General features: G+C 71.8%; 56 protein-coding genes (2 of these 56 running past the window's edge). 41 read left to right on the top strand and 15 right to left on the bottom strand.

Annotated features, from left to right (window positions below):
• Nucleotides 1-754: the final stretch of a C69 family dipeptidase gene (locus tag C4T78_RS01255; RefSeq protein WP_218161433.1), read on the top strand. The gene continues 1,061 nt to the left of window position 1, outside the view; only the last 754 of its 1,815 coding nucleotides appear in the window; its start codon lies beyond the left edge, outside the window; it ends in the stop codon at nt 752-754.
• 115 nt (nt 755-869) lie between these two features.
• On the opposite strand, the gene C4T78_RS01250 is transcribed toward C4T78_RS01255, so the two are convergent.
• The 3 genes from C4T78_RS01250 to C4T78_RS36265 form a co-directional block, all read right to left on the bottom strand.
• Complete coding sequence (locus tag C4T78_RS01250; RefSeq protein WP_093346046.1) at nt 870-1,967, bottom strand: chitinase; 1,098 nt, start codon at nt 1,965-1,967, stop codon at nt 870-872.
• A gap of 239 nt (nt 1,968-2,206) precedes the next feature.
• Complete coding sequence (locus C4T78_RS01245) at nt 2,207-3,085, bottom strand: PAC2 family protein (protein WP_093346049.1); 879 nt, start codon at nt 3,083-3,085, stop codon at nt 2,207-2,209.
• Nucleotides 3,082-3,234, bottom strand: coding sequence for a hypothetical protein (locus C4T78_RS36265; protein ID WP_177247377.1), 153 nt, complete (start codon nt 3,232-3,234; stop codon nt 3,082-3,084). The genes C4T78_RS01245 and C4T78_RS36265 overlap by 4 nt, the downstream gene beginning before the upstream one ends.
• A 217-nt stretch (nt 3,235-3,451) precedes the next feature.
• Here C4T78_RS36265 and C4T78_RS01235 point away from each other — a divergent pair, with 217 nt between their 5' ends.
• The 6 genes from C4T78_RS01235 to C4T78_RS01210 all read left to right on the top strand — a co-directional run bounded on the left by C4T78_RS01235 (nt 3,452) and on the right by C4T78_RS01210 (nt 9,942).
• Nucleotides 3,452-5,806, top strand: coding sequence for a lysylphosphatidylglycerol synthase domain-containing protein (locus C4T78_RS01235; protein ID WP_093346051.1), 2,355 nt, complete (start codon nt 3,452-3,454; stop codon nt 5,804-5,806).
• A gap of 124 nt (nt 5,807-5,930) precedes the next feature.
• Nucleotides 5,931-6,620 carry an HAD family hydrolase gene (locus C4T78_RS01230; protein ID WP_258958304.1) on the top strand — a complete coding sequence of 230 codons (690 nt, stop codon included), beginning with the start codon at nt 5,931-5,933 and terminating at the stop codon, nt 6,618-6,620.
• A complete protein-coding gene (locus C4T78_RS01225; protein ID WP_093346054.1) occupies nt 6,620-7,591 on the top strand; it encodes a homoserine dehydrogenase in 972 nt (323 codons plus the stop codon). The genes C4T78_RS01230 and C4T78_RS01225 overlap by 1 nt, the downstream gene beginning before the upstream one ends.
• 74 nt (nt 7,592-7,665) lie before the next feature.
• Nucleotides 7,666-7,929, top strand: coding sequence for a phosphoribosyl-ATP diphosphatase (locus C4T78_RS01220; protein WP_093346056.1), 264 nt, complete (start codon nt 7,666-7,668; stop codon nt 7,927-7,929).
• A gap of 54 nt (nt 7,930-7,983) precedes the next feature.
• A complete protein-coding gene (hisG, locus tag C4T78_RS01215) occupies nt 7,984-8,832 on the top strand; it encodes an ATP phosphoribosyltransferase (RefSeq protein WP_093346058.1) in 849 nt (282 codons plus the stop codon).
• A gap of 264 nt (nt 8,833-9,096) precedes the next feature.
• On the top strand, nt 9,097-9,942 hold the full coding sequence (locus C4T78_RS01210) for a VOC family protein (RefSeq protein ID WP_093346060.1): 846 nt from the start codon (nt 9,097-9,099) through the stop codon (nt 9,940-9,942).
• A gap of 97 nt (nt 9,943-10,039) precedes the next feature.
• On the opposite strand, the gene C4T78_RS01205 is transcribed toward C4T78_RS01210, so the two are convergent.
• A complete protein-coding gene (locus C4T78_RS01205; RefSeq protein ID WP_093346062.1) occupies nt 10,040-10,930 on the bottom strand; it encodes a RecB family exonuclease in 891 nt (296 codons plus the stop codon).
• 262 nt (nt 10,931-11,192) lie between these two features.
• On the opposite strand from C4T78_RS01205, the gene C4T78_RS01200 reads away from it, so the two are divergent.
• Nucleotides 11,193-12,332: a site-2 protease family protein gene (locus tag C4T78_RS01200; RefSeq protein WP_093346065.1), complete on the top strand. Its 1,140-nt coding sequence runs from the start codon at nt 11,193-11,195 to the stop codon at nt 12,330-12,332.
• A 182-nt stretch (nt 12,333-12,514) separates the two neighbouring features.
• Nucleotides 12,515-13,348: a tRNA (adenine-N1)-methyltransferase gene (locus C4T78_RS01195; RefSeq protein ID WP_093155574.1), complete on the top strand. Its 834-nt coding sequence runs from the start codon at nt 12,515-12,517 to the stop codon at nt 13,346-13,348.
• A 74-nt stretch (nt 13,349-13,422) separates the two neighbouring features.
• Here C4T78_RS01195 and C4T78_RS01190 read toward each other — a convergent pair whose 3' ends face one another.
• The gene (locus tag C4T78_RS01190; RefSeq protein WP_093346068.1) at nt 13,423-14,076 is read right to left on the bottom strand and encodes an Rv0361 family membrane protein; all 654 of its coding nucleotides are present in this window, start codon (nt 14,074-14,076) and stop codon (nt 13,423-13,425) included.
• A 528-nt stretch (nt 14,077-14,604) separates the two neighbouring features.
• On the opposite strand from C4T78_RS01190, the gene arc reads away from it, so the two are divergent.
• Together arc and C4T78_RS01180 are read left to right on the top strand one after the other, a co-directional pair.
• Nucleotides 14,605-16,395 carry a proteasome ATPase gene (gene arc / locus C4T78_RS01185; RefSeq protein WP_093346070.1) on the top strand — a complete coding sequence of 597 codons (1,791 nt, stop codon included), beginning with the start codon at nt 14,605-14,607 and terminating at the stop codon, nt 16,393-16,395.
• Nucleotides 16,396-16,535: 140 nt separating this feature from the next.
• Nucleotides 16,536-17,483 (top strand): aldo/keto reductase, encoded by a 948-nt coding sequence (locus C4T78_RS01180; protein ID WP_093346073.1) that lies wholly within the window; start codon nt 16,536-16,538, stop codon nt 17,481-17,483.
• A 10-nt stretch (nt 17,484-17,493) separates the two neighbouring features.
• On the opposite strand, the gene C4T78_RS01175 is transcribed toward C4T78_RS01180, so the two are convergent.
• Nucleotides 17,494-18,003, bottom strand: coding sequence for an NUDIX hydrolase (locus C4T78_RS01175; protein WP_093346075.1), 510 nt, complete (start codon nt 18,001-18,003; stop codon nt 17,494-17,496).
• 128 nt (nt 18,004-18,131) lie between these two features.
• Between C4T78_RS01175 and dop the strand changes: the two genes are divergently transcribed.
• The 6 genes from dop to pafA all read left to right on the top strand — a co-directional run bounded on the left by dop (nt 18,132) and on the right by pafA (nt 23,682).
• Nucleotides 18,132-19,631, top strand: coding sequence for a depupylase/deamidase Dop (gene dop, locus C4T78_RS01170; RefSeq protein WP_093346078.1), 1,500 nt, complete (start codon nt 18,132-18,134; stop codon nt 19,629-19,631).
• A gap of 352 nt (nt 19,632-19,983) precedes the next feature.
• Nucleotides 19,984-20,175: a ubiquitin-like protein Pup gene (locus C4T78_RS01165; protein WP_093155583.1), complete on the top strand. Its 192-nt coding sequence runs from the start codon at nt 19,984-19,986 to the stop codon at nt 20,173-20,175.
• A gap of 113 nt (nt 20,176-20,288) precedes the next feature.
• On the top strand, nt 20,289-21,134 hold the full coding sequence (gene prcB / locus C4T78_RS01160; RefSeq protein WP_093348337.1) for a proteasome subunit beta: 846 nt from the start codon (nt 20,289-20,291) through the stop codon (nt 21,132-21,134).
• A 51-nt stretch (nt 21,135-21,185) separates the two neighbouring features.
• On the top strand, nt 21,186-21,929 hold the full coding sequence (prcA, locus tag C4T78_RS01155) for a proteasome subunit alpha (protein ID WP_093346080.1): 744 nt from the start codon (nt 21,186-21,188) through the stop codon (nt 21,927-21,929).
• 85 nt (nt 21,930-22,014) lie between these two features.
• A complete protein-coding gene (locus C4T78_RS35910) occupies nt 22,015-22,233 on the top strand; it encodes a hypothetical protein (RefSeq protein WP_143185723.1) in 219 nt (72 codons plus the stop codon).
• A 90-nt stretch (nt 22,234-22,323) separates the two neighbouring features.
• The gene (gene pafA / locus C4T78_RS01150; RefSeq protein ID WP_093155586.1) at nt 22,324-23,682 is read left to right on the top strand and encodes a Pup--protein ligase; all 1,359 of its coding nucleotides are present in this window, start codon (nt 22,324-22,326) and stop codon (nt 23,680-23,682) included.
• A gap of 54 nt (nt 23,683-23,736) precedes the next feature.
• Here the strand turns inward: pafA and C4T78_RS01145 are convergent, their stop codons facing one another.
• The gene (locus C4T78_RS01145; RefSeq protein WP_093346083.1) at nt 23,737-24,432 is read right to left on the bottom strand and encodes an SDR family oxidoreductase; all 696 of its coding nucleotides are present in this window, start codon (nt 24,430-24,432) and stop codon (nt 23,737-23,739) included.
• Nucleotides 24,433-24,631: 199 nt separating this feature from the next.
• Between C4T78_RS01145 and C4T78_RS01140 the strand changes: the two genes are divergently transcribed.
• The 11 genes from C4T78_RS01140 to C4T78_RS01090 all read left to right on the top strand — a co-directional run bounded on the left by C4T78_RS01140 (nt 24,632) and on the right by C4T78_RS01090 (nt 35,844).
• Complete coding sequence (locus C4T78_RS01140) at nt 24,632-25,624, top strand: helix-turn-helix transcriptional regulator (protein ID WP_093346086.1); 993 nt, start codon at nt 24,632-24,634, stop codon at nt 25,622-25,624.
• On the top strand, nt 25,621-26,592 hold the full coding sequence (locus tag C4T78_RS01135) for a helix-turn-helix transcriptional regulator (RefSeq protein ID WP_093346088.1): 972 nt from the start codon (nt 25,621-25,623) through the stop codon (nt 26,590-26,592). The genes C4T78_RS01140 and C4T78_RS01135 overlap by 4 nt, the downstream gene beginning before the upstream one ends.
• Nucleotides 26,593-26,610: 18 nt before the next feature.
• Nucleotides 26,611-26,811 (top strand): bacteriophage holin, encoded by a 201-nt coding sequence (locus C4T78_RS01130; protein ID WP_093346091.1) that lies wholly within the window; start codon nt 26,611-26,613, stop codon nt 26,809-26,811.
• 79 nt (nt 26,812-26,890) lie between these two features.
• Nucleotides 26,891-27,166: a Sec-independent protein translocase subunit TatA gene (tatA, locus tag C4T78_RS01125; RefSeq protein ID WP_093346094.1), complete on the top strand. Its 276-nt coding sequence runs from the start codon at nt 26,891-26,893 to the stop codon at nt 27,164-27,166.
• 19 nt (nt 27,167-27,185) lie between these two features.
• Nucleotides 27,186-28,142, top strand: a complete 957-nt coding sequence (tatC, locus tag C4T78_RS01120; protein ID WP_177247378.1) for a twin-arginine translocase subunit TatC — start codon at nt 27,186-27,188, stop codon at nt 28,140-28,142.
• 113 nt (nt 28,143-28,255) lie between these two features.
• Entirely contained in the window at nt 28,256-29,119 is an 864-nt protein-coding gene (locus C4T78_RS01115; protein ID WP_309599250.1) for a diacylglycerol/lipid kinase family protein, read from the top strand.
• A gap of 161 nt (nt 29,120-29,280) precedes the next feature.
• The gene (locus tag C4T78_RS01110) at nt 29,281-32,061 is read left to right on the top strand and encodes a DEAD/DEAH box helicase (protein WP_093346099.1); all 2,781 of its coding nucleotides are present in this window, start codon (nt 29,281-29,283) and stop codon (nt 32,059-32,061) included.
• Nucleotides 32,062-32,395: 334 nt separating this feature from the next.
• Nucleotides 32,396-32,965 carry a DUF4333 domain-containing protein gene (locus C4T78_RS01105; RefSeq protein ID WP_093346101.1) on the top strand — a complete coding sequence of 190 codons (570 nt, stop codon included), beginning with the start codon at nt 32,396-32,398 and terminating at the stop codon, nt 32,963-32,965.
• A gap of 63 nt (nt 32,966-33,028) precedes the next feature.
• Nucleotides 33,029-34,213: a GNAT family N-acetyltransferase gene (locus C4T78_RS01100; RefSeq protein WP_093346104.1), complete on the top strand. Its 1,185-nt coding sequence runs from the start codon at nt 33,029-33,031 to the stop codon at nt 34,211-34,213.
• 213 nt (nt 34,214-34,426) lie between these two features.
• Entirely contained in the window at nt 34,427-35,011 is a 585-nt protein-coding gene (locus C4T78_RS01095; RefSeq protein WP_374703853.1) for a TetR/AcrR family transcriptional regulator, read from the top strand.
• The gene (locus tag C4T78_RS01090; RefSeq protein ID WP_093346106.1) at nt 35,011-35,844 is read left to right on the top strand and encodes an MBL fold metallo-hydrolase; all 834 of its coding nucleotides are present in this window, start codon (nt 35,011-35,013) and stop codon (nt 35,842-35,844) included. Before C4T78_RS01095 ends, C4T78_RS01090 begins: the two co-directional genes overlap by 1 nt.
• A gap of 25 nt (nt 35,845-35,869) precedes the next feature.
• Here the strand turns inward: C4T78_RS01090 and scpC are convergent, their stop codons facing one another.
• The 5 genes from scpC to C4T78_RS01065 form a co-directional block, all read right to left on the bottom strand.
• Nucleotides 35,870-37,393 carry a succinyl-CoA:acetate CoA-transferase ScpC gene (scpC, locus tag C4T78_RS01085; protein WP_093346109.1) on the bottom strand — a complete coding sequence of 508 codons (1,524 nt, stop codon included), beginning with the start codon at nt 37,391-37,393 and terminating at the stop codon, nt 35,870-35,872.
• Between the two features lie 391 nt (nt 37,394-37,784).
• The gene (locus C4T78_RS01080) at nt 37,785-38,567 is read right to left on the bottom strand and encodes an IclR family transcriptional regulator domain-containing protein (protein ID WP_093346111.1); all 783 of its coding nucleotides are present in this window, start codon (nt 38,565-38,567) and stop codon (nt 37,785-37,787) included.
• Between the two features lie 19 nt (nt 38,568-38,586).
• A complete protein-coding gene (locus tag C4T78_RS01075) occupies nt 38,587-39,504 on the bottom strand; it encodes a 5'-3' exonuclease (protein WP_093346114.1) in 918 nt (305 codons plus the stop codon).
• Between the two features lie 96 nt (nt 39,505-39,600).
• A complete protein-coding gene (locus C4T78_RS01070) occupies nt 39,601-40,482 on the bottom strand; it encodes an alpha/beta fold hydrolase (protein WP_093346116.1) in 882 nt (293 codons plus the stop codon).
• A gap of 14 nt (nt 40,483-40,496) precedes the next feature.
• Entirely contained in the window at nt 40,497-41,336 is an 840-nt protein-coding gene (locus C4T78_RS01065) for an NAD(P)H-binding protein (protein WP_093346119.1), read from the bottom strand.
• 427 nt (nt 41,337-41,763) lie between these two features.
• Between C4T78_RS01065 and C4T78_RS01060 the strand changes: the two genes are divergently transcribed.
• Nucleotides 41,764-42,012 (top strand): hypothetical protein, encoded by a 249-nt coding sequence (locus tag C4T78_RS01060; RefSeq protein WP_093346122.1) that lies wholly within the window; start codon nt 41,764-41,766, stop codon nt 42,010-42,012.
• Here the strand turns inward: C4T78_RS01060 and sepF are convergent, their stop codons facing one another.
• The gene (gene sepF, locus C4T78_RS01055) at nt 42,013-42,507 is read right to left on the bottom strand and encodes a cell division protein SepF (protein ID WP_177247379.1); all 495 of its coding nucleotides are present in this window, start codon (nt 42,505-42,507) and stop codon (nt 42,013-42,015) included.
• Nucleotides 42,508-42,678: 171 nt separating this feature from the next.
• Nucleotides 42,679-44,325, bottom strand: a complete 1,647-nt coding sequence (locus C4T78_RS01050; protein WP_093346129.1) for a putative PEP-binding protein — start codon at nt 44,323-44,325, stop codon at nt 42,679-42,681.
• A 111-nt stretch (nt 44,326-44,436) separates the two neighbouring features.
• Here C4T78_RS01050 and C4T78_RS01045 point away from each other — a divergent pair, with 111 nt between their 5' ends.
• From C4T78_RS01045 to C4T78_RS01000, 10 genes are all read left to right on the top strand, one after another.
• Nucleotides 44,437-45,198: a DeoR/GlpR family DNA-binding transcription regulator gene (locus C4T78_RS01045; protein ID WP_093346131.1), complete on the top strand. Its 762-nt coding sequence runs from the start codon at nt 44,437-44,439 to the stop codon at nt 45,196-45,198.
• On the top strand, nt 45,195-46,139 hold the full coding sequence (gene pfkB, locus C4T78_RS01040) for a 1-phosphofructokinase (RefSeq protein WP_093346134.1): 945 nt from the start codon (nt 45,195-45,197) through the stop codon (nt 46,137-46,139). Before C4T78_RS01045 ends, pfkB begins: the two co-directional genes overlap by 4 nt.
• Nucleotides 46,136-46,588 carry a PTS sugar transporter subunit IIA gene (locus C4T78_RS01035; protein WP_093346137.1) on the top strand — a complete coding sequence of 151 codons (453 nt, stop codon included), beginning with the start codon at nt 46,136-46,138 and terminating at the stop codon, nt 46,586-46,588. The genes pfkB and C4T78_RS01035 overlap by 4 nt, the downstream gene beginning before the upstream one ends.
• A complete protein-coding gene (locus tag C4T78_RS01030) occupies nt 46,585-48,039 on the top strand; it encodes a PTS fructose transporter subunit IIC (RefSeq protein ID WP_093346140.1) in 1,455 nt (484 codons plus the stop codon). Before C4T78_RS01035 ends, C4T78_RS01030 begins: the two co-directional genes overlap by 4 nt.
• A 22-nt stretch (nt 48,040-48,061) precedes the next feature.
• Nucleotides 48,062-48,337, top strand: coding sequence for an HPr family phosphocarrier protein (locus tag C4T78_RS01025; protein WP_093155617.1), 276 nt, complete (start codon nt 48,062-48,064; stop codon nt 48,335-48,337).
• A 111-nt stretch (nt 48,338-48,448) separates the two neighbouring features.
• A complete protein-coding gene (locus C4T78_RS01020) occupies nt 48,449-49,987 on the top strand; it encodes a glycoside hydrolase family 32 protein (RefSeq protein ID WP_093346142.1) in 1,539 nt (512 codons plus the stop codon).
• 159 nt (nt 49,988-50,146) lie between these two features.
• A complete protein-coding gene (locus tag C4T78_RS01015; protein ID WP_235862991.1) occupies nt 50,147-50,689 on the top strand; it encodes an ArsR/SmtB family transcription factor in 543 nt (180 codons plus the stop codon).
• Entirely contained in the window at nt 50,686-51,981 is a 1,296-nt protein-coding gene (locus C4T78_RS01010; protein ID WP_093346145.1) for an MFS transporter, read from the top strand. Before C4T78_RS01015 ends, C4T78_RS01010 begins: the two co-directional genes overlap by 4 nt.
• The gene (locus tag C4T78_RS01005; protein WP_093346149.1) at nt 51,899-53,041 is read left to right on the top strand and encodes a M24 family metallopeptidase; all 1,143 of its coding nucleotides are present in this window, start codon (nt 51,899-51,901) and stop codon (nt 53,039-53,041) included. The genes C4T78_RS01010 and C4T78_RS01005 overlap by 83 nt, the downstream gene beginning before the upstream one ends.
• Before the next feature lie 26 nt (nt 53,042-53,067).
• On the top strand, nt 53,068-53,508 hold the full coding sequence (locus C4T78_RS01000; protein ID WP_093155725.1) for an Lrp/AsnC family transcriptional regulator: 441 nt from the start codon (nt 53,068-53,070) through the stop codon (nt 53,506-53,508).
• A gap of 343 nt (nt 53,509-53,851) precedes the next feature.
• Here C4T78_RS01000 and C4T78_RS00995 read toward each other — a convergent pair whose 3' ends face one another.
• Nucleotides 53,852-54,895, bottom strand: coding sequence for a GDSL-type esterase/lipase family protein (locus C4T78_RS00995; protein WP_235862992.1), 1,044 nt, complete (start codon nt 54,893-54,895; stop codon nt 53,852-53,854).
• A gap of 152 nt (nt 54,896-55,047) precedes the next feature.
• Here C4T78_RS00995 and C4T78_RS00990 point away from each other — a divergent pair, with 152 nt between their 5' ends.
• Nucleotides 55,048-55,605 carry an FxsA family protein gene (locus tag C4T78_RS00990; protein ID WP_093346154.1) on the top strand — a complete coding sequence of 186 codons (558 nt, stop codon included), beginning with the start codon at nt 55,048-55,050 and terminating at the stop codon, nt 55,603-55,605.
• 124 nt (nt 55,606-55,729) lie between these two features.
• Nucleotides 55,730-56,583: the 5' portion of an amidohydrolase gene (locus C4T78_RS00985; RefSeq protein ID WP_093346156.1), read on the top strand. It continues 766 nt past the right edge of the window; only the first 854 of its 1,620 coding nucleotides appear in the window; its start codon is at nt 55,730-55,732; its stop codon lies beyond the right edge, outside the window.

Genomic DNA, 56,583 nt, shown 5'->3' with positions numbered 1-56,583 from the left:
CCTTGCCACCCTGTGGGTGGCGAACACGGCCGCCGTCACCGCGCCCTACATCCCCTTCCACATCGGCGCCGAGACCGTCCCGCCGGAGTACAGCCAGCACCGCTACCTGACCTCCGGCGCGGCGGCGAACTACCTGAGCCCGGAGTACGCGGCCCAGGAGGCGACGCGCTCGGCGACGTACCTGTCGAAACGGCTCATGTACTACACCTGCGACCGGCCCGAGGTGTTCCTCACCGACGTCACGCAGGCGCTGGAGGGCTTCGAAGCCCGGATCATGGCCGAGATCGGCGATACCGAGAGGCAGGCGGCAGAGGCCTACGCGGCCGGTGACGCGCAGCGGGCGCGGGCACTGCTGACCGACTGGAGCAACGGCTGGGCCATGGAAGGCGTCGACCTCACCGAATATCTGGTGGAGGACGTCGAAGCCCGCACCAAGGAGCAGTTCGGCATCCGCCGCCCGGCGGTGGAGCCGCCGCCCGGGGTGACGGCGAAGGCCGAGAGCCTGGACATGTCCCTGCCGGAGGGCTCGATCTCGGCCCGCGACCGAGTGCACTGCGACCTCGGCAACGGCTGGGCGGAAGGCTCCACAGTGGACCGCAAGGGGCAGCTCGGCGACCCGGACGCGGTCCCCGACTACCGCGCCGCAGCCCGAACCGACCACTCCGCCCCCTGGCTCCCGATCGCCGTCGCGGCCGCGACGGGCCTGGTGATCGGAGCCGGTGCGGTCCTCCTCACCCGCCGCCGCGCCGGGTGATCCCCGCTCCGTGAAGAACGCCTTCGCCTGCCGCTCGGAAGCGGTTGCGGGGAACGGGTTTCCAAGGCGAGGGGCGCCTTTTGCCCAGCACGTGGGCAAAAGGCGCCCTCGCGCCTCATCGGACCGCGTGGGCGTCGTGGGCCTTGGCGAACTCGTTGTCGTGGTAGACGTCCCAGTTGATCGACCAGGCCATCAGGCCGCGCAGCTTCGGGTAGGTGCCGTGCGGCTCGTAGGGGCCGCAGCCGGTGCCCGCGCGCAGGCAGTCGAGCGCCTTGTGGACCTCCGGGACCGGGGTGAAGCCGTTGCCCGCCGGGTTGGCCGCGGGCAGGCCGATCGCGACCTGCTCGGGCGCCAGCGGGGCGAAGGTGTTGTCCGGGTTGCCCGCCAGCGGGAAACCGGTCAGCAGCATGTCGATCATCGCCACGTGGAAGTCCGCGTTGCCCATCGTGTGGTACTGGCCGTCCAGGCCCATGACCGGGCCGGAGTTGTAGTTCTGCACGTGCAGCAGGTCCAGGTCGGCGCGCAGCGCGTCGATCACCGGCAGGTACGCGCCCGCGCGCGGGTCGGCACCGGTGCCGCCGCCGTAGTGCTGGTAGCCGACCTGCACGAAGAAGGTCTCCGGCGCCATGGTCAGCACGAAGTCGGGGCCGTAGCGGTCGTTGAGGGTGCGCAGCGCGCTGATCAGGTTGACCACCACCGGGGTGGTCGGGTTCTTCAGGTCGGTGTCGCCGGGCGCGAGCTCCAGCGAGTGGCCCTCGAAGTCGATGTCGATGCCGTCCAGGCCCCAGCGGTCGATGATCGCCGCCGCCGACGAGACGAACGCATCGCGCGCGGCGGCGGTCTCCAGCCGCACCTGGCCGTTGGCGCCGCCGACCGACAGCAGCACCTTCTTGCCCTCGGCCTGCTTGGCTTGGATCCCGGCGAGGAACTCCTCGTCGCTCTCCACGTTCGGGCACTCGGCGGCCTGGCAGCGGGTGAACTCCAGCTGGCCGGAGGTGGGCGAGGTCGGTTCGGCGAAGGCGAGGTCGATGACGTCCCACTCGGCGGGCACGTCGGCCATGCGCACGTAGCCGGAGCCGTTGGCGAAGCTGGCGTGCAGGTAGCCGACCAGGGCGTGGTCGGGGATGGCGGCGGGTTCGGGGGCGGCGGAGGCAGGCGCGGCGGCGAGGGCGAGCCCCGCCAGCGCGGCGAGCGCGGTGCGGATCCGTGACATGGCTGCTCCGATCCGGATGGGGTGAGCCGGAGCACACAAAAATGGACTAGACCACTTCGCCGAGTCAAGGTCCAGTCCATTTGTCGCCAACCCGAAGCCACCCGCCCCACCACGGCGGGCACCGGTCCGGATGCAATTTCAATGGAAATCAGACGTTCGATTTCCATTGAAATTGCGCCAGTCACCCCGCACCCGGGCGTGTCGGGCGGCTGGTGCGGGGGACTGCGGGTGCGGCGGGGTCAGCCCGGGCCGGGGCCGAGCGGGCCCTTGCCACCCGGACCGCGGCGGCGGAGGTAGCGCTCGAACTCCGCCGCGATCGCGTCACCGCTGGTCTCGGTCAGCTTGACCTCGGCGTCGCCGCGCTCCTCCAGGGCTCGGACGTAGTTGCGGACGTCCTCGTCCTCCTCGGCCATCTCGCTGACCGTCTGCTCCCACTCCTCGGCCTGCTCGGGCAGGTTGCCCAGCGGCACCTCCACGTCGAGGGCTTCCTCGACCCGGTGCAGCAGCGCCAGCGTCGCCTTCGGCGACGGCGGCTGCGAGACGTAGTGCGGCACCGCCGCCCAGAACGAGATCGCCGGGATGCCGGCCTGCACGCAGGCGTCCTGGAAGATTCCGACGATGCCCGTCGGGCCCTCGTAGCGGGAGCGCTCCAGGCCGTAGCGGGCCGCCGAGTCGGCGTCGTAGGCCGCGCCGCTGACCGGCACCGGCCGGGTGTGCGGGGCGTCGGCGAGCAGCGCGCCCAGCGTCACCACGGTGTGCGCGCCGATCCGCTCGATCTGCTCGACGAGCTCGGTGCAGAAGGCCCGCCACCGCATGTTCGGCTCGATGCCGTGCACCAGCACCACGTCGTGCGCGCAGCCCGGCGGGCGGCAGACCGACAACCGCGTCGTCGGCCAGGTGACCTGGCGGGTGATGCCGTCGACCAGCTTGACCGTGGGACGGGTGACCTGGAAGTCGTAGTACGGGTCCGGGTCGATCTCGCTCAGCGGTTCGGCGTCCCAGATGAGCTGCAGGTGCTCGATCGCGGAACTGGCGGCATCGCCCGCATCGTTCCACCCCTCGAAACCGCAGATCACAATAGGGTTCTCCAGCTGCGGAAAGTCCTGCTTCTCGCTCACGCGAGCCCCCCTCCGAAGCTGCGGTTCGATCGCGGCGGTCGTGTAGACCCAGCGTTCCACCCCTCGAAACCGGCGATGACGATCGGGTCGGTCAACTCGGGGAGTTCGGCGCGCGGATGTTCGGTGGTGTGTGCGTCGCGATCGGTCACCGACCCAGCCTACGACGCCGCGCCGACGCCAGCGCCGGACATACCGGGGCCGGCGGCAACGCTCCTGGATCGTGATCGGCAGCCGGTTTGACGCCCGGACCTGCGGGCCAGACCCTTGACCTCAGCGCCCGCCAGGACCACGGGTGTCCCGGTCGTCCGCCGCGCGCGAGCGGGGTGTTCTCGCCGGGCGAACACCGGTTTGCGGAGCGGATGCCCAGTGGACCACGACAGGCCGTCACCGAACGGGGAGAACGGGATCTCCCCGCGCTCGCGGTTGCGGCTGTCCATCGGCAGGCGGCCGCGCGATCTCGCGCAGCTCGGCCTGGTCGGCGGCCTGCTGGCGCTGAGCGTGCTGCTCGTGCTGGTGCCGGTGAACCCGGTGGAGCTGGCGATCCACGACCAGCTGGGACGGATCCCGGCGGTGTCCGATCCGCTGTGGGTGGTGCTGAGCTGGCTGGGCACGTGGGCGGGCATCGCCGGGGTGACCGCGGTGGCGGCCTACGCCGGCTGGATCCGGGTGGCGCTGCTGTCCGCGGCCGCGGGCGCGGCGACCTGGGCGTTGGCGCTGTTCATGCACGAGGTGCTCGGGTTGCACCAGGTGTCCTCGGCCGGGCTGTTCCCGTTCCCGGCCGAGGAGGTGGCCGTCGTGGCGGTGCTGGGCGTGGTCGTCGCGCCCTACCTCGGCGGGTACGCCCGTTCCGCCGGGTGGGTGCTGACGGCGCTCGTCGGCGTCGCCGTGGTGCACCTGGGCGGGCACCTGCCGCTGGCGGCGGTGGGCGGGGCGCTGCTGGGCTGGGGCGTCGGGACGCTGTTCCACGTGGTGTGGGGCGCTCCGGGACGGCGGGTCTCCGACCTGATCGTCCGGGACGAGCTGGAGCAGGCCGGGCTCGCGCCGCGCTCGATCGTCGCGCTGCGGCACCGGTTCCTGGAACCGCGCGAGTTCGCCGTGCGCACCGAGGACGGGGCGACGCTGCGGGTCAAGGTGGTGCGGCGGATGAGCCGTCGCGCCGGGGCCTGGTACAAGATCAAGCGGCTGCTCGCGCTGCTGGACGTCCAGGACGAACCGCGGCTCTCGACACCGCACCACGAGGTCGAGCACGAGGCGTACGTCACGCTGCTGGCCGAGCGCGCCGGGGTGCGCACTCCGCCGGTGGTGCTGGCCTGCGACGTCGAGCACGCACCCGCGCTGCTGGTGGTGCGGCAGGTGCCGGGGCGGCGCCTCTCGGAGCTGAGCGCGGCCGAGGTCGACGACGAGCTGCTGGCGGAGATCTGGGCGCAGCTCGGCGCGCTGGCCCGCGCGCGCATCGCCCACCACGACCTGCGGGCGAAGAACGTCCTGGTCGACGAGCAGAAGCGGCCGTGGCTGCTCAGCTTCACCTTCAGCCACGCCGGAGCCGGTGCGGCGCGCTGCGCGCGGGACCTCGCCGAGGCGCTGGTGTCGATCGCGTCGGTGGTGGGCGCGGAGCGCGCGGTGCGCTCGGCGATCAGCGCGCTGCCCACCGAGCAGCTGGAAGGAGCGCTGCGCAACCTGCTGCCGATGGCGCTGCCTAGGCGCATCCGCGCGCAGGCGCCGCACGGGCGCTTCCTGATGTCCGAGGTGCGCGAGGCGCTGGCCGACGGGCTCAGGCTGCCGATCCCGGGCTTCCGCTCGCCGGTCCGCCCGGTCACCGTGATCGGGCTGCTGCTCATCGGCGCCGCCGTCTACCTGCTGCTGCCGGAGTTGTCGAGCATGGACGAGGTGCTCCTGGCGGCCCGCCACGCCGACTGGGGCTGGCTGGCGGTGGCGGTGCTGACCGGCTTCCTCGCCATCCTGCTGTCGTCGATCTCGATGCAGGGCTCCAGCCGGGTGCCGCTGCCGTTCTGGCGCACTCTCGCGGTGCAGGTGGCCGCCGCGTTCACCGGCCGCACCACGCCGGGCGGCGCCGGGTTCTTCGGGATCAACGTGGTGTACATGGAGCGGCTCGGCCTGCGCCGGCCGCTCGCGGTCGGGGTGACGCTGCTGAACCAGGCGGGCACCGGCGCGGTGGCGTTCGCGGTGGCCGTGATCGGGGTGTTCGCGATCGGCCTGTCCGGCACCTTCACCCGGCTGTCGTTCCCGGCGGGCTGGCCGGTGCTGGCGGGCACGGTCGCGGTGCTGGTGGCCGCCGCCGCGGTGCTGGCCTCGCCGCTCGGGCGGCGGCGGATCGTGGCGCCCGCGCTCGAAGTCGGCCGGGAGCTGCTGGACACATTGCGGCACCCGGTCCGGGCGCTGCAGCTGTTCGGCGGCGGGCTGGGCTACCTGGTGGTGTCGGGACTGGGCCTGGCCGCCTGCCTGGCCGCGCTGCACCTGGAGTTCTCCTGGGTGGCGGTGACGGTCGTGTTCATCATCGGCAACACCCTCGGCCACCTCGTGCCCTCGCCCGGCGGCCTGGGCGCGGTGGAGGCCGTGCTGCTCGCGGGACTGAGCGCGATGGGGATCCCGGCGACGGCGGCGGTGACCGCGGTGCTGCTGTCCCGCCTGCTGACCTACTGGCTGCCGGTGCTGCCCGGCATCGCGGTGTTCCGCTTCCTCCAGCACGAGGGCGTCATCTGACCTCGCGAAACCGACCCGGCCGGGAGACGAGGGATTGCCCACTTTCAGTGGGGCGGGTGGGGGTCGCGGTGTTGTACTGGGTGGCGACCCAGCTTTATCGAACCAGCCTGGAGGAGATCTCCGCGTGACCCGCGACGCCGGTCCGAACTCGCCCGCCGCCGTCCTGTTCGACATGGACGGCACGCTCGTCGACTCCGAGAAGCTGTGGACGATCGCGCTGGACGACTACGCCGCGCATCGCGGGGGCGCGCTCACCGACGCCACCAGGGAAGCCATGGTCGGCTCGAACATGACGCGCAGCATGCGGATGCTGCTGACCGACGTCGGGGTCGCCGCCACCGAGGCCGAAATCGCCGCGGCCGCGAGCTGGGTGGCCGAGCGGATGGCGGAGCTGTTCGCCGGCGGCCTGCCGTGGCGGCCGGGCGCGCAGGAGGCGCTGCGCCGGGCGCGAGCGCTGGGCGTGCCGGTCGCGCTGGTGACCTCCACGATCCGCTCGCTCACCGAGATGGCGCTGGAGACCCTGGGCCGCGACTCCTTCGACCTCACCGTCTGCGGTGACGAGGTCGACGGGCGCAACAAGCCCGACCCCGAGCCGTACCTGAAGGCCGCGCGGCTGCTGGGCGTGGACCCGGCCGCCTGCGTCGCCATCGAGGACTCGCCGACCGGCGTGGCCAGCGCGGAGGCCGCCGGCTGCCTGGTGATCGCCATCCCGTGCGAGGTGCCGCTGGCACCCGGCCCGCACCGGGTGCTGCGCGATTCCCTGGGCGACGTCGACTTCGAGGCGCTCGGCGAGCTGTTCACCCGAGCCGCGTGATGATCGACGTCCCGATCGTGCTGGCCGGCTTCGGCCCGGTCGGCCGGGAGTACGCCGGGCTCGTCGCCTCCCACCGCGCGCAGTGGCGCGATCAGCACGGCGTCGACCTGCGCGTGGTCGCCGTTCGCGGCCGCAGCACCCAGGTGGAGGTCGACGGCGTCGTGCCGCCCCGCGAGCAGTGGGCACCGCTCGAACCGCTCGCGTACCTGCTGGCCCGCACCGGACCGCGGGTGTTCGCGCAGGCCGTTCCTTCCGACGGCGGCGACCAGCCCGGGCAGGACGCGCTGCAGGCGCTCGGTCAGGGCGCGCACGTCGTCACCGCCACCAAGTCGCACCTGCTCACGCACTGGAGCCGGCTCGACGAAGTCGCCCGGCGCGCGGGGCGCTCGGTGCGGATCTCCGGTGCCACCGGCGCCGCGATGCCCGCCGGTGACCTGGCGCGATCGGTGCTGCGCGGATTCGACGTGGAGGCCGTGCACGGCTGCCTCACCGGCACCGCGACCTTCGTGCTCGACCAGCTCGCCGCGGGTTATCCGCTGGAGGCCGCCGTCGCCGAGGCTCAGCGGCGCGGCATCGCCGAAGCCGATCCGACCGCCGACCTCTCCGGCGCGGACGCCGCGACCAAGATGCGCCTGATCACCGGCCTGCTGTGGGGCTGGGACGTGGCGGAGGTGCGGGTCGAGGCGGAACCGATCGGCGGACCGCGCGAGGTCGAGCGCGGCCACCGGCTCCGCCAGGTCGCCTCCGCCCGTCGCGACGAGCCCGGCCTGGTCCGCGTGGCCGTCCGCGCCGAACCCGTCGGCGGGCCGCTGGGCGCGCTGGTCGGTCCGGAGAAGGCGGTGCGCTACGACTGCGGCGACGCCGGATCGGTCACTGTTTCGGGTGGTCGTTCGAGCCCGCGGGGCGCTGCTCGCGCGATGATCAAGGACACCATCGGCGCAGCGCTGGAGGCCACCGCGGGCCTGCGGTGAGCAGCCGTACCAGAGTCTGGACACCGGCGGTCCGCCGTTCGGCCCGCCGACCTTAGATGCAAGGATCGTGCACTGTGAAGACCTTCGACGAGTTGTTCGCCGAACTGCAGGAACGCGCCAGCACCCGACCGGAGGGCTCGTCGACGGTGGCCGCGCTCGACGCCGGGGTGCACGCGCAGGGCAAGAAGGTGCTCGAAGAGGCCGGCGAGGTGTGGCTGGCCGCCGAGCACGAGTCCGACGAGCAGCTGGCCGAGGAGATCTCGCAGCTGCTGTACCGCCTCCAGGTGATCATGCTGGGGCGCGGACTGTCCCTCGAGGACGTCTACCGATACCTCTGACCACGGCGTTCAAACCGACGCCTGTCGAACGAAACCAAGAAGGAGATCGCTGCCATGCTGCGTGTGGCTGTGCCCAACAAGGGCACGCTGGCCGGGCCCGCATCCGAGATGCTCGCGGAAGCCGGGTACCGGCAGCGCCATGAGCAGCGGGACCTGACGGTGCTCGACGCCACCAACGACGTCGAGTTCTTCTTCCTGCGCCCCAAGGACATCGCCATCTACGTCGGATCCGGCGAGCTGGACCTGGGGCTCACCGGCCGCGACCTGGCGCTGGACTCCGGCGCGGCGGTCGACGAGCGGCTGGCGCTGGGCTTCGGCGGATCCACCTTCCGCTACGCCGCGCCCGCCGGCCCGCACGAGTGGACCCCGGCGGACCTGCAGGACAAGCGGATCGCCACCTCCTACCCGAAGCTCGTCACCGACGACCTGGCCCGGCACGGCGTGACGGCCGAGGTCATCCGGCTCGACGGTGCGGTGGAGATCTCCATCCAGCTCGGCGTCGCCGACGCGATCGCCGACGTGGTCGGCTCCGGCCGCACGCTGCGCCAGCACGGGCTGGCCGCCTTCGGCGACCCGATCTGCAAGTCCGAGGCGGTGGTGATCGAGCGCCGCGGTTCGGCGGTGGACCCGGTCAAGGACCAGCTGATCGCGCGGTTGCAGGGCGTGGTGTTCGCCCAGCAGTACGTGATGCTGGACTACAACTGCCCGCGCGAGCTGCTCGACGAGGCCACCGCGATGACGCCCGGCCTGGGCTCGCCGACGATGGCGCCGCTGGCCGACGAGAGCTGGGTGGCGGTCCGAGCCATGGTCTCCCGCAAGGAAGCTCCGGCGATCATGGACCGCCTGGTGGCGGTCGGCGCGAAGGCGATCCTGTCCTCCGACATCCGCGCCTGCCGCCTCTGACAACGGTGTTCCAGGCTCGTCTGCGTGGCGGTGCGAGTCGCGCGCAGGGGGCTGGAACGCCTTCGGCGTTTCACAGGACAACGGTGAGGTGTCCGGGTGCAGGCGGAAGTCCGCACCCGGACACCTTGCCGTTTTGTCCGGAATATCCCTTAACTCCACCGGATCGTAATCCGCTTCGGGGCCGGGTGCGGACCGGTGCGCGCGCCGGGCGCGGATAATGACCTTCGCGAACGATCTTGAACGGACGACGGTGGGGGTGAGCGAATGGCCGTCGTGGTACCGGGGAAGACCCCGCCGCGGTGGGAGCTCTACGAGGGGATGCCCTGCTGGATAGAGCTCATCACCACGGACCTGGAGCGGGCCCGCGAGTTCTACGCCGGCCTGTTCGGCTGGGAGTACCGGACGCACAGCGATCCGGTCTCCGGCGAGCACGTGATCGCGCTGCGGGAGGGGTTCCCGGTGGCGAGCCTGCGGGCCGCCTCCGGTGACCACTCCACGTGGCGGCTCTACCTGGCCAGCGCGGACTGCGCGGCGACCACCGCGCACGCGCAGGAACTCGGCGCGACGCTGACGGTGCCGCACAACCACGTCCCGGGCGTGGGCACCAAGGCGGTGCTGGTCGGGCCGGCCGACGCCGAGTTCGGGCTGCTGCAGCCGGAGGAGTCCTGGCAGTTCGACGTCGGGCTGCCGGGCACCCTGATGTGGGCCGAGCTGGTCACCATCAAGGCGCAGACCGCGGACAACTTCTTCCACGACCTCTTCGGCTACGACGCGGAGAAGTTCGGCACCGAGAACCGCTCGGACTACTCGGTCTGGTACCTCGGCGACGAGTCGGTGCTGGCGCGGGTGAGCATGATCCGCGAGCACATCACGGCGAGCACGCACCCGCACTGGCTGCTCTACCTCGGCGTGGACGAGAGCGTCGGCACCGATGAGCTGGTCCGCACCGCGATCGCGCTGGGCGGCCGGGTCCGCGTGGACCCCTACGACTCCAGCATCGGCCGGGTCGCGGTCCTGCGGGACCCGACGGGAGCCCGCTTCGCGGTGATCGACCAGACCCAGGCCGGGGAGTACGGCACCGCGGCCAACTACGACCCGTACGAGGACTGACCTGGTGCACGAGGACGGGCTCCCGGAGCCAGGCGGGCGCTGAGGTCCCGCTACCCGCACCGCTGGACGAGGTGAGCCGGGAAAACCGGAACGACGTTCAGTCGGTGCGGTCGAGGACCGATTCCTCGCCGGGGTCGGGCTCCGGCCAGCCCGGGTAGGGCGGCGGCGTGCCGCCGAAGGCCGGGCACAGCGGCTTGTGGTCGCAGTAGTCGCACAGCCTGCTCGGGTTCGGGCGGAAGTCGCCGGTCTTGCCCGCGCGCAGGATCGCCTGCCAGATCGCTTCCAGCGTCCGCTCGAAGCGGCGCAGCTCCGTCTCGTCCGGCGCGTAGGCCAGGCGCTGCTTGCTGGCCAGGTACATCAGCAGCAGCTGGCGCGGGATCTCACCGCGGGTCCGCCACAGCACCAGGGCGTAGAACTTCATCTGGAACATCGCCTTGGCCTCGCCGATCTCGCGCGGCGCGGCGCCGGTCTTGTAGTCGACCAGCCGGATCTCGCCGGTCGGCGCGACGTCGACGCGGTCGATGAACCCGCGCAGCAGCACCCCGGAGTCCAGCTCGGTCTCCACCCGCAGCTCGCAGGCCTCCGGCTCCAGCCGCCGCGGGTCCTCCATCTCGAAGTAGGACTCCAGCAGCGCGGTCGCCGACTCCAGCCAGCGCGCCAGCTCGGGATCGTCGGGCCCGTCGAACAGCTCGGCCAGCTCGGGCTGCTGCTCCTGCAGCTCCGCCCAAGCGGGAGCGAGCAGCGCGCGGGCCCGCTCCGGGTCGCGCTGCTCGATCGGCAGGCCGAACAGCCGTTCCAGCACCGAGTGCACCACGGTGCCGCGCACCTGCGCCCTGGTCGGCGTCTCCGGCAGCCGGTCCACCGCGCGGAACCGGTAGAGCAGCGGGCACTGCTTGAAGTCGCCGGCGCGCGACGGCGACAGCGCCGGACGTCTCGTCCCGCGGTCGTGGAGCGCGCCGCTTGCTGCTGTTCCCACCGGTTCGGCCATGGCCAGGAACCCTAATCGAGCCGTCCGACACGCGATCAGGCCCCGGGCGGCTCACCACTGCCGCAGAGCCTGTGGTGAGCGCTCCCCCGGACTGCGGGCGCCCCTCCTGGTGTTGAACCGCACGGCGGAGGAAGCCGTCCTCGCCAGGAACCACTCAGAACCCGCCGGTGGTCGCTTTGCCGGCGTGGCCCAAGCGGCTGACGCCGCTCATCAGGCGGCTACGCCGACAGTGTCTTCACGGAGCGGGTACTACCCTGCGCGCATGCCACCGACCGCATCCCCGCCTGCCCGGCCCAAGCTCAACGACGGTGGGTTGCTGCTGTGCCGGGTCGCCGGGGTGCCGGTGCTGCTCTCCCCGTCGTGGTGGCTGGGCGCGGCGCTGATCGTGCTGCTCTACACGCCGCTGGTGGGCCGGATCCTGCCCGGTGCCGGCGTCTGGGAGAGCGCGGTGCTCGCCGCGGTGTTCACGGTGTTCCTCGCGATCTCGGTGCTGCTGCACGAGCTGGGGCACTGCATCGTCGCGCTGCGGCTCGGCCTGCCGGTGCGCCGGGTCCGGTTGTTCCTGCTCGGCGGCCTGACCGAGATCTCCCGCACACCGCCCAAGCCGACCCAGGAGGGGCTGATCGCGGCCGCCGGCCCGGCGGTGTCGCTGGTGCTCGCGGTGGTGACGGGCATCGGCTGGTTCGTCATGGTGCCGGGCGGGGCGATCTGGCTGCTGGTGGTGCAGACCTGCGTGGCGAACCTCGCGGTCGCGGTGTTCAACCTGCTGCCCGGCCTGCCGCTCGACGGTGGCCGGATGCTGCGCGCGCTGACCTGGCGGATCACCGGCAGGCGCCGCACCGGCACCACCGCCGGCGTGATCGGCGCGGGTGCGGTGGCGGCGGCGCTGATCGTCTGGGCGCTGCTCGGGCTGCTCGAGAACGCCCAGGACCAGTGGCTGCGGCTGGGCGTGTGCGTGCTGATGGCGTGGTTCGTGGTGGCGGGCGCCAACGCCGAGCGCGCCGCCGAGCGGCGCCGGAGCTGGCCTGCCGGGCTGACGCTGCAGGAGCTGGTGCGCCCCGTCCTGCAGCTCCCGGCGGAGAGCCCGGTGGGCGATGCGCTGCTGGCCGCTGCGGGCCGGGGAGTGGTGCTGGTGCGCGCCGACGGCATCGCGGTGGGCCTGCTGGACCAGACCGCGGCCGAGCGGCTGGCCACCCACGCCCCGACCGAGCCCGCCGAACGAGCGGCGGAACCGGTCGACCCGGACACCATCCTGCTCGACAGCGAGCCGCCGGAGGCGGTCCTGGAGCGCGTCCGCACGGTGCTGGCCTGGCAGTTCCTGGTGATCGACGAGGAAGGCCGCCCCAGCGGCGTCCTGCGCCGCGAGGATCTCCGCGCCGCCCTGCGCTCCCGGCGCGATTGAGCCCCCTCGAACAGCTCCGTCGTGCCTGGTCACGTCCCGTGAGCGTTTTGCGGGGCTATAGCACTCCAAAACACTCACGGCAGTTGACCAGCGGAAACCGGAGGCCGGACGCCGATCCCGGGGCTCGTCGGGGCCTCTGCGACGATGGTGCGCTGTACCAGCGTCGAGAAGGTAGGCCGCAGTTGAGCAGCACCGTCAGCGGTGAGTTCCAGCCCGGAGACCGGGTCCAGTTGACCGACCCCAAGGGGCGGAAGTACACGGTCGTGCTGGAGCCGGGAGGGGAGTACCACACGCACCGCGGCGCGCTGGCGCACGACGATCTGATCGGTGAGCCCGAGGGCTCGGTGGTGACCTCGGCGGGCGGCACGTCGTTCCTGGCCATGCGCCCGCTGCTGGCCGACTACGTGCTGTCCATGCCGCGCGGCGCGCAGGTCATCTACCCCAAGGACGCCGCGCAGATCCTGATGTGGGGCGACATCCGCCCGGGCGCGCGGGTGCTGGAGGCCGGTGCGGGTTCGGGCGCGCTGAGCTGCTCGCTGCTGCGCGCGGTGGGGCCCGAGGGCAGCGTGACCTCCTACGAGGTCCGCGAGGACCACGCCGAGCACGCCGAGCGCAACGTGAAGCGCTTCTTCGGCGAGATCCCGGACAACTGGTCGCTGACCCTGGGTGACCTCAAGGACTACGACGGCGACCCGGTCGACCGCGTGGTGCTGGACATGCTGGCGCCGTGGGAGGTCCTGGACAAGGTCCACGACAAGCTGATCCCCGGCGGGGTGCTGGTGGTGTACGTGGCGACCACGACCCAGCTCTCCCGCATCACCGAGGCGATCCGCGAACAGCAGAACTGGACCGAACCGCAGGCCTGGGAGACCCTCCTGCGCCCCTGGCACGTGGTCGGCATGGCGGTCCGCCCGGAGCACCGCATGGTGGCCCACACGGCCTTCCTGCTCGTCACCCGCCGGCTGGCGGACGGCGTGACCCCGCCCCGCGTCCAGCGCCGCCCCAGCAAGGGCTGAAACGCGCGACGGCCCGCCCCGGTGCCACCGGGGCGGGCCGTCGCTCAGGCCGCGAATCCACCGTCGCGGTGCGATCACTGGTCGAGCTGGCAGACCTTCCAGGTCCCGTCCTCGACCTTGAGCCCCATGGTCTGGTCCACGGGGTGGCTCTTGCCGTCGGCCACGTAGGTCCCGGTCAGCTTCGCGGTGGCCGTGTCGTCGCGCTCCGTGACCTGGCCGAGCTCGACCTTGAACTTCCACTGCTCGAGCTGGTCGAGGGCCTGGTTGAGCTCCGCCTTGTTGGACTCGCACAGCAGTCCGCGGACGCTCTTGAAGTCGTGGTTGTTGACCTTGGTCACCAGCTCCTGGGCCACCGGCTTGGGGTCGCCGGGCCCGCTGCTGAGCCAGAAGTACACACCGACGGCGGCGCCCGCGAGGACGACCAGCGCCCCGACGATGCCGAGGATCAGCGGCAGCTTCGACTTCTTCTGCTGAGGTGGTTCCACATCGGCGAAACCGTTGGGCTCCTGGAGCCAGGAGCCGGGGCCGAACTCGCTGCCCCACTGCGGGGGCATGGGCGCCTGCTGCGGCTGGTCCGGCCCTTGCTGACCCCAGCCGGTGTGCTGGTTGCCGTAGAAGGCGGGCTGCTGCTGCGGGGTTTCCGGTGTTCCCGGTGGCGGGAATCCGTTGCCCGTGGGTTGCTGCTGGCCCCACCCGCCCGGTCCGGGTTGCTGCGGCGGATAGGTCATGGACTCCTCCCCGGAGGTGTGCGTCGTGCTCGTCACCGTCTGCGCGGCGGCCGTAAGTAGATCAGAGGGCGCGGCGGGTCGTGCACGGAGTGGACCATTCCGCACCGAATTGTCACGGCGGGTTCGTCCGCTCTTGGTGGACGCCGGGGGCAGTTGTTCCAAATGATGGGAGAAGTTCCGATTGGTGACGAGCGGGCCCGGGGGCAACGCCACCCGGTTGCCGGAACGTTAACCCGGATGCCGGTGCGCGGGCGCGATCCGCGTGGCGCAACGGAAAACCCGCGCTGCCCAGCGACGGCGGGCACCGCGCGACCCGCCGCGCAACGTATCGATCGGACCATGATCGTCGACGCACCGTGTCCGGCCGCCTCCCGGGTCCGGCCGACCCGCGGGGAACAACCTGGCCGACTTCATGGGTATTCGCGGATTTTTGTGGCACGCTGGGCGATCCGGCGGACATTCACGACGCCGCCGTCGTCGGTGATCGCCGGTACCGTGGTGGTACGAGCACGGGAGGAGGGTGCCGACATGCAGCACGACCGTCCCGGCAGCCGGCCAGAGGAGGGCGGCGAGCAGTACAGCGGTGGCAATGCAGAGCTCCGCAGCCAGATCCGTCTCTTGGAGGACGAGGTTGCTCTGCTGCGCCGCAGGCTCAACGAGTCGCCCCAACAGGCCCGGTTGCTGGAAAAGCGGCTGGCCGAGGCATCCGAGAGAGTGAGTCAGCTCACCGAACGGAACGCCAAGCTCACCGAGACCCTGAAGGAAGCGCGGGGCCAGTTGATGGCGCTGCGCGAGGAAGTCGACCGGCTCGCCCAGCCACCCAGCGGCTACGGGGTGTTCCTGAACCGCTTCGAGGACGGCACGGTCGACGTGTTCACGTCTGGTCGCAAGATGCGGGTGGCGGTGTCGCCCAACGTCGAGACGGAGGAACTGAGACTGGGCCAGTCAGTGCGCCTCAACGAGGCCCTGACCGTGGTGGAGGCTGGCGCGTTCGAGCAAACCGGTGAGGTGTGCACCTTCCGGGAGCTCCTGTCCAGCGGCGCCGGGGAGAGCTCCCGCGCGCTGGTGCTGGGTCACACCGACGAGGAACGCGTCGTGTGGGTGACCGAACAGCTGGTGACCGCCGGGCTCAAGGCGGGCGATTCGGTGCTGGTCGACAGCAAAGCCGGGTACGCCTTCGACGTGGTGCCCAAGGCGGAGGTCGAGGACCTCGTGCTGGAGGAGGTGCCCGACGTCGGCTACCAGGACATCGGTGGCCTGTCCGGGCAGATCGAGCAGATCCGCGACGCCGTGGAGCTGCCGTTCCTGCACTCCGACCTGTACATCGAGTACCAGCTCCGGCCGCCGAAGGGTGTCCTGCTCTACGGCCCGCCGGGCTGCGGCAAGACGCTCATCGCCAAGGCGGTGGCCAACTCGCTGGCCAAGCAGGTGGCGGCCGCGCGCGGCGACGACGATGGTCAGGCCAAGTCCTACTTCCTGAACATCAAGGGCCCCGAGCTGCTGAACAAGTTCGTCGGCGAGACCGAGCGGCACATCCGGCTGATCTTCCAGCGGGCGCGGGAGAAGGCCTCCGAGGGCACGCCGGTGATCGTGTTCTTCGACGAGATGGACTCGATCTTCCGGACCCGCGGCAGCGGGGTGTCCTCCGACGTGGAGACCACCATCGTCCCGCAGCTGCTCAGCGAGATCGACGGTGTCGAGGGCCTGGAGAACGTCATCGTCATCGGCGCCTCCAACCGCGAGGACATGATCGACCCGGCGATCCTGCGACCGGGCAGGCTCGACGTGAAGATCAAGATCGAGCGGCCGGACGCCGAGTCGGCCAAGGACATCTTCTCCAAGTACCTGACCAGCACGCTGCCGATCCACGAGGAGGACCTCAAGGAGTTCGGCGGCGACAAGACGGCGTGCGTGGACGCGATGATCCAGACCACGGTCGAGCGGATGTACGCCGAGACCGAGGAGAACCGGTTCCTGGAGGTCACCTACGCCAACGGGGACAAGGAAGTCCTGTACTTCAAGGACTTCAACTCCGGCGCGATGATCCAGAACATCGTGGACCGGGCGAAGAAGGCGGCGATCAAGTCGGTGCTGGAGACCAAGCAGCCGGGTCTGCGGGTGCAGCACCTCCAGGACGCCATCATCGACGAGTTCGCCGAGAACGAGGACCTGCCCAACACCACCAACCCGGACGACTGGGCCCGCATCTCCGGCAAGAAGGGCGAGCGGATCGTCTACATCCGCACCCTGGTCAGCGGGAAGAACCAGGAATCCGGCAGAGCGATAGACACCGCTACGAACACGGGCCAGTACCTGTGATGAAGGTGCCGCGGGGCTGGTCTGCGCCGCGGTGAATCGCACACGACCGCACGTTCCCGGCTCGTGCTTCGGGGCCGCCACCTCCTCCGGGTGGCGGCCCCGAGCTGTGCCGGAGCCCGGCAGCGGTTACGTTTCCAGGCATGATCCCGCAGACACCGGTGGAGCGGCTCGGGCTCGGACTGGCCGCCCTGGGCCGCCCGGCATACATCAACGTCGGCCGCTCCGACGTGCTGCCCGCGCAGCGCAGCGCGCAGGCCATGCGGGAGCGCACCCGCGCGGTGCTGGACGCCGCCTACGCCAGCGGCATCCGGTGGGTCGACACCGCGCGTTCCTACGGCAGCGCCGAGCAGTTCCTCGCCGAGTGGCTGCGCGAACGCGGTCACGGCGACGTGGCGGTGTCCAGCAAGTGGGGCTACGCCTACGTCGCGCAGTGGCGGATCGAGACCGAGGTGCACGAGGTCAAGGAGCACTCGCTGGAGCGGTTGCGCACGCAGTGGGCGGAAACGCGCACGCTGCTGGGCGATCGGGTCGACCTCTACCAGGTGCACTCGCTGACCGCGAGCAGCCCGCTGTTCGAGGACATGGCGCTGCAGCACGAACTCGCCCGCATCCGCGACGCCGGCGTGCGCCTGGGCTTCTCCACCAGCGGTGCCGCGCAGGGCGAGACCATCGAACGCGCCTGGGAGATCGAGGTCGGCGGGCGGCAGCTGTTCTCGGCGGTGCAGTCCACCTGGAACTCGCTGGAGCCGTCGGCGGGGCGGGCGCTGGCCGAGGTGCACACCGGCGGCTGGCGGGTGCTGGTCAAGGAGACCCTGGCCAACGGGCGCCTCGCCGTCGACGTGCCCCGGGAGCTGGCCGAGGTGGCCGACCGCCACGGCGTGGCGCCGGACGCGGTGGCCATCGCGCACGTGCTGCACCAGCCGTGGGCGGACGTGGTGCTGCTCGGCCCGGCCAGCGTCGAGCAGCTGGCGGCGAACCTGGCGTCCTGCCGGGTGGAGCTGACCGACCGCGACGTGCACGCCCTGCAGACCCTGGCCCGCGACGCGGCGACCTACTGGGGCGAACGAGCCGCCCTTCCGTGGCGCTGAGCGGAACTCCTCACATCCGGGCGAACCACTCCAGGGCGAACTTCCGGCCGTCCGGGACGAACGGCCACCGCGGGTCGTCCAGGCGTTCGCGGAGTTCCGGCAGCGGCATCCACCAGCCCGCGGCGACCTCTTCGGGCTGGTGGGTGATCGGGCCGTCCCAGCGGACCTCGTAGAGGAAGCCGTGGTACCGCACGGTGCCCTGGTCGAAGGTGGAGCGGAACAGGAACCGCAGCGGCGCGCCGCGCACGCCCAGCTCCTCGGCGAGCTCGCGCTCGGCGGTGGTGTCCGGGTCCTCGCCCGCCGCGACGACACCGCCCGCCGCGCAGTCGTGGAGGCCGGGGTAGACGTCCTTGGTGTCGGTCCGGCGGTGCACGTAGATGCTCTCGCCGTCGGGGGAGCGGACCAGCACCGCCGCCGACGCGTGCCACAGGCCTTCCGCGCGCATCCGCTGCCGGGTCGCACTGCCCACGACACGCCCGGCCGCGTCGTACACGGCCACCAGTTCTTCGCCAGGCTTCATGCCCCGATCGTCGCAGCCGTCCAGCGGGGCACACCCGACGCACCGGCACCGGCGGTGTTTACCACGATCCGACATCCTGTGGCGCGCAGCACTCCGCACGGTCGGTGATACCCCGTACGCTGCGAGGTATGCGGCGGATCATGGGAACCGAGGTGGAGTACGGCATCGTCGTGCCGGGCGATTCCAGCGCAAACCCGGTGCTGACCTCCACGCACATCGTGCTCGCTTACGCGGCTGCGGCCGACATCCCGCGGGCCAGGCGCGCGCGCTGGGACTACGAGGTCGAATCGCCCCTGCGGGACGCCCGCGGCTTCGACCTCAGCGCGGCGGCGCAGCAGCCCAGCAACTCCGACGGCGACGACCTCGGCGCGGCCAACGTCATCCTCACCAACGGCGCGCGGCTCTACGTCGACCACGCGCACCCGGAGTACTCCGCCCCGGAGGTGACCAATCCGCGCGATGCGGTCATCTGGGACAAGGCGGGCGAACGGGTGATGGAGGAGGCGGCGATCCGGGCGGCCAGCGTGCCCGGCACCGCGCCCATCCAGCTCTACAAGAACAACGTCGACGGCAAGGGCGCCAGCTACGGCACCCACGAGAACTACCTGATGTCGCGCAGCACCCCGTTCACCGCGGTGATCGGCGGGCTCACCCCGTTCTTCGCCTCCCGCCAGGTGATCTGCGGTTCGGGCCGGGTCGGTGTCGGGCAGGCGGGGGAGAAGGCCGGGTTCCAGCTCTCCCAGCGCTCCGACTACATCGAGGTCGAGGTCGGCCTGGAGACGACCCTCAAGCGCGGCATCATCAACACCCGCGACGAACCGCACGCCGACGCCGACAAGTACCGGCGGCTGCACGTGATCATCGGCGACGCCAACCTGGCGGAGACCTCCACCTACCTCAAGCTCGGCACCGCGGCACTGGTGCTGGACATGATCGAGTCCGGTCACCGCTTCGACGACCTCAAGCTGGTCGACCCGGTGCAGGCCGTGCACCTGATCAGCCACGACCCGACGCTGAAGCAGACCGTGGAGCTCGCCGACGGCCGCCGGTTCACCGGCCTGGACCTGCAGCGCGCCTACCACGAGCGGGCGGCGGCCTTCCTCGACGAGCACGGCGGCGAGCGGGCCGCGCGCGAGGTGCTGGACACCTGGGGCGAGGTGCTGGACCTGCTCAGCACCGATCCGATGAGCTGCGCCGACCGGCTGGACTGGCCGGCCAAGCTGCGGCTGCTGGAGAGCTACCGCAGCCGCGACAGCCTGGGCTGGGCCTCGCCGCGGCTGCACATGATCGACCTGCAGTACTCCGACGTGCGGCTGGACAAGGGCCTCTACAACCGGCTGGTCGCGCGCGGCTCGATGAAGCGCCTGGTCAGCGAGGAGGAGGTCCGCGACGCGGTGCTCACACCGCCGGAGGACACCCGCGCCTACTTCCGCGGCCGGTGCCTGGAGCGCTACCCGTCGGAGGTGGCGGCGGCGTCCTGGGACTCGGTCATCTTCGACCTCGGCCGGGAATCGCTGGTGCGCATCCCGACGTTGGAACCGCTGCGCGGCACGAAGGCCCACGTCGGCGCGCTCCTGGAGGCCGCGGCCAGCGCCGAGGAACTGGTCGATTCCCTGACCAAGGGGTGACGGAACAGTGGTTCGGTCGTTTTGCGCGGCGGTGCGGGTGGCGGAGCCTCAGCGGCTTCCTCGGCCACGGGATCCCGGATTCGAGCGTGAACCAGTACGCGGCGTCCGGGCCGTCCGCGCGAGAGAGCTTCGGAGAACCCGCGGCGCGCCGCTTGCCTGACCTGGGTCGACCAAGCCGCGTGTCGTACGGAGGATCCCCGGCCTGCGGTGACGGACAGCCACGTCAGGCGGGTCCGGAAGATCGCAATGACCCCCGGCTGGCTGTGGGCCAACGGGTGTTCGGATGGGTAGTGTTCACAGCAGGACGTCCCCGGTGCAGGGGAGGTCCGGAGGTCGACCACCGGGAGGCGAGATGTCCCAGGAAAAGGTTCAGCGGCACGGCGGCGGCGACGGCGAGGAAGAGCAGGGGCCCGAGGCAGCCGGCCAGGAACGCCGCGAGAAGCTCGGCGAGGACGTGGACGCCATCCTGGATGAGATCGACGACGTCCTGGAGGAGAACGCCGAGGACTTCGTCCGCGCCTACGTCCAGAAGGGCGGGCAGTAAGCAGGACCGGTTTCCGGGCCGCCGCGCGCGGCCCGGTGCCGTCCGCTGCGCGCCGGATCTTGACTAGAGTGCGTACCAGTCGCAGGTCCTTCGATCGGGAGACGATGTCGCTGATGGAATCGAGCTCGACCCAGTTCCCGGGTCAGGCACTGCCCGCCGCCTACCTCACCCCGGGGTCGTCGTCGTTCACCGACTTCCTCCGGTCCACTTCGCCCGAACTGCTGCCCGGCGGCCGGAAGCCGGCGGAGGGCGCGGTGGAAGCCCCGCACGGCACCACGATCGTCGCGGTGACCTTCCGCGGCGGCGTGCTGCTGGCCGGTGACCGCCGGGCCACCATGGGCAACCTGATCGCCCAGCGGGACATGGAGAAGCTGTTCGTCACCGACGCGTACTCGGCGGTCGGCATCGCCGGTACCGCGGGCGTGGCGCAGGAACTGGTCAAGCTGTACGCGGTCGAGCTGGAGCACTACGAGAAGCTGGAAGGCATCTCGCTGTCGCTGGACGGCAAGGCGAACCGGCTGGCGAACATGCTGCGCGGCAACCTCCAGGCCGCCATGCAGGGCCTCGCCGTGGTGCCGCTGTTCGCCGGTTACGACACCGATGCCGAGGATCCCGACCGCGCCGGGCGGATCGTGTCCTACGACGTGGTCGGCGGCCGCTACGACGAGGCGGCCGGTTTCCACGCGGTCGGTTCGGGTTCGCTGTTCGCGAAGTCCGCGCTGAAGAAGCGCTTCGACCCGGACGCCGATCTGGACACCGCGGTGCGCACCGCGGTCGAGGCGCTCTACGACGCGGCCGACGACGACTCGGCCACCGGTGGCCCGGACCTGTCGCGGCGCATCTTCCCGTCGGTCGTCACCATCACGGCCGCCGACGGTGCCGTGCGGCTGCCCGAGGAGCGCACCTCCGAGGTCGCCACCGCGGTCGTCAACGGCCGGTTGGAGAACCCCGGCGGCTGACACCCGCCCCGATCCGACTCGCGAGCAGATTCGAACCAGGAGTGCACAGCCGTGACGATGCCGTTCTACACCTCCCCCGAGCAGTTGATGCGGGAGCGTTCCGAGCTGGCCCGCAAGGGCATTGCGCGGGGGCGCAGCGTGGTGGTGCTCAAGTACGCCGGTGGGGTGCTGTTCGTCGCCGAGAACCCGTCGCCGACGCTGCACAAGGTCTCCGAGATCTACGACCGCATCGGCTTCGCGGCGGTGGGCCGCTACAGCGAGTTCGAGGCGCTGCGGGTGGCCGGGGTGCGCATCGCCGACGTGCGCGGGTACTCCTACGACCGGCGTGACGTCACCGGCCGCTCGCTGGCCAACACCTACGCCCAGCACCTGGGTGCCATCTTCACCGAGCAGATCAAGCCGTTCGAGGTCGAGATCTGCGTGGCGGAGGCCGGTTTCACCGCCGACACCGACCAGCTGTACCGGCTGACCTACGACGGGTCCATCGTGGACGAACCGCAGTTCGTGGTGATGGGCGGTCAGGCCGACGCGATCACCAGCGCGCTCAAGGAGTCCTTCAGCGACGGGCTGGAACTGGCCGACGCCGCGAAGGTGGCGATCGAGGCGCTGTCCTCCGGCGGGGACGGCAACCGGGAGCTGAGCGCCGACAAGCTGGAGGTCGCGGTGCTCGACCGCGCCCGGCCGAACCGGACCTTCCGCCGGATCCAGGGTGCGGCGCTGAAGGCGCTGATCCCGGAGCGGGCGTCGACTTCGGACGAGTCCGAGAGCTCCGAGGACACCTCCGCGGGCAAGTAGCGGTGGTGGCGATTTCGCGCGAAATCGCCATTCCGCGTGCAGGACTGACGGCGATTTCGCGCGAAATCGCCCGGCGAGCTCCAGAGTGCGGGATGCCGGTCGGCTGACCGGTGTCCCGCACTCGTGCGTCGAGCACCGGATTCCCCGAACGGCTGCCCGCCAAGCGTTGACCGGCCGCATGGCCGCCGCGGGTCACAACATGCTGTGGTCGGAGGCCGCTTCGGACACCGCCGGTGGCGAGGTGGCCGGGCTGCGGCGGGGCCCGGTGCGGGCCGGTCGGCGGCCCGCGCGGCACGCCCGATGACGCGGTGCAACCGTTTTCGTCGGCAGGACGCGCCACAGGTGCCCGAACGGCGGACCGCCGCGAAGCGGTATTAGCGCCTAGTGTGGAGTCATGCAGCGGCGGATCTTCGGCATCGAAACCGAGTTCGGGGTCACCTGCACCTTCCACGGGCAGCGTCGACTGTCCCCGGACGAGGTGGCCAGATACCTGTTCCGACGGGTCGTGTCGTGGGGGCGGTCGTCCAACGTCTTCCTCCGCAACGGGGCCAGGCTCTACCTGGACGTGGGCTCCCACCCGGAGTACGCCACGGCCGAGTGCGACGACCTCGTCCAGCTCGTCACGCACGACAAGTCCGGTGAGCGGATCCTGGAGGACCTGCTCATCGACGCCGAGCGGCGGCTGGCCGACGAGGGCATCGGCGGTGACATCTTCCTGTTCAAGAACAACACCGACTCCGCGGGCAACTCCTACGGCTGCCACGAGAACTACCTGGTCGGGCGCTCCGGCGAGTTCTCCCGGATCGCCGACGTGCTGCTGCCGTTCCTGGTGACCCGCCAGCTCATCTGCGGCGCGGGCAAGGTGCTGCAGACGCCGCGCGGCGCGGTGTACTGCCTGTCGCAGCGCGCCGAGCACATCTGGGAGGGCGTCTCCAGCGCGACGACCCGCTCGCGGCCGATCATCAACACCCGCGACGAGCCGCACGCCGACGCCGAGCGCTACCGCCGGCTGCACGTCATCGTCGGCGACTCCAACATGTCCGAGGTGACCACGCTGCTCAAGGTCGGCTCGGCGAACCTGGTGCTGGAGATGGTCGAGCAGGGCGTGCAGTTCCGGGACTTCAGCCTGGACAACCCGATCCGCGCGATCCGCGAGATCAGCCACGACCTGACCGGGCGGCGCACGGTCCGGCTGGCGGGCGGCCGGGAGGCCTCGGCGCTGGACATCCAGCGGGAGTACTACGGCCGGGCCGTCGACCACGTGGCGCGGCGCGGTTCGGACCCGATGACCGAGCGGATCCTGGAGCTGTGGGGCCGGGCGCTGGACGCCATCGAGCAGCAGGACTTCTCGCTGATCGACCGGGAGATCGACTGGGCGATCAAGCACCGGCTGCTGGAGCGCTACCGCGGCAAGCACGGCCTGGAGCTGTCCAGCCCGCGGATCGCCCAGCTGGACCTGGCCTACCACGACATCCGGCGCGGCCGCGGGCTGTTCGACATGCTGCAGCGCAAGGACCTGGTGGACCGGGCCACCGAGGACGGCGAGATCGAGGCGGCCAAGGACACCCCGCCGCAGAGCACCCGGGCCAAGCTGCGCGGTGACTTCATCGCCGCCGCGCAGGCCGCGGGCCGGGACTTCACGGTCGACTGGGTGCACCTCAAGCTCAACGACCAGGCCCAGCGCACGGTCCTGTGCAAGGACCCCTTCCGCGCGGTCGACGACCGCGTCGAGCGCCTCATCAACTCGCTCTGACCCCGCGGTGGAGGGCACTTCCGGGCGATCGGGGGCGCCCTCCACCGCGGAAGGTCACCGCTGTTGCCCGGTGGGGCGGATGATGAGTTCGTTGACGTCGACCGTCGGCGGTTGCTGGAGGGCGTAGAGGGCCGCGTTGGCGATGTCCTCGGCGTTGAGCTTGGGGACGTCCTGGGTGTCCTCGGTCATCTCGGTCTCGACCATGCCCGGCTGGATGAGCGTCACGCGGACTCCGGTGCCCACGCATTCCGCGCGGATGTTCTGGGCCATGCCGGTGACCGCCCACTTCGTCGCCGAGTAGAGGTTCCCCGGGCGGATGCCGCGGCCCGCGTTGGAGCCGGTCAGCAGCAGGTGGCCCTCGGTGCGGGCGAGGGCGGGCAGTGCGGCGCGGGCGGTGATCGCGGCGCCGTAGACGTTGGTGAGGACCATGTCGCGCCACTGCTCGGGTTCGGCGCCGCCGTTGCCGAGGAACGAGGTGTGCAGGCTGGTGCCCGCGTTGGCGAACACCGCGTCCAGGCGCCCGAAGCGGTCCTCGGCGTGCTGGACGGCCTCGGTGAGGTTGGCGTAGTCGGTGACGTCGCAGGGCAGCGCCAGCGCGGTTTCCGGGCCGAGCTCGTCGACCAGTGCGGACAGGGCGTCGGCGGAGCGGGCGGTGAGGACCAGGCGGTAGCCGGCCGCGGCGGCGGCTCGCGCGGTCGCGGCACCGATTCCGCGGGATGCCCCGGTGATCATCAAGACGCGTTCGGACATGCGTCCAGGGTAGGCGCGAAGTGATCACCGCGAACTTCTTCGCGCCCGGCCGGGTGCGGACCGTCGTGAAACTTCTTCGCGTTCATCGTGACTTCAGTGCAGACCGAAATCTTTGCCTCTTTGGCCCCTCCCGCCCCACTGGGAACAACGCGCCCCGACCCAAACACATGATCGAATCCGGGCGGGCTAGAGTTCTGCGGTGGCCACTGTGCGTGCTGAACGCTTGGTGAACCTGGTGCTGTGTCTGCTGTCGACCCGCCAGTACCTCACCGCGGATCGGATCCGGGCGATCGTGCCGGGCTACTCCGGCGCGCCCACTGACGAGGCCTTCTTCCGAACCTTCGAACGGGACAAGGCGGAACTGCGGGATCTCGGCATCCCGCTGGAGACCGGCCGGAACTCGGCCTTCGACGCCACCGACGGTTACCGGATCGCGCGGCGCGACTACGAGCTGGGCGACATCGACCTGGAGCCCGACGAGGCCGCCGCCGTGGCGCTGGCCGTGCGGCTGTGGGACGCCCCGGAGCTCACCGCGGCGGCCCGCGGCGCGCTGCTGAAGCTGCGCGCGGCAGGCGTGGACGTCGACGAGCACGCTTCGGCGGCCGTCGAGCCCAAGGTGCGCACCACCGAGCCCGCGTTCGCGCCGCTGCTGGCGGCGGTGCAGAGCGGCCGGGTGGTGGAGTTCGACTACCGGCGCCCGAGCAGTCCCGAGGTGCACCGGCGGACCGTCGAGCCGTGGGGCGTGGTGTCCTGGCGCGGTCGTTGGTACGTCGTCGGGCACGACCGCGACCGGCAGGCGCCGCGGTGCTTCCGGTTGTCCCGCATCCAGGACAAGGTGAAGGCGACCGGACGGGCCGGGCAGGTCCAGCGCCCACCGGACATCGACCTGCTGAGCTTCGTCGCGGGCGAGCACCGCCACGCCCAGCCCAGCACGCTCGCCCGCGTGTGGGTCGCGGACGGGCGGGCGCAGGGCGCGCGGCGCCGGGCGAAGGTCGTGGACCGGATGCAGCTCGGCGACGACTGGGGCGACGTGGTCGAGCTCGACCTGCACTACCCCGAATCGGCGGCGGGCTGGCTCGCCGGGTACGGGGCGGACGTGCTGGTGCTGGAGCCGGACACGCTGCGCAAGACGATCCACGAGATCCACCTGGACGTGGTGGACCAGGGCGAGCCGGGGAAGGGGACGCGGTGACGAGCGCGACCGAGCGGCTGCCGCGCCTGCTGGCGCTGGTGCCGTACCTGCTGAGCCGTCCGGGCATCCCGGTCGCCGACGCCGCGGACGACTTCGGCGTCACCGAGCAGCAGCTGCGCAAGGACCTGGAGCTGCTGTGGATGTGCGGGCTGCCCGGCTACGGTCCCGGTGACCTGATCGACCTCTCCTTCGAGAGCGACACCATCACCGTCACCTACGACGCGGGCATGCGGCGACCGCTGCGGCTGACCGCCTCGGAGGCCACCGCGCTGCTGGTCGCCCTGCGGGCGCTGGCCGAGACGCCGGGCATCACCGACACCGACGCGGTCCAGCGGACCCTGGCGAAGGTGGAGAACGCCGTCGGGCAGGCCCGCCCGGCCGGCGTGGTCGTCGGGCTGGAGGGGCGCGGTGGCGCGGTGCAGCCCGGCGTGCGGGCAGCGGTGCAGGAGGCCACGACGCTGCGCCGGGCGCTGTGGATCCGCTACTACACGCCCTCGCGCGACGAGATCAGCGAGCGGACCGTCGACCCGATGCGGCTGCTGCTCATCGACGGGCGCAGCTACCTGGAGGCCTGGTGCCGCAGCGCGCAGGGCGTGCGGATGTTCCGGCTGGACCGGATCGACGAGGTCGCGGTGCTGGGCGAAGCGGCGCAGCCGCCCTCGGAGGCCGAGCCCACCGACGTGTCGGAGGGGCTGTTCCGGCCCGCGCCCGACCAGTCGGTGGCCGAGCTGGAGCTGGAGCCGGACGCGCGCTGGGTCGCCGAGTACTACCAGGTGGACGAGCTCGTCGAGCTGCCGCACGGGCGGGCCCGGGTGCGGATGCGCTACTCCGACCGGAGCTGGATGAGCAGGCTGCTGCTCGGCCTGGGCGGGCAGGCCCGGGTGCTCAGCCCCGACGACCTGGCCTGTGACGTGCGTCAACGCGCGGAAGACGCGTTGGCACGGGCACGTCACCTTCCGTCCATCTAGGCCCGATACGGTGACCGGGTGCCGTACGTGTGGAGTCTTGTGCTGCTGGGAGCGGGTCTGGTCCTGCTCGTGCTGCTGCTGGTCCGGGTCCTCCGGGAGGTTTCCCGGTTCAAGTCCGTCCAGCGGCAGGTCGCCCACGACCTCGCGGACCGCAGCGGCCTGGTGAAGGCGCGAGCGGCCGGGCTCAAGGTGGCGTTCGCCGAACGTCGCCGCGGGTGACGCTCAACGGCCCTATTTGTCCAGCCCTGCCGCGCGTACGATGTCGCCCAGCAGGGACATCACGAAAGGTTGTGTTCGGATGGGTTTGCCAGGTGGCTGGGAGCTGATCCTCATCGTCTTGGTTCTGGTGCTGCTGTTCGGCGCCACCAAGCTCCCGCAGATGGCCCGCTCGCTCGGCCAGTCCGCGCGCGTGTTCAAGGCAGAAGCCCGCGGCATGAAGGCCGACGAGGAAGCCGCGAAGAAGGCCGAGGAGGAGAAGCCGAAGCCGGAGCTGACCGCCGGTGAGACCAGTGCGCCTCCGGTGACGTCGCCGTCCCCGGCTGACGAGAAGCAGCGCAACGACACCAAGAACTGAGTGAGGACGGGACAACACGGTGGGTAATCCACTGCGTCGCCTGAACCCGTTCCGCAAGGATCGCCGCCGGTGGGGCCGCAGGCACAACCCGGACGGCACCATGACGCTCGTGGATCACCTCTACGAGCTGCGGTACCGGTTGGGCGTGGCCATCGCGGCGGTGATCATCGGCGCGATCTTCGGGATCTGGTGGTTCTCCAACTCGGCCTTCGGGTTGCCCACGCTCAGCGACTTCCTGCTGGAGCCGTACTGCCAGCTGCCCGAGACGCAGCGGTTGTCCCCCAACGGGCACTGCCAGCTGCTGCAGACCGAGCCGTTCGAGATCTTCATGCTGACCCTCAAGGTCGGCGTGGCGGTCGGTGCGGTGCTGTTCAGCCCGGTGTGGCTGTACCAGCTGTGGGCGTTCATCACGCCCGGTCTGTACGCCAAGGAGCGCAAGTTCGCCCGGCTGTTCGTCAGCTGCGCGACGGTGCTGTTCCTGGCCGGTGCGGTGCTGGCCTACTACATCCTGCCGGTGGCGCTGGCGTTCATGTCCGGGTTCGGCGGGGACGCTTTCTTCACCGCGCTCACCGGCGGCAAGTACATCAGCTTCATGCTGCTGCTGCTGGTGATCTTCGGTGTCAGCTTCGAGCTGCCGCTGATCCTGGTGATGCTCAACCTCGCCGGGATCGTCAGCTACGAGAAGCTCAAGAGCTGGTGGCGGGGCATCGTGTTCGCGCTGTTCGTGTTCGCCGCGATCGCGACACCGGGCCAGGACCCGTTCTCGATGCTCGCGCTGGCCGCGGCGCTGTCCGTGCTGTTCATCATCGCGATGGGCATCTGCCGGGCCAACGACAAGCGCAAGGCCAAGAAGCTCGCGGCCCAGGGGCTCGACTCGGTCGGGCTGGACGAGGCCTCCGAGATCGACTTCCGGGGTTCCGAACTCGACCTGCGGGCGTCGCAGGCGCCTCGGCGGGACCACGACGACGTCACGTGATGTGCCGTGAGCGGCGCTGGTGCGGGTCGCCGGTGCCGCTCACGAGTTGGACACGGCCACTGGTCAAGGCGGTGCCGCGTGGGTGAGGATCTTGCCTCGTGCGCTGTGTCCTGTTGATCAACCCTGCGGCCGGTGGCCGGCTCTCGGCGAAGGTGGTCGGCGAGATCGTCGGTCATCTCCGCGCTGTCTGCGACGTCCGGACGGTGATCGCCACCGATGCCGGTGGTGCCGCCGAAGCCGCGAAGCGCGCGGTGTCCGACGGCGCCGACGTGCTCGCCGTGGTCGGCGGTGACGGCATCGCGCACCTGGCGGTGCAGGCGTGCGCGGAATCCGGCACCGCCCTCGCCCTGATCCCGGCCGGTACCGGCAACGACCTCGCGCGCGGGCTCGGCGTGCCGCTCGACGCCGTCGCCGCGGCCCGCGCCGCGGCCCGGGCGCTGCAGGCGGGGGACGAGCGGAGCATCGACCTCGGCAAGGCCGCGGGTGCGGGCTGGTTCGCGACCGTGCTCTGCGCCGGTTTCGACTCGCGGGTCAACGCGCGGGCGAACCGGATGCGCTGGCCGCGCGGGCAGCGGCGCTACGACCTGGCGGTGGTCCGGGAGCTGCTGGGCCTGCACGCGATGCCGCTGCGGGTGGAGACCGAGTCCGGTGTCATCGAGCAGGCCGCGACGCTGGTCGCGGTGGGCAACTCCGCCTGCTACGGCGGTGGCATCCCGGTCTGTCCCGGCGCCGACCCCGCGGACGGGTTGCTCGACGTGACGGTGGTCGGCGCGGTGTCGCGGCGCGACTTCGTCGGGATCCTGCCGACGCTGCGCTCCGGCGGGCACGTGGAGCACCCGGCGGTGACCACGCTGCGAGCCCGGCGGATCCGGCTGGGCGGCGACAACGGCTGGTTGGCCTACGCCGACGGCGAGCCCCAGGCCCGGTTGCCGCTGACCATCCGCTGCGCGCCGGGCGCGCTGAAGGTCGTGGGCTGACGTTCCGCCCGCACAGGGGCCGTGAGCGTTTTGAGGTGCTATGGCACCACGAACCCCTCACGGGCTCCCACCTGCGGAAATGGTCGGATTGTGACGAGGTGCGCACCGCCGGTGCGGGCTCGGTCGAGACGGTCGTCGGTGTGATGTGAAAACCTTGGGAGGTGGCTGCTAGCCGTTCCAACCCCACCGAGCTGTCCCCGGCCGAGTCCTTCGCCAAGCACACCCGCCGCGGTGTGCACCCGAAGCTGACCGATTTCGCCGGGCAGCTGTCCTTCGAGCTCGACCCCTTCCAGCGGACCTCGTGCCAGGCGCTGGAGGCCGGTCGCGGCGTGCTGGTGTGCGCGCCGACCGGCGCGGGCAAGACCGTGGTCGGCGAGTTCGCCGTGCACCTGGCGCTGCAGGAGGGCCGCAAGTGCTTCTACACCACGCCGATCAAGGCGCTGTCGAACCAGAAGTACGCCGACCTGTGCGAGCGGCACGGTAGCGACGCGGTCGGGTTGCTGACCGGCGACACCTCGATCAACGGCGACGCCCAGGTGGTCGTGATGACCACCGAGGTGCTGCGCAACATGCTCTACGCCGGCTCCAGCAGCCTGGCGCAGCTCGGCTACGTGGTGATGGACGAGGTGCACTACCTCGCCGACCGGTTCCGGGGCGCGGTGTGGGAGGAGGTGATCCTGCACCTGCCGGACCACGTGCAGGTCGCGAGCCTGTCCGCGACGGTGAGCAACGCCGAGGAGTTCGGCGAGTGGCTGCAGGAGGTGCGCGGCGACACCACCGTGGTCGTCGACGAGCACCGGCCGGTGCCGCTGTGGCAGCACATGCTGGTCGGGCCGCGGATGTTCGACCTGTTCGGCGGCGAGAGCGCCGACCGCGAGCTGCAGATGAACCCGAGCCTGCTGCGCCACACCCAGCAGCTGGCCCGCGTGCACCTGCCCTACGGCGGCCGCCGCAGCGGCCCCAACAACGGCAAGCGCAAGGGCCCGCGGCCGCCGCGGTTCTTCCCGCCGTCGCGGGTGGAGGTGCTGACCGGTCTGGACGCCGCCGGGCTGCTGCCCGCGATCGTGTTCATCTTCAGCCGCAACGGCTGCGATCAGGCCGTCTCCCAGTGCGTGCGCGCCGGGCTGCGGCTGACCAGCGAGTCCGAGGTGGCCGAGATCCGCGAGGTGATCGACGAGCACACCGCGAACCTGCCGGAGAGCGACCTGTCGGTCCTGGGCTTCTGGGAGTGGCGGGAGGCGCTGGAGCGCGGGCTGGCCGCGCACCACGCCGGGCTGCTGCCCGCGTTCAAGGAGACCGTCGAGGAGCTGTTCGTGCGTGGCCTGGTCAAGGCCGTGTTCGCCACCGAGACGCTCGCGCTGGGCATCAACATGCCCGCCCGCACCGTGGTGCTGGAAAGGCTGGTGAAGTTCAACGGCGAGTCGCACGTGGATCTCAGCCCGGGCGAGTACACGCAGCTCACCGGCCGGGCGGGGCGGCGCGGCATCGACGTCGAGGGCCACGCGGTGGTCGTCTGGCAGCCCGGCGTCGACCCGAAGCAGGTGGCCGGCCTGGCCTCCACCCGCACCTACCCGCTGCGCTCCTCGTTCCGGCCCGGCTACAACATGGCCGTCAACCTGGTGCAGCGCGTCGGCCAGGACGCCGCGCGGGACCTGCTGGAGCAGTCCTTCGCGCAGTTCCAGGCCGACCGCTCGGTGGTGGGCCTGTCGCGGCGGGTGGAGCGCAACAGCGAGGCGCTGAGCGGCTACTCCGAGGCGATGCACTGCCACCTGGGCGACTTCGACGAGTACTTCCAGCTGCGCCGCCGGATCTCGGAGCGGGAGAAGCTGCTGGCCCGGCAGAACCGGCAGTCGCGGCGCGCGGAGGCGGCGAAGTCGCTGGAGAAGCTGCGCAAGGGCGATGTGATCTCGGTGCCCGCGGGACGCCGCTCGGGGCTGGCGGTGGTCATCGACCCGGGGCTGGAGCCGATGGGCGAGCCGCGGCCGCTGGTGGTCACCGAGGACCGGTGGTCGGGGCGGTTGTCGGTCGCCGACTTCACCTCCCCGGTGGAGCCGCTGGGCAAGCTCAAGCTGCCCAAGCACGTCGACACCCGCTCCCCGAAGTCCCGCCGCGACCTGGCCTCGTCGCTGCGCAACACCGGGCTGGAGTCCTCCGGCGGGCGCGGCAGGCGGCGCTCGGACGCCACCGACGACGCGGAGCTGGCGACGCTGCGGCGCGCGCTGAAGGCGCACCCGTGCCACGGCTGCGACGAGCGGGAGAGCCACGCGCGCTGGGCGGAGCGCTACGAGCGGCTGCGCAGCGAGAACGAGAACCTGCGTCGCAAGGTCGCGGCCACCACGCACTCGCTGGCCCGCGCCTTCGACCGGATCGTCGCGCTGCTGACCGAGCGCGGCTACCTGCCCGCCGAGCCGGGCGAGGACGAAAAGGTCACGCGGCACGGGCGGCGGCTGTCCCGGCTCTACAGCGAGTCCGACCTGCTGGCGGCGGAGTGCCTGCGCGTCGGCACCTGGACCGGGCTCGGCCCGCCGGAGCTGGCCGCGGTGGTCTCCTCGCTGGTGTACGAGTCGCGGCGGGAGGGCCTGGCACCGCAGGTGCCTGCCGGGCCGGTCACCGATGCGCTGGAGGCGACCTGGCAGCTCTGGGCGGAGCTGGAGGACGACGAGCGCAGGCACAAGCTGAACCGCACCCGCGAGCCCGATGCGGGTTTCGCCTGGCCGGTGTTCCGCTGGGCGCGCGGTGAGTCGCTGGAGAAGGTGCTCACCGCGGCGGAGTCCAGCGGGCACGAGCTGTCGGCGGGCGATTTCGTGCGGTGGTGCCGCCAGGTGATCGACCTGCTGGACCAGATCCGCGAGGTGGTCGGGGTGTCCGATCCGGTGGGCGCGGCGGCGGCGAAGGCGGTCACCGCGATCCGCCGCGGCGTGGTCGCGGCGGGGGCGGTCTGAGACGCCTCTCCGCGTTTTGCGCTCGGGAGTGGTCTTTCTTGCCGCTGGGTTGCGCCACGGTCCCCTGGGTGCCCAGGACTCCGGTTGGCACAGGAGCGTCCTGCATCGGGAGGGGCACCCGCAGTCCGGGGAAGCACTCGGGTCGCGCTGGATGACCACCTTCGCCGACCGGCCGCCAACAGGATCCCGGCCTCCCGTTTCCGGGATCTTGTCCGGCCTTCGGCGCATCGGTTGAGTTCGGGGTGGGCGACGACCGCCCGGCCGATTCGGACGGCCGGGCGGTTGTGGTTGGATTTCTTCGCGATGCCGTGTGCAACATCGTCCGGAGGTGCAGATGTCGTCCCCCTACGGCCCGCCGCCAGGGGGTTATCCCCACTGGGGGCAGCAGCCCCCGAACACCGGGATGCCGCCGGGCGGGCCGGGTTACCCGCAGCAGGCCGGGTTCGCGCCGCAGCCACCGCCGCAGCAGCCCCGGTACGGCTACGGCCAGCCGTACCAGCAGCCGCAGCCGTACCAGCAGCCGTACCAGCGGCCCGCGGGGCAGTTCCCGCCTCATCAGGGCGGTTTCGGCCCGCCGCCGCGGAAGAAGCGCTCGGTGCTGCCGTGGGTGCTCAGCGGCGTCGGCGTGCTCCTGGTCGCCGTGGTGCTGGTGCTGGGGCTGATCGTGCCGGGGTGGTTCGTGCGCTCGGTGTTCGACGCGAGCAGCGTGGAGAAGGGCGTCGAGCAGACGCTGAAGGGCTCCTACGGGCTGGCCGGGGTCGGTTCGGTGAGCTGCCCGGGAGGGCAGGCGGTGCAGACCGGAAACCGGTTCGACTGCACGGTGCGGATCGGCGCGGAGGACAAGACCGTCACCGTCACGGTGAAGACGAACAAGGGCGTTTACGAGGTCGGCCACCCACGGTGAGGTTCACCGGGCGGAGGCGGAAAATCGGTCGCTTCCGGCGGCGGTGACCGGGAGAATCGCGGTGTGATCGACGTACGCGCACTGGCCGAGTCCGAGTTCCGATCGGCGCACGACCTGTTCCGGCGGGCCCTGCTGCTCGCACCGTCCAAGGACGACGCGTGGGAGAACGCGCGCGGTCGCCACGAGCTCGGGCGGGTGCTGGGCGCGTTCGACGACGGCGTGCTGGTCGGCACGGCCATCGCCACGACCAACGAGCTCGCGGTGCCCGGTGGGCGGGTGGCCGCGGGTGCGGTGACCGGTGTCGGCGTCCGCGCCGACCGGACCCGGCGCGGAGTGCTCCGCGGGCTGATGCGCGCGCAGCTCGACGACGTGGCGCAGCGCGGCGAGCCGGTGGCGATGCTGCACGCCTCGGAGGCCACCATCTACGAGCGGTTCGGCTACGGCGTGGCCTCCCGCCACCGGAAGGTGGAGTTGGAGCGCGCTCGGGTGGCGTTCCGCGACGACGCGCCGCGGGGCGGCCAGGTGCGGGTGCTGGACTGGGACGCCGCGGGCTCGCTGCTTCCGGGGATCTACCGGCGGTTCGGTGTCGGCCGGCCGGGGTGGATCGGCCGGGACGAGGCGTGGTGGACGGGCATCCGGCAGTACCTCGGCGAGGGCTGCCTGGTCGCGGTGCACTCCGGCGAGGACGGTGCGGACGACGGGTTCGCCGTGTACGAGCCGAAGTCCGGCGCCGGCGGGACCACTGTGGACGTCCACGACCTCAAGGGCGCCGATGCCGCCGCGGTGGCGGAGCTGTGGCGGTTCCTGCTGGGCATCGATCTGGTCGCGCGCGTGGTGGGGCACGTCCGGCCGCTGGACGAGCCGCTGGAGTGGTGGCTGACCGACCGCCGCCGGTGCGAGGTGACCGAGATCGCCGACGACCTGTGGGTGCGCCTGGTGGACGTGCTCGCGGCGTTGCGGGCGCGGACCTACGGCCCGGCGGAGCCGGTGGTGGTCGAGGTGCGGGACGCCTTCCTGCCGGACAACGAAGGCGGCTACCGCATCGGGCCGGACGGCGTCGAGCGTTCGACGGCCGAGCCGCAGCTGAGCCTGGACGTCTCGACGCTGGCCGCGCTGTACCTGGGTGACCAGCTGCCGTCGACGCTGGTGGCGGCCGGGCGCGTCGAGGTGCGCGACCCGGCGGCGCTCGCGGCGGCCGACAGGTTGTTCGCCACCCTCGAAACCCCTTGGTGCGGAACAGGTTTCTGACGCAGCGCAGCCCGCTGCCCGGCCGCGCATGCTCGGTGGCAGTGGACTGCCCAGTCGCCCTGCGAAGTCCGCAATGCTGACGTTCCGGTCCTGTGGCGTGGGGTCGTGAGTGCGCAACGGTGTTCCGGCACTGCTTCGCGCTCACGACCCCGTTCTGGTGCTCAGGGGGAGTTCGGGCTTGAAAATAAGTAGACCGACTGTCATATTTTTTCTGTGAAGAAGGGCGCGCGAACGCGGCAGCAGATGCTCGAGACCGCGATGGAGCTGTTCAACCAGCAGGGTTACCACGGCACCGGGGTCAACCAGGTGCTCGCCGAGTCCTCCGCGCCGCGGGGCTCGCTGTACTTCCACTTCCCCGGCGGCAAGCAGCAGCTCGCCGCCGAGGCGGTCGCCGCCTCCGGGCGGCAGGTCGGCGAGCTGCTGGCGCTGCTGGCCGACGTGGCGGAGCCGGGTGAGGCCGTCGCGGCGATCGTGGCGCACTTCGAGCGGTCGCTGGTCGAATCGGACTTCCGCCGCGGCTGCCCGGTGGCCACGGTCGCCCTGGAGGCCTCCGCGGAGAGCTCCGAGGTGCGGTCCGCGTGCGGCGATGCCTACGGGCTGTGGCAGGAGCGGCTGACCGAGCGGTTCGGCGGCTGGGGGATCCCGGCGCAGCGGGCCGCGGAACTCGCCGTCGTCGCGTTGTCGCTGCTGGAAGGCGGGTTGCTGCTGGCCAAGGTGCGGCGCGACGTCGCGCCGCTGCGAACGGCAGGAGCACAACTGACCGCACTGCTGGAAGCGGCGCGGGCGGAGGGGAACTGATGCGGATCCACCACCTCAACTGCGGCACCATGCGGCCCTTCGGCGGACGGCTGGTCAACGACGCGGGCAGCAGGTTCGGCGCTGCGCGCATGATCTGCCACTGCCTGCTCGTCGAGACCGAGCGGGGGCTGGTGCTCATCGACAGCGGCATGGGCATCCCGGACGTCACCACGCACGCGAGGCTCATGAAGCAGCGGCTCCGGCTGGCCCGTCCGGTGCTCGACGCCGGCGAGACGGCGGTGGCCCAGCTGGAGCGCCTGGGCCACCGGGCGGAGGACGTGCGGCACATCGTGCTGACGCACCTGGACCTCGACCACGCGGGCGGGCTGCCGGACTTCCCGCACGCCGAGGTGCACGTCCACGACGTCGAGCACCGGACGATGCTGCGCGATGTCGAGCAGGACCGCTACCTGCGCCACCAGTTCCAGCACGGTCCGAAGTGGAGGGTTCACGGGAGCACCGGCGGCGAACGCTGGTTCGGCTTCGAAGCGGTGCGCGACCTGCCGGGCCTGCCGCCGGAGATCCTGCTCGTGCCGCTGCCCGGCCACACCCGCGGCCACACCGGTGTCGCGGTGCGGAAACCGGACGGGAAGTGGCTGCTGCACGCCGGTGACGCGTTCTTCCACCACGGTGAGATGGCCGAGCACCCGCACTGCAGCCCGATGCTGCGCTACTTCCAGAACAAGGTGCAGGTCGACGGCCCGCTGCGGCGGCACAACCAGGACCGGCTGCGCGACCTGGTCACCGCGCACCGCGATCAGGTCGAGGTGTTCAGCGCCCACGACCCGGTGGGCCTGGAACGCGCGCGATCCCGCGAAGTTCCGGACGCCTGAACTCCCGCGAGATCGCGCCGCGGTGCTAGCCCGCCGCGGCAGCGCGCATCGAGCCCTCCTCGATGTAGCGCTGGTGCCAGGACAGCGCCTCTCCCAGCAGGTGCGGGGTGTGCAGGCCGAAGGACGATCGCAGCGCCCGGTCGTAGTAGTCCTGGAGCGCCGGGCGGAAGTCGGGGTGGGCGCAGTTGGCGATGATCCGCTCGGCCCGCTTCCTGGGCGACAGGCCGCGCAGGTCGGCCAGGCCCTGTTCGGTCACGATGACGTCGACGTCGTGCTCGGTGTGGTCGACGTGCGAGACCATCGGCACGATCGCCGACACCGCACCGCCCTTGGCGACCGACGGCGTGACGAAGATCGACACGTGGGCGTTGCGCGCGAAGTCGCCCGAGCCGCCGATGCCGTTCTGGATCCGGCTGCCCATCAGGTGCGTCGAGTTGATGTTGCCGTAGATGTCGGCCTCCACGATGCCGTTCATCGCCAGGCACCCGAGCCGGCGCACCACCTCGGGGTGGTTGCTGATCTCCTGCGGGCGCAGCAGGATCCTGTCCCGGTACGCCGCGGCGTCGCGGTTGAAGCGGTCGATCGCCGCCGGGCTGAGCGAGAACGCCGTCGCGGAGGCCGTCCGCAGCTTCCCCGATTCGATCAGCGCCAGCATGCCGTCCTGGATCACCTCGGTGTAGGCGGTCATCCCGTCGAACGGCCCGGCACCGAGCCCGGCCAGGACGGCGTTGGCCACGTTGCCCACCCCGGACTGCAGCGGGAGCAGCTCGCGGGGCAGCCGACCGGAGCGCACCTCCGATTCCAGCAGATCCAGCACGTGCCCGGCGATCCGCTCGGACGTCTCGTCCGGAGGCGTGAAAACCGTGTTGCGGTCGGGTGATTCGGTTTCCACGACGGCGATCACCTTGTCCGCCGGGCATTCCAGGTACGGCGTGCCGATCCGGTCGGCCGGGCGGGTGATCGGGATCGGCTTGCGCCGGGGCGGCAGCGCGGTGCCGTAGTAGATGTCGTGCATGCCCTCCAGGTGCTCGCTCTGCCACGAGTTGACCTCGAGGATCACCCGGTCCGCCTGTTCGAGCCAGGTCTTGTTGTTGCCCACCGAGGACGACGGGACCAGACGGCCGTCCTCGGTGATGCCGCTGACCTCCACCACCGCGACGTCGAGCTTGCCGAAGGCGCCCTGCCACACGCGCTGCGCGACGTGCGAGAGGTGGATGTCGGTGTAGTCCATCAGGCCGCTGTTGATCTTCGCGCGGGTGACCGGGTCGGACTGGTACGGCAGGCGCAGGTCGATGCCCTCCACGTCGGCGAGCGCCCCGTCCAGCTCCGGCGCGGTGGAGGCGCCGGTCCACAGGCCGAACTTCATCGGCAGTCCGCGCGCGTGCGCCTCGGCGACCCGTTTGGCCAGCGCGCCCGGCACCTCCTTGGGGTATCCGGCCCCGGTGAATCCGCTCATGCCCACGTTGGCGCCCGGCTCGATCAGATCGACGGCTTCCGGGGCCTCGACGACTTTCGCCGCGAACCGCTGGTTCCGAATCCTGCCGGTCATCTCCACCCCTCCATTGGGACAGCAGCGGCCCAGTCCGGAACGATCGAAAATGATCAGCGGGCCGTGTGTGACGTGGATCGTAGGCGCGAAACGGAGCCGAAATGGTTGTGATGCGCGACACGAAGGCTGGTGGACGTGCTGATCGGATCGTTCGGGAGGACGTCGATACCGCACGGTGAACTGGGAAAACGCGATTCCGCGCGAGATGCGGGGCGACCGCGCCGAGGAATTCCGGCCGATCGTGGCTCGTTCGCGCGGCGACTCGAGCGGTCGCTGGGCGAACTTCTCCGGCGCAATTGCCGACGGCTTCGAATCGAGGAGGGGCGTTCAATTCCACAACGGCGCGCAGCGGCGCCGGGCCGCAACGCGGAATTCCGGTCCAGGCGCCGCGCTACCTCTGATGGCCCGCCGGCTGTTTCAGCCGCAGGTCGGCCTCGATCCGGGACGCGGTGGTCACCAGCAGCGGCACGATCTCCCGCCGCACCGCCCCCTCCGGTGCGCGGTGCGCGTCCAGCGAGACGTTGACCGCGGCGATCACCTTGCCGTCCGAGTCGCGGACCGGCGCCGCGACGCCCCGCAGGCCTTCCTCCAGCTCGCTGTCGGAGATCGCGAAGCCCTGCTCGCGGATCGCGGCGAGGTCGGCGAGCAGTCGTTCGCGGGTGGTGACGGTGTGCGGGGTGAGCTGCTTCAGGTCCGCGGACCGCAGCCGCGCCTCCAGCAGCTCCGGTGACATGCCCGCCAGCAGCACCTTGCCCATCGAGGTGGCGTGCGCCGGGAAGCGGGTGCCGACCGGGATCGTGACGGACAGCAGCTTCGGGCTCGGGACCTGCGCCACGTAGCGGATCTCGTCGCCGTCCAGCACGGCGAGCGCGGTCATCTCCCGCAGTTCCCCGGTGAGCCGCCGCAGGTGCGGTTCGGCTATCTGCGGCAGCGACCGGCTCGACAGGTACGCGTGGCCGAACTCCAGCACCTGCGGCGTCAGCGCGAAGCGCCGCTCGTCGTGCCGCACGTAGCCGAGGTGGACCAGCGACAGCAGGATCCGCCGGGCTCCGGCCCGGTCGAGGCCGCTGGCCTGGGCGACCTCGGTGAGCGTCATCTCCGGATGCTCCGGCGAGAACGCCCGCAGCACGGCCAGCGTCCGCTCGACCGAGCGCAGCACCTGCTCCTCGGGCATCTCGCCTCCTGCGGCGGACTCAGAGCTCCAGTGCGGTGATGAGCCGGTCGATGCTGGCGCCGAGCCCCCAGGTGCTCTGCAGCTCGCGCAGCCGGTCGACGTCCACTTCGGACTTCGGCATCGCGTCGGGGCGGTCGATGACCACCGGCGCGTCGTGCGCCACGCGGACCACCGACGGCGCCGCGGCGAGGTAGTCCGAGGCTTCGGCGAGCTTGCCGCGGACCCGGGGCGTCAGCCCGGGAGCGCCGCTGTCGGCCGCCGCCAGCAGGGCTTCGAGGGAGCCGAACTGGGTGATCAGCTTCGCGGCGGTCTTCTCGCCGATGCCCGCCACGCCGGGCAGGCCGTCCGACGGGTCGCCGCGCAGAACGGCCATGTCGGCGTAGTCGTCGCCCGCCCGCTCCGGGGAGAGCGCGTACTTCTCGGCGAGCTCGGCGGTCCCGTAGTTCTGCGCCTTGGCCAGCCCGGCGCCGATGTAGATCACCCGCACCGGGGTGGGATCGGTGCGCACCAGCTGGAACAGGTCGCGGTCGCCGGTGACGACCTCCACCGGGTCCCGGTCCTCGCGCCAGGCCAGCGCGCCGATGACGTCGTCGGCCTCGTAGCCCTCGGCCTCCGCGGTGGCCACGCCCGCCGCGTCGAGCACGTCGAGGATCACCGGGACCTGCGGGGAGAGCGCGTCCGGGACCTCTTCGGCGTCCGGGTCCTCCTCGGCCACGCGGTGCGCCTTGTAGGACGGCAGCGCGTCGACCCGGAACTGCGGGCGCCAGTCGTTGTCCAGGCAGGCGACCAGCCGGGCGGGGCGTCGATCGGTGATCAGCTTGGCGAGCATGTCGCAGAAGCCGCGCACGGAGTTCACCGGCGTCCCGTCCGGCGCGGTCAGCGAGTCCGGCAGGGCGTAGAACGAGCGGAACCACAACCCGGCCGAGTCGACGAGCATCAGAGGACCAGTCACCGCCACAGCTTGTCACGACCCGGCGACATCCGGCTCGGGGGCCGTGAGCGCGGAACCGGCTCTCGCGCTCACGGCCCGGTGTCACCGGCGGAGGTGGGCGAGGACCGCCGGGAGCAGGGCGTCGAGCGCCGCGCCCGTCAGCGCGTGCCCCATGCCCGGGATCTCGACCAGCGCCGCGCCGGGGATCGACTCGGCGAGGTGGCGTCCGTGCGGTGGCGGGCTGATCGGGTCCAGCGGCGCCTGGACCAGGAGCGTCGGAGCGGTGATGCGGGCCAGATCTGCCCCGCGCGTGGCGATCCCCTCGGTCACGTACCCGTGCGCGATGCTCTGGTGCAGGGTGCCGGCGTGGTCGATCACCCGTTCCTCCCGGCGCCGGAACTCGGCCGGGTCGAATGCGTCACCTGCCATGATGCGCCAGCCCGCGACGCGCCGGTCGAGCTCGGCCGACCGGTCGGCCGCGGGCTCGGCGTGCAGTTCCAGCGCTTCGAACACGCGCGATTCCGGCAGCGGCAGGCCGTCCAGGGACGGTTCACCGGCCAGCGCCCGCGCCGCGTTGTCCGCGAAGTCGATCCCCAGCGCGTGGGTGCAGATCAGCGTCTGGCTCAGCATCCGGTGCGGGTGGTCGACCGCGAGCAGTTGCGCCAGGCCCGCGCCCATCGAGAAGGCGACGACGTGCGCCGCGCCAACGTCCCATGCGTCCAGCACCGCGATGGCGTCCGCGGTGAGGTCGTCGAAGGTGTAGGGGTTCGCGGCGAAGTCCCGGTGGGTCGAGCGCCCGGTGTCCCGGTGGTCGTAGCGGATCACGCGGAACCCGCCGCCGACCAGCGCCGCCACCACCTCGTCGGGCCAGAACAGCGCGGACTGGCAGTCGCCCGAGATCAGCAGGACCGGCGGGTCGCCGGGATCGCCGTGGTCCTCGCTCCACAGCCGCGCGGTCCCGGACGCGACCATCCGTTCGGTCATCCTCGGCCCCCCGTTCAGCGGAAGTCGGCCGCGTGGTCGGCCGCCCACTGCGCGAAGGTGCGCGCCGGGCGGCCGGTGACCTGCTCGACGGTCGGCAGCACGGGTTCCGGCTGGTCGACGGCTTCGGCCCAGTAGCCGAGGAGCATGTCGACGATGTCCTCGGGCAGGTTCCGCAGCAGCTCGGCCCGTCCCTGCTCCGGGGTCAGCTCCTCGAAGGAGGTCTCCCGGCCGAGCGCCTCGCCGATGGTGCGCACCTGCTCGGCCAGGGTGATCGACGCGGGCCCGCTGAGCGTGTACTTCGCCCCGGTGTGGCCGTCTTCGAGCAGCGCGGTGGCGGCCACCGCGGCGATGTCGGCTTCGTGGACGGGTGCCTGCGCCGCCGACGCGTAGGGAGAGCGCACCGCGGATCCCGAGCGGATGGCGTCGGCCCAGAGCAGCGAGTTCGACGCGAAGGAACCGGGCCGGATGGCGGTGCACGCGATTCCGGAATCCTCCACGGCGCGTTCCACCGCGAGGTGCCACGCGTGGCTGTGGGAATTGTGCTCGCGCTTGTACTCGATTCCGGCCGACGCCGAGGACAGCACGACGATCCGGCGCACGCCGGCCTTCTTCGCCAATTCCGCGAATGCCGTCGCGTCGTCGTGCGGGAACAGGTACGCGCGCTCGATCCCGGCCAGCGCGGGTTCGAGCGTTTCGGGCCGGTCGAGGTCGCCGGCGACGACTTCGACGTCCGCGGGGAAGTCGGCTGTGCCGGGATTCCGCGTCACAGCGCGCACTTGCGCGCCCGCGTCGCGCAGCCGCGCCACGACGTGCCTGCCGACGCTCCCGGTCGCACCGGTCACCAAGAAGGTCATGAACCGCTCCTGCATCTCGCCTGGTGGACAAATACAGATCGGCCGCCGGCAGAACTGCGCTCGCGGCGGCCGCAAAGGTACACCAAGAATTGCGAGAAGGGGAAATTTGACAAATTTCCGGAATGCTGTTCTGGGTTTGTCGATTAATGGCCGGAGAGGGTATTCGTCTTCCTGTCAAGCGGTTCGCGAAATTCGGGTTGTGGCGTGGTCAGTGGGTGCGATGGGTTTTGTCCTTGGCATGCCACCGACACCGCCGAGCCCCGCCTCCGTCAGCCTCGCCGCACACCGTGGTGATCCCCGCACGCGGTGCGCCGCGGGCAGATCCACCGTGCCTCGTTTGCTCCTGGAGCAGCGGGTTCGACCCGCCGGGTTCAGCGCCCAATGCGCCCGCACTGCGGTCGAGCGCGGCGCGTGGGTGAGGTGAGCGGTGTCGTCGCTGCTCGTGATCCTGTTGCCGTCAGTGGCCGTGCTGCTCGCGACGGGCTTTCCCGGGCTGTGCCTGTGGCGCCGTCGCCGGTCGTCCGACCGCGGCGAGGCTTTCACCGGCGAGACCGAGCAGGCTGCGCGCCGGGACTGGATGCTCTTCGTTGTCGCTTTGGTGCGCCCGGCTGAGACGGTCCTGGCATTCGGCGAGCAACTGCACCGCGTCGAGCGGCAGGATCAGGACCGCGGTTGATCAGTTCTGCGCCGGGTCAGCCACCGGTCGGGGTGCCGGTGCCCCGGGCACGAGGAGGAACTGGCGGGCGTCCATGCGCTGGATGAAGCCGCGGCTGATGAGCACCGCACCCGCGCTGAAGTCGACGAACCGCTTGGCGTCGGCCTCCGGAAGGTCCTGCAGATCCAGCAGGACCGGGGTTCCGGCCGCCAGGTGGTCGCCGAGCTCACGGGCATCGCGGTAGGTCTCCGGGGCGACTCGGACGAGCCGGTCCACCGGGACCGCAGCGGCACCTTCGCCCGGGCGGAGGGACTCGGCTTGTTCGGCCGCCTGCTCGAAGGTCGCGCTGATCCCGCCGGTGCCGGCCTCGATGCCGGTCAGCTTCGCGGCCAGCCCGGAGATCTGGGAACGCCCGGCGATGACGAGCACGAGCAGCGCCACCGGCCAGATCAGCGTGTTGAGGTAGTCCAGCACCAAGCGAGCGATCTCCACGAGCAGATCGTATGCGGTGGCCACCGCCCGACCTCCCGCATTGCGGAGAATCGCTGGCCGCCCAGGACGAGGGGCGCTTCGCCAGGGCCATCACCGCCGATCGCCAGGCGCCGTACCCGCGGACACGTCACGAGAGCCACGATTGTCGAGATTCGGTGAGCGGCGGTGGGTGAGGGCCACCGCCGCTCGCGAGCGTCAGTCCTGCCCGGCGGCGCGGCGGGCTCCGGCGGGGTCCGTTGCGGCCAGAGCGCTTTGCGCTGCCTGCTGCCAGTCCGCCAGCGTGCGCTCGGCCAGCGCGGCACCGACCGCGGGCAGGGCTGCGGGATTCATGGACAGGCTGGTGACGCCCAGGCCGGTCAGGACTCCGGCCAGTCGGGGATCGGCCGCTGCTTCGCCGCAGACTCCGACCGGTTTGCCCCGCTCCAGGCCTGCTCGGGCCAGGTGCGCGATCAGGCGCAGCAGCGCTGGTTGCCACGGGTCGTTGAGCGCGGCGAGCGCGCCGAGCATGCGATCGGCCGCGAAGGTGTACTGCGCGAGGTCGTTGGTGCCGACGCTGACGAAGTCGACGGCGTCGAGCAGCGCGTCCGCCGTCAACGCCGCCGCCGGGGTCTCCACCATGACTCCGACGCGCTCGATGCCCGCGGCGCGGGCGCGTTCGGCGAACCACGCGGCCTCCGCGGCGGTCGCGATCATCGGTGCCATGACCGACACCTCCGCGCCGGTCTCGGCTGCGGCAGCGGCGATCGCGGTGAGCTGGCGGTCGAGCAGGTCGGGCCGGTCGAAGGCGACCCGGAGCCCGCGGACGCCCAGCGCCGGGTTGGGTTCCTCGCCGATCGCCAGGAACGGCAGCGGTTTGTCGGCGCCGGCGTCGAGCGTGCGCACCACGACCGGCTTGCCCGCGAAGGGTTCCAGCACGGCGGCGTAGGCGCTGCGCTGCGCCTCGACGTCCGGTTCGGTCGCGGCGTCCAGGAAGCAGAACTCCGTGCGGAACAGGCCCGATCCCTCCGCGTCGGCGGCGATGCCGGCTCGCGCGTCGGCGGCCGAGCCGATGTTGGCCAGCAGCTTGACCCGATGTCCGTCCGAAGTGGTCCCGACGCCGTTCCACCGCGCCCGGCTGCGAGTCGCCGCCTGCGGTTCCACGGCCTGCTCGAACAGCTCGACGGTACCCGCCGCGCCGTCGACCCGGGCGCCTGCGCACTCCACCGCCAGCGCGCCGCGCGCGGCCACCACCGCCGGAATTCCCAGCGACCGCGCCAGGATCGCGGTGTGGCTGGTGGGGCCGCCCTCCTCGGTCACCAGCGCCAGCACCAGCCGCGGATCCAGGTCGGCGGTGTCGGCCGGGGCCAGATCGCGCGCGATCAGCACGCTCGGGCCGGACAGCTCCGGGACACCGGGCGGTTCGGTGCCGGTCAGCTCGGCGATCAGGCGATCCCGCACGTCGAGCACGTCGCGCGCCCGCTCGGCCAGGTAGCCGCCGGTCGCGGCCAGCAGTTCGGCGAACTCGCCCGCGGCCTCGAAGACCGCGCGCGGCGCGGGCAGGCCCCGCTCGGTGACCGCTTGCTCGGCCTTGCCGAGCAGCGACGGGTCGGTGGCCATCGTCGCGGTCATCTCCAGCACTTCCCGCGCTGCGCCGTCGGCCGCGGCGGCGCGCGCGAGCAGGCGTTGCGCCACGGCTTCCGCTGCGGGGCGGATGCGTGCGGCATCGGCCGCCGGGTCGGCCGGTGCCGGACCGGGCATCGGATCGGGCAACCGGTCATGAACCCGCACGACCGGGCCGGCCGCCCGACCAGGGCTGACGCCGACGCCGTGGTGCGTCTTCGCGGGCAGGGTGCTGGTGGTCATGCGCGCTCCTCGTCGTGGCCGAACGTTTCCCCGGCGTTCCCAGAGGCTTGACAATATGGCAACACAGGGCACAATCAGGCAACACCAAACATTAACCGGAGGACAACGGGCATGTACGGGGCGGAGCGCCAACAGCTGCTCGCGCAGCGGGCACGTCGCGACGGGCGCATCGACGTCACCGCCGCGGCGGCCGAGTTCGAGGTGGCACCCGAGACCATCCGCCGCGACCTCGCCGCGCTCGAGCGGCAGGGCCTGGTCCGGCGCGTCTACGGCGGTGCCATCCCGGTCGAGCGGCTGGACTTCGAACCCGGCGTCTCGCTGCGCGACCAGACCAACGCCGCGGAGAAGGAGCGCATCGCGCGCGCCGCGCTGGACCTGGTGCCCAGCCGGGGCACGGTGCTGCTGGACGCGGGCACCACGACCTCCAGGCTGGCCGGGCTGCTGCCCGCCGACCGCGAGTTGACGGTGGTGACCAACTCGCTGACGGTGGCCACCCAGCTGGCCACCCGCAACAACTACAACGTGCACATCCTTGGCGGCCGGATCCGCGGCACCACGCTGGCGACGGTGGAATCCTGGGCGCTGGACGTGCTGCGCGGGCTCACCGTGGACATCGGTTTCTTCGGCACCAACGGGTTCTCCGCGATGCGCGGCTGCACCACCCCTGATCCGGCCGAGTCCGCGGTCAAGGCGGCGATGGTGGCGGCCAGCCGCAAGCGCGTCGTGCTGGCCGATCACAGCAAGTACGGCGACGACCAGTTCAGCCGGTTCGCCGAGCTCGCCGAGATCGACGTGCTGGTCACCGACGACGGCCTCGACGAGGCGGCGCTCGACGAGCTCGAACAGGTCGAAGCGGAAGTGGTGCTGGCGTGATCGTGACCGTGACCCCCAACCCCAGCCTGGACCGCACCGTGCAGGTGGACCGCCTGGCGCGCGGCGCGGTGCACCGCACCGTCCGCACCCGGCTGGATCCCGGGGGCAAGGGCGTCAACGTCTCCCGCGCGCTGGCCGCGGCCGAGGTGCCGACGCTGGCCGTGCTGCCCTCCGGCGGCGCCGACGGCGCGCGCCTGGCCGAGCTGCTCGCGCCGGAATCGGTGCCGGTGGTGGAGGTGCCCGTGCAGGCACCGACGCGCAGCAACATCGCGGTGGTCGAAGCCGACGGCACCACGAGCAAGTTCAACGAACCCGGTCCGGAGCTCGCCGCCGCCGAGGTCGCGGCGCTGGAGCGGACCGCCGCCGACCTCGCCGGACGGGCCGAGTGGCTGGTGACCTGCGGAAGTCTGCCCGCCGGGTGCCCGGAGGACCTGCACGCCCGCATCACGGCCGCGGCCCGCCGCGCCGGGGCGAAGGTCGCCGTGGACAGCTCCGGGCAGCCGCTGGCGCTGGCCTGCGAGGCGGGGCCGGACCTGGTCAAACCGAACCTCGCCGAACTCGCGGAGCTGGCCGGGAGCCCGCTGCGCGACCTCGGCGACGTGCTGGACGTCGCGGGCCGGCTGCGCGCCGGTGGCGTGGGTGCCGTGCTGGTGAGCCTCGGGCAGCTCGGCGCGGTGCTGGTCGCGGAGTCCGGCACCTGGCACGCCACCAGCGAGGTGACGGCGGTGCTCAGCACCGTCGGTGCAGGTGACGCGACGCTCGCCGGCTTCCTGCGGGCGGGCGGCAGCGGCCCCGACGCCTTGCGCGTCGCGGTGGCCTACGGCGGGGCGGCGGTCGGCCTGGCCGGCAGCCGGATGCCCGCACCGGACGACGTCCACCCGCAGCGGGTGCGGGTGGACGCAGTGGACGAATCAGTGAGCCTCAGCGGAGTGGCGGCATGACTACCGAACTGATCACCCCCGAACTCGTCGACCTGGACCTGGCCGGCACCGACCGGCGGGCCGTGGTGCGCAGCCTCGCCGAGCGGCTGGCCGCCGCCGGGCGGGTCACCGACGTCGAGCGGTTCCTGGCCGACATCGAGGCTCGCGAGCAGCAGATGCCGACCGGGCTGGAAGGCGGCATCGGCATCCCGCACTGCCGCTCCGCGGCGGTGACCGCGCCGACGCTGGCCTTCGGCCGCAGCGCGACCGGGGTCGACTTCGGCGCCGAGGACGGCCCGGCCGACCTCATCTTCCTGATCGCCGCGCCGGAAGGCGGCGGCGCCGACCACATGACGGTGCTCGCCGCGCTGGCCCGCCGGCTGGTGCGCGCGGAGTTCAAGCAGAATCTGCGCGACGCCACCGACGCCGCGCAGCTGGCCGAGTACGTGCGCGGGGAGGTCTCGCCGTGAAGTACGTCGCCGTCACCGCGTGCCCGACGGGCATCGCGCACACCTACATGGCGGCCGAGGCCCTGGAACAGGCGGCCAAGGACGCCGGGCACGAAATGCTGGTGGAGACCCAGGGTTCGGCGGGTTCCACACCACTGTCCACTGCGGACATCGAAGCGGCCGACGCGGTGATCCTGGCCGCCGACGTGGGCGTGCGCGACCGGGACCGCTTCGCGGGCAAGCCGGTGGTGGAGGCGCCGGTCAAGCAGGCGATCAACGACGCCGCCGGCCTCCTGCTGCGCGCCGCCGACGCCGCCGCGCAGCAACCGGCCGCGACGCCGGAACCCGCCGCGGCGGAACCGGAACTGGCCAGCAAGGTCGTCGCCGGGACCGGTTTCGGCACCCGGCTGCGGCAGTGGTTGATGACCGGTGTCAGCTACATGATCCCGTTCGTGGCCGCGGGCGGTCTGCTGATCGCGCTGAGCTTCGCGCTCGGCGGCTACCAGATCACCGAGGCGCCGCCGGTCACCGAGCACTTCGACGCGGCGAGCCTGGTCAGCTGGGCGGCGCTGTTCAACCAGGTCGGTTCCACCGCCTTCGAGTTCCTGGTGCCGGTGCTGGCCGGGTTCATCGCCTTCGCCATCGCCGACCGGCCCGCGATCGCCCCCGGCTTCGTCGGCGGCGCGGTGGCGGTGACCGTCGGCGCGGGCTTCCTCGGCGGGCTGATCGCCGGTCTGCTGGCCGGTGCGGTGCTCGTCGCGCTCAAGAAGATCAGGGTGCCGCGCGGCATCGCCGGGATCATGCCGGTGGTGGTGCTGCCGCTGCTGGGCACGCTGATCGTCGGATTGCTGATGTTCGTGGTCATCGGCAAGCCGATCGCGCTGGTCATGACCGCGCTGACCGGGTGGCTGACCGGGCTGTCCGGGGCCAACGCGGCGCTGCTGGGCGCGCTGCTCGGCGCGATGATCGCCTTCGACATGGGCGGGCCGATCAACAAGGTCGCCTACACCTTCGCCGTCGGCGGACTGAGCATCGCCACCACCGCGTCGCTGGAGATCATGGCCGCGGTGATGGCCGCCGGGATGGTGCCGCCGCTGGCCCTGGCGCTGGCATCGGCGGTGCGCGGCAAGCTGTTCACCCCGGCCGAGCGCGCCAGCGGGCGCACCGCCTGGCTGCTGGGCGCGTCGTTCATCACCGAGGGCGCGATCCCGTTCGCCGCGGGCGATCCGCTGCGGGTGATCCCGTCCATCGTGGTCGGATCGGCCACCACCGGGGCGCTGTCGATGGCCTTCGGCGCGACCCTCCGGGCGCCGCACGGCGGCATCTTCGTGCTGCCGCTGGTCGGCAACGCGCTGCCGTACCTGGGCGCGATCGCGGCCGGGGTCGTGGTCGCCGCGCTCGCCGTCCTGTTCGCCAAGCAGATCGGTCGCACCGAAACCGCCGCACCGGAGAAGACCGCGGTCGCGGCCTGACCTTTTCGAGAGGAATGACGAGATGCAACGACGAGTCCGCATCGCCGCTTCGGTCGGCCTGCACGCCCGCCCGGCCGCGCTGCTCGCCCAGGCCGCCGCCGCGCAAGCCCAGCCGGTCACCGTCGCCAAGGTCGTCGACGGCGAGGCCGGTGCGCCGGTCGACGCGGCCAGCGTCCTGGGCCTGATGTCGCTGGGCGCCCGGCACGGCGAGGAGGTCGAGCTCTCCGGCCCCGACGAGGCGGCCCTGGACGAACTCGCCGCCCTCCTGGAACAAGACCTGGACAAAGCCCCCGCCTGATCCAGCCGGTTCTCGCCCACGTTCTCCAGCCGTCCCGCCTCGCCGCGGGACGGCTGGCGGCTGCTTCCTGGCAGCCCACGACGGTCCACGCAACGGAGCAGAGGAGCGCCAGTGAACACACCCGACGACCGCCACCACCCGTTGGTCCTGCCGCGCCGCCGTTTCCTCGCCGCGTCCAGCGCGGTGCTCGGCCTAGGCGCCCTGCACGCCCTCACCGGTCCCGCCGCTTCGGCGGCGGAGACGCCGCAATGGCGTCCGAGCGTTCGATTCGCCCCCTCCCGCAACTGGATCAACGACCCCAACGGCTTGGTGCACTTCGACGGCGAGTACCACCTCTTCTTCCAGCACAACCCCTACGGCGATCAGTGGGGCAACATGTCCTGGGGCCACGCGGTGAGCACCGACCTGGTGCGCTGGCAGGAGCTCCCGGTGGCCCTGGAACCCGACGAACTCGGTGCGATCTACTCCGGCAGCGCTGTGGTCGACCACCACGACACGAGCGGCTTCTTCGGCGGGCAGCCGGGTTTGGTGGCGATCTACACCAGCGCGGGCGACACCCAGCAGCAGAGCATCGCCTTCAGCGGTGACCGCGGGCGCACCTGGACCAAGTACTCGGGCAACCCGGTGATCCCGAACCCCGGCGAAGAGGACTTCCGCGACCCCAAGGTGTTCTGGCACGCACCGACCGGTCGCTGGGTGCTGCTGCTGGCCGTCGGCGACCGCATCCACATCTGCGGTTCGCCGAACCTGCGCGACTGGGAACTGCTCAGCGAGTTCGGCGTCGAGCACGGTGCGCACGGCGGGGTGTGGGAGTGCCCGGACCTGTTCGAGCTCCCGGTGGACGGTGATCCCGAGCGCACCAGGTGGGTGCTGATCGTGAGCATCAACCCGGGCGGGCCCGCCGGGGGATCGGCGACGCAGTACTTCCTCGGCGACTTCGACGGCACCACCTTCACCAGCGACGGCGCACCGGAGGAGGTCCGCTGGGTTGACCGGGGCGCGGACTTCTACGCGCCCCAGTCGTTCTCGGACGTGCCGGACGGCCGCCGCCTGTGGCTGGGCTGGATGAGCAACTGGGACTACGCGGAGGCGGTCCCCACCGACCCGTGGCGGGGTTCGATGACCACGCCGCGCCAGCTCGGTCTCACCGACACCGGCGACGGGGTGCGGCTGGTGCAGGAACCGGTCGACGAGCTCACCTCGGCGCGGTCGAACCGACGCGCCTGGAACGGGGTGATCGGCGGCGGGCGGAGCCCGGAGTTCTCCGGGACCGCGCTGGACGTCGTCGCGGTCTTCCGGCCGAGTGCGGCCGCGGCGTTCGGCGTCGAGGTCTTCGCCGGCGACGGCCATCGCACCCGGGTCGGCTACGACGTCGCCGAGCAGGAGCTGTTCGTCGACCGCACCGAGTCCGGCTCCGCGCACGTCGGTTCGGCCTTCCCCGCCCGGCACGCCACGCCGCTGGCGATGCCCGGGGACGCCCTGCCGCTGCGCATCATCGCGGACCGCTCCGGAGTGGAGGTCTTCGCCGCCGGTGGCCGGGCGGTGCTGACCGACCTGGTGTTCCCGGACCCGGGCAGCGACCGGGTGCGCCTGTTCGCGGACGGCGGTGCCGCCAAAGCCGAGCTGGAGGTCTTCGACCTGACCCCGTGAGACGCGGTCCCCGCTGAGCGCTACCTGCCGGAGCAGGGGGTCGTGAGTGCCGAGCACTTCTGGGCGCACACGACCCCTCGTCGCATTCGGAGGTCGAGCCTCCGGGTCGATCGCCAAGAACCCTTTGCAAAGGCTTCTTGGCGATCGTGTCGTGCTCGCGTGGACCGGAAGTTGGACGCGAAGAGCCTGCGCGGGTTGGCGCATCCGCTGCGGGTGCAGCTGTTGGGCATGCTGCGCAGCGACGGGCCCGCGACGGCGACGCAGCTGGCCGCGCGGGTGGGGGAGAGCAGCGGGACGACGAGCTGGCACCTCCGGCAGCTCGCCGAGCACGGGTTCGTCGAGGAGGACACCGGGCGGGGCAACCGGCGCGAACGCTGGTGGCGCGCGGTGCACGAGCACACCGCGGTCTCCACCGGCGAATTCGGCCCGGACGAACAGGGGCCGCTGGCCGCGTACCTGTACGAGGTCGCCAGCGCGCACTACCGCCAGAGCACGGCGTTCCTGGCCGAACGGCAGCGGTGGTCGCCGGAGTGGACCGGGGCGGCATCCCTGTCGGACACCTTCCTCTGGCTCCGGCCGGAGGAACTCGGCGAGCTGACCCGGCGACTGCACGAGCTGCTCGACGAGTACCGGCGTCCTGCCGAGGACGGTGACGAGCAGGTCGCCGTGCAGTTCCAGGCCTTCCCGCGCTCGCAGCCGTGAACGGCCGCGCGCCGGTCGTCCTGCTGTGGACATCGACCGGCGTGTCGGCGTTCGCCACGGCGGTCGCGCTGCTGGTCGTCCCGTGGTTCGTGCTGGCGCTGATGGGCAGCGCGATGCTGGTGGGCGCCGTCGCCGCCGTCGAGATGGCCGGGCTGGTGGCGTTGGCCGCGGTGGGGGGTCCACTGGTGGACCGGCTCGGCGCCCGCCGCAGCGCCATCGGATCGGACCTCGCGGCCGCCGTGGTGCTCGTCGCGATTCCGCTGCTGCACAACGCCTTCGGCCTCGTGATGTGGCAGCTGTTCGCGCTCGCCGCGCTGCTCGGCGCCAGCCGGGCACCGGGACAGACAGCGCGGCGGGCGGTGGCTCCCGATCTGTTCGAACGGGCCGGGATGCCCGTGGAACGCGGCTCCGGAGGGCTCGACGCGGCCAACCGCTGCGCGCAGATGCTGGGCGCTCCGCTCGGCGGCGCGGCGCTGGCCGCGGTCTCCGAAACCACCGTCTTGCTCGCAGTGGGAATGCTCTTCGCGCTGGCTGCGGGGTTGACCGCGCTCGGCGTTCCCCGCGGCCGCGCCGGGCGCTCGAACGGCGGCTACCTGGCCGACCTCCGCGCCGGTGCCCGCGCCTTGCTCGGCGATCGCCTGCTGGTGATGATCGTGCTGGTCCTGCTCGTGATGAACACCCTCGACATGGCCGCGATCGGGGTCCTCCACCCGATCTACGCCGCCGAGGTGCTGCGCAGCCCCGTCGCGCTCGGTGCCATGAGCGGCGTCCTGGCCGCCGCCGCGCTGCTGGGCAACCTCGGCTACAGCTGGCTCGGGCCGCGGTTGCCCAGGCGGTTCGTGCTGGTCACCGCCATCGCCGGGGCCCCGCGATATGCCGTCATGGCCCTGGAACCCGGACTGCCCGTGCTGCTGATCGTCATCGCTGTCGCGGGGCTGGCTTCGGGTGCGATCAACCCGACGCTGTCGGTGCTCTCCTACGAGCGGGTCGATCCTGCGATGCGTGGCCGGGTGCTCGGGCTGTCCGGTGCGGTTGCGTTCGGTGGCGCTCCGCTGGGTGCGCTCGTCGACGGCGTTGGGTGGGGGCCGCGCTGTGGGCCGCCGGGGCGGGCTACGCGCTGGTCACGCTGGCGGTGGTGGCGCTGCCGGGGTGGCGGGGGCTGGACCGCCCGCACGTCGGGGCTTCACCTCGGGATTAGGCTGGGGAGCTATGGCGACCGACTCGTTCAAGCAGGATCCTTCCGTGCTCGCCGCCCGTCTGACCCGGGCGGCCGAAACCGCAGCCGCGGCTGACCTCGACGCGCTGCTGATCTCGCCCGGTTCCGACCTGCGCTACCTCCTGGGCGCCGGCGGTGAGTCGCACGAGCGGCTGACCTGCCTGGTGCTGCCCGCCGACGGCCGGCCCGCGCTGGTGCTGCCGAAGCTCGAGGAGCTCGGCTTCGCCGACATCCCGCTGGCCGAGCTCGGCATCGACGTCGTCACCTGGGTCGACGGCCAGGACCCGCACGCCATGGTGGCCGACCTGGCCGGCCGCGGCGGGAAGCCGAAGCGACTGGCCGTCGCCGACGCGATGGCCGCGCTGCACGTCCTGCCGCTGCGCGCCGCGCTGCCCGACGCCGAGCAGGTGCTCGCCGGTCGCGTGCTGCGGGAGCTGCGGATGCGCAAGGACGCCGCCGAGATCGAGGCGCTGCGCAAGGCCGGGGCGGCCATCGACCGGGTGCACAACCGGATGGCCGAGTTCCTCAAGGCGGGCCGCACCGAGGCCGAGGTCGGCGCCGACCTCACCGCCGCGATCCTCGAAGAGGGCCACACCGAGGCGGCGTTCGTCATCGTCGGCTCCGGGCCCAACGGCGCCAGCCCGCACCACGACGTGTCGGACCGGGTGATCGAGCGCGGCGACGTCGTCGTGATCGACATCGGCGGCCCGATCGCGGAGGGCTACAACTCCGACTGCACCCGCACCTACTCGATCGGCGAACCGGCGCAGGCCGACGTCCGCGAGACCTACGCCGTGCTGGAAGCCGCGCAGCGCGCCTCGGTGCAGGCGGTGCGCCCCGGCGCGACGGCCGAGTCCATCGACGCCGCCGCCCGCGAGCCGATCGCCGCCGCCGGGTTCGGCGAGTACTTCGTGCACCGCACCGGTCACGGCATCGGGCTCGACGTGCACGAGGAGCCCTACATCGTCGGGGGCAACGCGATCGAGCTGGAGGCGGGCATGGCCTTCAGCATCGAGCCGGGCATCTACCAGCCCGGCCGCTGGGGTGCGCGGATCGAGGACATCGTCATCGTCACCGAGGACGGCGTGGAGAGCGTGAACAACCAACCGCACGAGCTGGTGGTGCTGCCGGCGTGAGCGAGCGAGCCGCAACTCCGGCCGTGCTGGAGGCCACCGACCGCGCCATCCTGCGCGAGCTGGCCCGCGACGGCCGGTGCAGCTTCACCGATCTGGCCGAGCGCGTCGGGCTGAGCGTTTCGGCGGTGCACCAGCGGGTCCGGCGGCTGGAGCAGCGCGGTGCCCTGCAGGGCTACACGGCCAAAGTGGACGGTGACCAGATCGGGTTGCCGCTGACCGCGTTCATCTCGCTGACTCCGATCGACCCGGCGGCCCCGGACGACTACCCGCAGCGCCTGGAGCACCTGCCGCAGATCGAGTCGTGCTACTCGGTGGCGGGCGACGAGTCCTACATCCTCCAGGTGCGAGTGGCTTCCCCGCTGGGCCTGGAGGAACTCCTCCGCCAGATCCGCGAAGCGGCGAAGGTCTCCACCCGAACGACGGTGGTCCTGTCCACGCCCTTCGAGAACCGCCCCCCGGCGATCTGACGCCGCGCGCTGACCCGCCGCCTGGCCGAGAACCGGTTCGCCGGGAAACGGCCAGTCGGCGCGTCAACCCTCCAACGGATCCGCGGGACAACGCGTCCGGCGGATCAGTAGGTTTCGCGCCTCCGGCGCGTCCGGTGGGTCAGTGGATCCGCGTGTCCGGCGCGGATCCGTGCGGGGGGCGCAATTTCAATTGAAATCACGCCTCCAATTTCAATGGAAGTTGCGCACCACCCGACACGCACCGGCGTGTCGGGGTCCGACACGCCGAAACCTCGTGCAATTTCAATGGAAATCGGACGTCTGATTTCCATTGAAATTGCGAAAACCCTGGCGGGGCGGGGTGTTAGGGGTGCGAGGGGAGGGCCGATGCTGTGTTGGTGGCCAGGTGGAGGTTGCCGCGGTCGTCCGGGAGGCAGGACGCCGTTTCTTCGGTGGTGGCGAGGAATTCGCTCAGGCAGCGGCCCAGCTGGCGGTGGCCCGCGGCGTTGGCGTGGTAGGACTCCTGCATCGCGTGCGCCGCGCGGGATTCGTCCTGGAGGCTCGCCCAGTCCACCGACAGGCGGGTGAACCACTCGCCCTCGCCCGTCTTGGGGTCGCCGGTGCAGGCCTCGCGGCCCGAGCCTGCCCGGGAGTGGTCCAGGAACCGGGCGCCGACCTGCTGGGCGACCTCGTGCAACCCGTTCGCCAGCTGCGGCACGCCGGTGTCCCGGATCCACTGCAGGTCGCTGGTCAGGAACGGGCAACCGGACAGGTTCTGCAGCTCGGGGCGGACGTCGGGGCCGACCGGGGAGGCGTAGGACTGCACCACCAGCGAGTAGCTGCTCGGGGTGTACCCGGCGCTGTCCATGGCGGCGCGGATGTCCTCCAGCGCGCTGCGGACCTTCGGCTGCATCCGCTCGATCCGCCGCGGCCAGTCGCTGCGCAGCTGCCCGGCGCAGCCCTCCTCGGCGCGGCGCACCCAGGCCTCCACGCACTGGTTGACCGTGTCGGTGAAGCCCACGTCGTTCGCGCCGACCTGCACCACGACGTCGGTGATGCGGTAGCGCTTGGCGAGCTCGGCCAGCTGCGCCGACTGCGAGCCCTCCGCGTGGCCCGGGTCCGGGTCGGCGCCGACGACCTCCGCGCGGGCACCGGAGCAGGCCAGGTTGATGCGGGTCACATCGGGCGGCAGCTGGAGCTGGTGGATCGGTGCGGCGGCCGAGCGGTGGCACCAGTTCCCGCGCTCGCCGTTGGTCCCCACCGCGTAGTCGCCGCCGCCTTCGCCGGACAGCGTGCTGTCGCCCATGGTGACCACCGCGGCCGGTAACTGCTTGGGCTGCAGCGGCAGCCCCGGCAGGTACTGGTCGCTGATCAGCAGCGCGAGCGCCAGCACACCGCTGACGGCCACGAAGAGGAGTGTTTTCGTTCTGTGCGCCCGCATCGGAACGAATTCTATGGGGCCCGCGGGAGAGGACCTCCATCACCTCTGCCCGGTGCGGGAGCATTTGTCGGGTCTGGTTCGTTGTACCCGGTGACTGCAGTCGACAGGAGGGCCCCGCCGTGCCGATCTTCGTTGTGCTCCTGCTCTCCGTGGTGGCCGAGATCGCCGTGCTGGTCGCGCTCGGCCAGGCGATCGGGGTACTGGCCACGCTCGGGCTGCTGGTGGCCGGGGCGGTGCTGGGCGCCTGGCTGCTGCGCCGCGAGGGACGCCGCACGATGGTGGAGTTCCGGGAGGCCGCGCGGTTGCGCCGTTCGCCGGACCGGGAGATCTCCGACGGCGTGCTCATCGCCGCCGCGGGGCTGCTGATCATCCTGCCCGGGCTGCTCAGCGACGTCGCGGGCCTGCTGCTGCTGTTCCCGCCGATCCGCGCCGTGCTGCGCAAGCGGATGCTGCGCGCCGCCGAGCGGCGGTCGAAGGAGATGCAGGACCAGGTGTGGCTGCACACCCAGCGGGTGCGCCGGGAGCGCGGTGCCGCCGCGCCGGGCAGCGATGTGATCGACGGCGAGGTGGTCTCGGTCACCGAGGACGACGAGCGCGTTCCCGGCGACGGGCCGCGATTGCTGCCGCCGCAGCGGTCTGCGCAGGCAGAACGCTCGGACGAGCAGCCGCGCGGCTGATCTGGTCGACGGTCCGTCGGGGTCCGCGCGGTGGCGGGTAAGCTCGCCCGAACCAGCCCATCCGCCGGCGCCGCGCGCCGGTCACCATCGCAGCGGAAACCCGAGACGGGGAAGCACGAAGGACATGTCCGAGACCACGTTGCTGCTCGGCGGACGAATCCACTCGCCCGTCGACGCCGCCGCCACGGCGATGGCCGTGACCGATGGCACCATCTCCTGGCTCGGTTCCGACGAGGTCGGCCGCGCGCTGCACCCCGATGCCGAAGTCGTGGACCTGGAAGGCGCGTTCGTCGCACCGGCGTTCGTGGACGCGCACGTGCACGCGACGTCCACCGGCCTGCTGCTCAACGGGCTGGACCTGACCGGCTGCGCCTCGCTGACGGAGTTCCTGCACGCGCTGCGCGACCACGTGGCCGAGTACCCGGGCGCGCTGGTGTGGGGCCACGGCTGGGACGAGACCTGGTGGCCGGAGCGCCGCCCGCCCACGCGCGAGGAGATCGACCGCGCCGCCGCCGGTGCGCCGGTGTACCTCTCCCGCATAGACGTGCACTCCGCGCTGGTGTCCACCGCGCTGGTGGACCGCACACCGCTGGCCCGCAGCGCCGAGGGCTGGAGCGATTCCGGCCCGCTGACCCGCGTGGCGCACCACCACGTGCGCCGCGCCGCGCGCGATTGCCTCGGTTCCGGGCAGCGCAAGGAAGCCCAGCTGGCGTTCCTGCGGCACGCCGCGTCGCAGGGCGTGGCCTGCGTGCACGAGTGCGCCGGGCCGGACATCTCCGGTGCCGACGACCTGGTCGACCTGCTCGCGCTCTCGGCGCAGGGCGGCGTTCCCGAGGTCATCGGCTACTGGGGCGAGCTCGGCGCGGTGGAGCGCGCCGCGGAGCTCGGTGCGCGCGGCCTTGCCGGTGACCTCTTCGTCGACGGTGCGGTCGGTTCCCGCACCGCCGCGCTGCGCGAGCCCTACACCGACGACCCGAC

The sequence above is a fragment of the Saccharopolyspora kobensis genome (assembly GCF_900108315.1).
GTDB lineage: Bacteria > Actinomycetota > Actinomycetes > Mycobacteriales > Pseudonocardiaceae > Saccharopolyspora > Saccharopolyspora kobensis.
The sequence above is the reverse complement of the archived record's forward strand: the minus strand, read 5'-3'. Positions and strand labels throughout refer to the sequence as shown.

Excerpts from the sequence above, each read along its gene's own strand:
- C4T78_RS01225 (WP_093346054.1), top strand. The coding sequence starts at position 6,620 with ATGATCGACGTCCCGATCGTGCTGGCCGGCTTCGGCCCGGTCGGCCGG.
- C4T78_RS01190 (WP_093346068.1), bottom strand. The coding sequence starts at position 14,076 with ATGACCTATCCGCCGCAGCAACCCGGACCGGGCGGGTGGGGCCAGCAG.
- C4T78_RS01105 (WP_093346101.1), top strand. The coding sequence starts at position 32,396 with ATGTCGTCCCCCTACGGCCCGCCGCCAGGGGGTTATCCCCACTGGGGG.
- prcB (WP_093348337.1), top strand. The coding sequence starts at position 20,289 with ATGGAATCGAGCTCGACCCAGTTCCCGGGTCAGGCACTGCCCGCCGCC.
- C4T78_RS01050 (WP_093346129.1), bottom strand. The coding sequence starts at position 44,325 with ATGACCACCAGCACCCTGCCCGCGAAGACGCACCACGGCGTCGGCGTC.
- C4T78_RS01070 (WP_093346116.1), bottom strand. The coding sequence starts at position 40,482 with ATGACCGAACGGATGGTCGCGTCCGGGACCGCGCGGCTGTGGAGCGAG.
- C4T78_RS01180 (WP_093346073.1), top strand. The coding sequence starts at position 16,536 with ATGATCCCGCAGACACCGGTGGAGCGGCTCGGGCTCGGACTGGCCGCC.
- tatA (WP_093346094.1), top strand. The coding sequence starts at position 26,891 with ATGGGTTTGCCAGGTGGCTGGGAGCTGATCCTCATCGTCTTGGTTCTG.
- C4T78_RS01200 (WP_093346065.1), top strand. The coding sequence starts at position 11,193 with ATGCCACCGACCGCATCCCCGCCTGCCCGGCCCAAGCTCAACGACGGT.
- dop (WP_093346078.1), top strand. The coding sequence starts at position 18,132 with ATGCGGCGGATCATGGGAACCGAGGTGGAGTACGGCATCGTCGTGCCG.
- C4T78_RS01035 (WP_093346137.1), top strand. The coding sequence starts at position 46,136 with ATGACTACCGAACTGATCACCCCCGAACTCGTCGACCTGGACCTGGCC.
- C4T78_RS01080 (WP_093346111.1), bottom strand. The coding sequence starts at position 38,567 with ATGCCCGAGGAGCAGGTGCTGCGCTCGGTCGAGCGGACGCTGGCCGTG.
- C4T78_RS01165 (WP_093155583.1), top strand. The coding sequence starts at position 19,984 with ATGTCCCAGGAAAAGGTTCAGCGGCACGGCGGCGGCGACGGCGAGGAA.
- arc (WP_093346070.1), top strand. The coding sequence starts at position 14,605 with ATGCAGCACGACCGTCCCGGCAGCCGGCCAGAGGAGGGCGGCGAGCAG.
- C4T78_RS01145 (WP_093346083.1), bottom strand. The coding sequence starts at position 24,432 with ATGTCCGAACGCGTCTTGATGATCACCGGGGCATCCCGCGGAATCGGT.
- C4T78_RS01045 (WP_093346131.1), top strand. The coding sequence starts at position 44,437 with ATGTACGGGGCGGAGCGCCAACAGCTGCTCGCGCAGCGGGCACGTCGC.
- C4T78_RS01065 (WP_093346119.1), bottom strand. The coding sequence starts at position 41,336 with ATGACCTTCTTGGTGACCGGTGCGACCGGGAGCGTCGGCAGGCACGTC.
- C4T78_RS01175 (WP_093346075.1), bottom strand. The coding sequence starts at position 18,003 with ATGAAGCCTGGCGAAGAACTGGTGGCCGTGTACGACGCGGCCGGGCGT.
- C4T78_RS01250 (WP_093346046.1), bottom strand. The coding sequence starts at position 1,967 with ATGTCACGGATCCGCACCGCGCTCGCCGCGCTGGCGGGGCTCGCCCTC.
- C4T78_RS01075 (WP_093346114.1), bottom strand. The coding sequence starts at position 39,504 with ATGCTCGTCGACTCGGCCGGGTTGTGGTTCCGCTCGTTCTACGCCCTG.
- C4T78_RS01205 (WP_093346062.1), bottom strand. The coding sequence starts at position 10,930 with ATGGCCGAACCGGTGGGAACAGCAGCAAGCGGCGCGCTCCACGACCGC.
- hisG (WP_093346058.1), top strand. The coding sequence starts at position 7,984 with ATGCTGCGTGTGGCTGTGCCCAACAAGGGCACGCTGGCCGGGCCCGCA.
- C4T78_RS01210 (WP_093346060.1), top strand. The coding sequence starts at position 9,097 with ATGGCCGTCGTGGTACCGGGGAAGACCCCGCCGCGGTGGGAGCTCTAC.
- C4T78_RS01005 (WP_093346149.1), top strand. The coding sequence starts at position 51,899 with ATGGCGACCGACTCGTTCAAGCAGGATCCTTCCGTGCTCGCCGCCCGT.
- scpC (WP_093346109.1), bottom strand. The coding sequence starts at position 37,393 with ATGACCGGCAGGATTCGGAACCAGCGGTTCGCGGCGAAAGTCGTCGAG.
- pafA (WP_093155586.1), top strand. The coding sequence starts at position 22,324 with ATGCAGCGGCGGATCTTCGGCATCGAAACCGAGTTCGGGGTCACCTGC.
- C4T78_RS01090 (WP_093346106.1), top strand. The coding sequence starts at position 35,011 with ATGCGGATCCACCACCTCAACTGCGGCACCATGCGGCCCTTCGGCGGA.
- C4T78_RS01025 (WP_093155617.1), top strand. The coding sequence starts at position 48,062 with ATGCAACGACGAGTCCGCATCGCCGCTTCGGTCGGCCTGCACGCCCGC.